Here is a 56,925-nt window from a genome sequence, read left to right on the forward strand (position 1 = left end):
GGCAGCGCTCCAGGCCCGGTGCCGAACATCACCCGCCCGCGGGTGAGATGGTCCAGCAGCACCCACCGGTCGGCCACCATCAGCGGATGGTGGTAGGGCAGCGAAACCACACCGGTGCCCAGCCGAATGTGCTTGGTGCGCTCGGCGGCAGCCGCGATGAACACCTCCGGGCAGGCGATCAACTCGTATCCGCCGGAATGGTGCTCGCCGAACCACACCTCGTCGTACCCGAGCTTGTCCAGTGCGACGGTGCGGTCCAGGTCGTATTCCAGTGCAACGGTGGGGGATTGGCCAACCGGGTGGAACGGCGTGATGAAGACGCCGAAGTTCAACGGTCTGTCTGTCATGACTGCTCCAGTTCTGCGAGGAATGCCAGCAGGATGCCATTGACCTCGTCGGGCCGCTCCTGCTGCACCCAGTGGCCCGCGCCTTCGATCCACTTCTCTGTGTACGGCCCCGCCACCATCTGGTGGGCGCGGGCGGGATTCATCGTCGGGCCCACCGGGTCGGCCGTCCCGCCGACGAACAGTGCGGGCACCTCGATCTTCGCGTCGGCCAACTGCGGCGTCGACTCCCAGTTGCGGTCGTAGTTGCGGTACCAGTTCAGCGCGCCGGTGAATCCGGTCCTGCTGAATTCGGCCACGTAACGCTCGAACTCTCGGGCGCTGATCCAGTTCGGCAGCGGTGCCGGCCCCGCCGCCAGACCGGCGAACATCCCGCTCATCGTGGCGGCCACGTCGGCCTCCATCTCGGCCTCGGCAACCCCTGGTTCCTGGAAGCGCAACATGTAGAAGTCCTCGCCGAACTTCTGTCGCCAACGCTCGGTGGGTCGGGACCGGGCACGCGGAATGGGCGGGACCGACAGGCCCGCGGCCGCCCTGACGCGCTGCGGGTGCAGCACGGCGGTGTGCCACACCACCATGGCTCCCCAGTCGTGGCCGATGAACACCGCCCGTTCGGTGCCGATCTCGTCGAGTAGGCCGACGAGATCGCCGGTGAGGGCGTGGATGTCGTAGTCGTCGACGGCCTCAGGCTGCTCGGAGCCGCCGTAGCCGCGTTGATCGGGGGCCAGCACGTGATAGCCGGCCGCCGCGAGCACCGGGATCTGGTGTCGCCACGAGTAGGCCAGTTCGGGAAAGCCGTGGGCCAATACGACGACGGGAGCACCCGCCTCACCTGCCTCGTACAACCGCAGCGAAACGCCGTTGGTCTCGACTAACCGCTCGGTCGAGGTGAGCACGACCACAGCCAAGCACAGGGCGGTGGTTGCCGAAAGAGTGCCCGAGAGAACCGCCGGGAACCTTCCTTCGTTGGTCTAGCGGTAGCCTGAACTATTCCAGCTGCGCGTATTGGAAGGACCTGCCCGCGAGGGCCGATGCTTGATGAACCGGAAAAATGTGATCCGCACGCTCACCGCGATCGCCGTGGTGCTGTTGCTCGGCTGGTCGTTCTTCTATTTCAGTGACGACACCCGCGGCTACAAACCCGTCGACACCTCGGTGGCGATGGCCCAGATCAGCAGCGACAACGTCAAGAGCGCGCAGATCGACGACCGCGAGCAGCAGTTACGGCTCGAGCTGAAGAACGGCAACGCCGACACCGACAACAGCGACAAGGTCATCGCCAAGTACCCGACCGGGTACGCCGTGCCCCTCTTCGACGCGCTGAGCGCGAAGAACACCAAGATCAACACGGTGGTGAACCAGGGCAGCATGCTCGGCTCGCTGCTGATCTATCTGCTGCCGCTGCTCCTGCTGGTCGGCCTGTTCGTGATGTTCTCCCGGATGCAGACCGGCGGCCGAATGGGCTTCGGATTCGGCAAGTCGAGGGCCAAACAGCTGTCGAAGGACATGCCCAAGACCACGTTCGCCGACGTGGCAGGCGTCGACGAAGCCGTCGAGGAGCTCTACGAGATCAAGGACTTCCTGCAGAACCCCAGCAGGTATCAGGCGCTGGGCGCCAAGATCCCCAAGGGTGTGCTGCTCTACGGGCCGCCAGGCACCGGCAAGACTCTGTTGGCCAGGGCGGTCGCAGGCGAGGCCGGGGTTCCGTTCTTCACGATTTCAGGTTCGGACTTCGTCGAGATGTTCGTCGGCGTCGGCGCCTCCCGGGTGCGCGACCTGTTCGAGCAGGCCAAGCAGAACAGCCCGTGCATCATCTTCGTCGACGAGATCGATGCCGTCGGCCGCCAGCGCGGCGCCGGCCTGGGCGGCGGCCACGACGAACGCGAGCAGACCCTGAACCAGTTGCTCGTCGAGATGGACGGTTTCGGTGACCGGCAGGGCGTCATCCTGATCGCCGCCACCAACCGTCCCGACATCCTCGACCCGGCGCTGCTGCGGCCGGGCCGCTTCGACCGCCAGATCCCGGTGTCCAACCCCGATCTGGCAGGCCGTCGTGCGGTGCTGCGTGTGCACTCGCAAGGCAAGCCGATCGCGCCCGATGCCGACCTCGACGGTCTGGCCAAGCGCACCGTCGGCATGTCCGGCGCCGACCTGGCCAACGTGATCAACGAGGCCGCGCTGCTGACCGCGCGCGAGAACGGCACCGTGATCACCGGGCCCGCGCTCGAGGAGGCCGTGGACCGCGTCGTCGGCGGGCCGCGGCGCAAGAGCCGCATCATCAGCGAGCAGGAGAAGAAGATCACCGCCTACCACGAAGGCGGCCACACGCTCGCGGCATGGGCGATGCCCGACATCGAGCCCATCTACAAGGTGACGATTCTGGCCCGCGGTCGCACCGGCGGGCACGCCGTCGCGGTGCCCGAGGACGACAAAGGTCTGATGACCCGCTCGGAGATGATTGCCCGACTGGTGTTCGCGATGGGCGGACGCGCCGCCGAGGAACTGGTGTTCCGCGAGCCCACCACCGGCGCGGTGTCCGATATCGAGCAGGCCACCAAGATCGCCCGCGCGATGGTCACCGAATACGGCATGAGCTCCAAACTGGGCGCGGTGCGGTACGGCACCGAACACGGCGACCCGTTCCTCGGCCGCACCATGGGCACTCAGGCCGATTACAGCCATGAGGTCGCCCAGATCATCGACGACGAGGTCCGCAAGCTCATCGAGGCCGCGCACACCGAGGCCTGGGAGATCCTGACCGAATACCGCGACGTGCTCGACACTTTGGCAGGCGAACTGCTCGAGAAGGAGACGCTGCACCGCGCCGAGCTGGAGGCCATCTTCGGCGACGTGAAGAAGCGGCCGCGGCTGACCATGTTCGACGACTTCGGCGGCCGCGTGCCGTCCGACAAGCCGCCGATCAAGACGCCGGGCGAGTTGGCCATCGAACGCGGTGAGCCGTGGCCCAAGCCCGTCCCGGAACCCGCCTTCAAGGCGGCTATCGCCCAGGCGAGCAGGGAAGCGGCGGCCCGGCAGGCGCACCAGACCAACACAAACGGCAACGGCGCCAACGGACTTCCCGCCAACGCGCCGACCCAGCCGGACTACGGCGCGCCCGCCGGCTGGCATGCCCCCGGCTGGCCGCCGCCGCCGCAGGCTCCCGGCCAGCAGCCGCAGGGCCAACAGCCGCAGCACGGCTACTGGTACCCGCCGCCGCACTGGCAGAACCCGTATCCGTACCAGCCCTATCCGCAGCAAGGACATCCGGCCCCGCAGGGCACCCAGCCCGCGCCGGGACCGAGCGAGGATCCGGGACAGGACACCAGCCGGTCCAACGGCTGACACACAACGGAGGCTTGATGACTCCGCGCACCCGAGGAGCGGATGACCAGGTGTCGCACCACAACTCGACCACGTTCAATCACCGCGTCTTCGACCAGGAACGCGCCGAGTCGGCCGTCCGCGAGCTGCTGATCGCCGTCGGCGAGGACCCCGACCGACATGGCCTCGAGGACACGCCCGCCCGGGTGGCCCGTGCGTACAAGGAGTTGTTCGCCGGGCTGTACACCGACCCGGATACGGTGCTGGACACCACCTTCGACGAACAGCACGACGAACTGGTGCTGGTCAAGCAGATCCCGATGTATTCGACGTGCGAACACCACCTGGTTTCGTTCCACGGGGTGGCCCACGTCGGCTACATCCCCGGGGTGGACGGCCGCGTCACCGGGTTGTCGAAGATCGCCCGACTGGTCGACCTGTACGCCAAACGTCCGCAGGTGCAGGAGCGGCTGACAGCGCAGATCGCCGACGCGCTGATGCGCAAGCTGAACCCGCGCGGGGCGATCGTGGTCGTCGAGGCCGAGCATCTGTGCATGGCGATGCGCGGAGTCCGCAAACCGGGCGCGGTCACCACGACGTCGGCGGTGCGTGGCCAGTTCAAGACCGATAAAGCGTCAAGGGCCGAGGCGCTGGATCTCATCCTGCGGAGGTGACCGCGACGCGCGTGCAGGTCATGGGGGTCGTCAATGTCACTGACGATTCCTTCTCGGACGGGGGACTGTTCTTGGACCGCGACCGCGCGGTCGATCACGGGCTCTCGCTGGCCGCCGAAGGCGCCGCGATCGTCGACGTCGGAGGTGAGTCGACCCGCCCCGGCGCCACCCGCATCGAGCCGCGTATCGAATCGGGACGCGTGCTGCCGGTGATCAAAGAGCTTGCCGGACATGGCATCACAGTCAGCATCGACACCATGCACGCCGAGGTGGCGCAGGCGGCGCTGGAGAACGGCGCCCAGATCGTCAACGACGTGTCCGGCGGGCGCGCCGATCCGAACATGGCGCCACTGCTGGCCGACGCGAAAGTGCCGTGGGTGCTGATGCACTGGCGGGCGGTCGGGACGGCCCGGCCGCACGAGGTGCCCACCTACCGCGACGTGGTCGCGGAGGTCCACGACGAGCTGATGGCCAGCGTGGATGCGGCCGTGGCCGCCGGCGTCGACCCGGCCAAGCTGATCATCGACCCCGGCCTGGGATTCGCCAAGACAGCACAACACAATTGGGCGTTGCTGCGCGCGTTGCCGCGCTTCGTCGCGACCGGTCTACCGGTGCTCGTCGGCGCGTCCCGCAAGCGCTTCCTCGGCACCCTGCTGGCCGGATCCGACGGTGAACCGCGGACACCGGACGGCAGGGAAACCGCCACCGCGGTGATCTCGGCGCTGGCCGTGTTGAACGGGGCGTGGGGGGTGCGGGTGCACGACGTGCAGGCGACGGTGGATGCGCTCAAAGTCGTCGAGGCTTGGAACGGCTGACCATGGCTGATCGAATCGAGTTGCGCGGCTTAACCGTTCGCGGTTTCCATGGTGTGTACGACCACGAGCGGCGCGACGGGCAGGACTTCGTCGTCGACATCACGGTGTGGGTCGACCTGGCGGCAGCCGCGGCAAGCGACGATCTTGCCGACACGCTCGACTACGGCGCACTGGCGCAACGGGCGGCCGATGTTGTCTCCGGGCCGCCGCGCAAGCTCATCGAAACGGTGGCGGGTGAGATCGCCGACGACGTGATGGCCGATGACCGGGTGCACGCTGTCGAGGTCGTCGTGCACAAACCGTCGGCACCGATCCCGTTGACCTTCTCGGATGTGGCTGTGACGGCGAGGCGGTCCCGGCGCGGTGGCCGCGGAGGTGCCGGGTGAGCCGGGTCGTTCTGTCCATCGGGTCCAATCTCGGCGATCGGCAGGCTCGGCTGCAGTCGGTGGTCGACGGTCTCGACGGCGCGGTGCGTGCGGTGTCGCCGGTGTACGAGACGGATGCGTGGGGCGGCGTCGAACAGGGATCGTTCCTCAACGCGGTGCTGATCGCCGACGATCCGGCGCTGGACTGCCGCGGTTGGCTACATCGGGCGCAGGAGCTGGAAGCGGCCGCCGAGCGTGTCCGGGAGCAGCGGTGGGGTCCGCGCACCCTCGACGTCGATCTCGTGGTCTGCCACGACGGGCAGCGCGAGGTCACCTCGCACGACGCCGAACTCACGTTGCCGCACCCGCTGGCGCATCAGCGGGCGTTCGTGTTGATCCCGTGGCTGGCGGTGGACCCGGCCGCGACGTTGACCGTCGCTGGTCAATGCCGCGCCGTCGCCGATCTGCTCGCCGAGCTGGCGCCCGACGAGCGTGACGGCGTGCGTCGCACCGAGGTGGCGCTGGGCTGATGGGACCCACCCGCAAACGTGACCTGACGGCCGCGGCGACGCTCACTGCCGTGGCGGGCTACCTGCTGGTGGTACTGGTGTACCGCTATTTCCCGCCGATCGATGTGTGGACGGGGATCTCGCTGCTGGCCGTTGCCGTCGCCGAGGCCGGCTGGGCGTTCTATGTGCGAAACAAAATCAACGAAGGGGAGATCGGCGACGCCCGCGGTTGGCTTCATCCGCTTGCCGTGGCGCGGTCGGTGTTGGTCGCCAAGGCGTCGGCCTGGGTGGGCGCGCTGGTCCTCGGCTGGTGGATCGCGGTGCTGTGCTACCTGTTACCGCGCCGCAGCACGTTGCGGGTCGCGGGGGAGGACACCGCGGGCGCGGTCGTCGCCGCCGTGAGCGCCCTCGCGTTGGTGATAGCTGCGCTGTGGCTGCAGCATTGCTGCAAGTCGCCGCAGGACCCGCACGACAACGCCGACGGGGCGACCGAGTAGCTGACCGGCGTCGTCGACCGCCGAATCGCCGAAAGGGTCGACACGCGAGATGACCTGTGACGGGTACAGTCGGCCCATGGCCGATCTGTCTCGCGGTACGCGCTCCAGGCGCGCTGTCCGCAGGCCGGGTTGGGTGCTGCTGACGGTGTTGCTGGTGCTCGCCATCGGGGCGAGCTCCGCCCTGGTGTTCACCAACAAGGTGGAATTGCTGAAACTGGCTGTCATCCTGGCGTTGTGGGCCGCGGTGGTGGCGGCGTTCGTCTCGGTGATCTACCGCAGGCAAAGCGATATCGACCAAGCCAAGGTGCGAGACCTGAAGCTGGTATACGACTTGCAGTTGGACCGCGAGATCTCCGCGCGCCGCGAGTACGAGTTGACGGTGGAAACCCAGCTGCGCCGCGAGCTGACGTCGGAGATCCGGGCCCAGGCCGCCGACGAGGTCGCCGGTCTGCGCGCCGAATTAGCTGCGCTGCGGGCCAGTTTGGAGATCTTGTTCGACGCGGACCTGTCGCATCGGCCCGCGCTGGAAACCGATCGCAGCCGAAGCTATGGCGACTGGCCGCGCACCACGGAGACGGCGGGTCGGGTCATGGCGAGCCGGCTCGACGCTGACGAGCGCGAGGACCTCGACGCCACCACCGAGGAAAGCCCCATCATCGACGTGCCCGCCGAACCCGAGGCCGAGTGGGTGCCGCCGGACGCCGGGGGCGCGCACCGCAGACCGTCGGAGACCGAGCAGGAGCGCGGACGCCGCCATCGCGTCGAGGAACAGCCGCGCGCATACACCTCGCCACCACCGACGGCCGCCGAGACGACGACCCAATTCACTTGGGAGCCACCGCGACAGGAGCCGACACCGCCGCCGCCGCCGGAGCCGACACCGCCGCCTCCGCCCCCGGAACCGGAACCGGAACCGGAACCGGAACCGGAACCGGAACCGGAACCGGTTGCGCCTACTAGGGATTGGCAGCCCGCGCCCGCCGAGGGGCAGTGGATTCCCGCGGGCGCGCCCGGCAGCAACTGGGTGGCACCCACCGTGGAAGAACCGACGGGCGAGAACCGAACAGCCGACGAATACGTCGGCAGACGACGGGCACCCGAGCCCGCGATGCAGACCCCGCCCGTCGAATCCCGCCGCGGCCGCCACTCCGCCCCCGCGGACACCGCCGATCCCGGTCGCCCGCCTGCGCCGCCGACCCTGCACACCGAGCCGCGCCACCCCGAGCCCGAACCGGCGCAGGAACAACCCGCCGAGCGCTCAGAAGGGCGACGACACCGCAGCGCGGAGGACACCGGCGGACAGTCGGTCGCCGAACTGCTGGCCAGGCTCCAGGCCACCCCGACCGGAGGCGGTCGTCGCAGGCGCCGCGACGAGTGAGTTAGGCTCGTGGCGACCGTCCGGTACCCGCAACGCAGGACCGGAACGATGAACACACGACATTTTGCGAGGTCGTCTGCGATGGAGCAGCCCCCAGCGCACGCGCGGGGTCCCGAGTCCGGACTGCGCCCGGCGCGGCTCACAATCGGCATCATCTCCGCTGGACGCGTCGGTACGGCGTTGGGTGTTGCGTTGGAACGCGCCGAGCACGTGGTGGTCGCGTGCAGCGCGATCTCGCAGGCGTCCCGGCAGCGTGCCGAACGCAGGCTGCCCGACACCGCGGTGCTGCCGCCCGACGAGGTGGCGCGCCGCGCCGAACTGTTGGTGCTGGCCGTGCCCGACGCCGAACTCCCCGGCTTGGTCGGCGGTCTGGCCGCGACCTCAGCGGTCCGGCCCGGCACCATCGTCGCGCATACATCGGGTGCCAACGGCATCGGCGTACTGGCGCCGTTGACCGGACAGGGCTGCATCCCACTGGCCATCCATCCCGCCATGACGTTCACCGGCGGGGACGAGGACATTGCGAGGCTGTCGGAAGCCTGTTTTGGTGTGACGGCCGCCGACGAGGTCGGCTACGCGATCGCCCAGTCGCTGGTGCTCGAGATCAGCGGCGAGCCGTTTCGGGTGCGCGAGGATGCGCGCACGCTGTATCACGCCGCACTGGCACACGCGAGTAACCACCTGGTGACCGTGATGCTGGACGCGGTCGAAGCGTTGCGGGCGGCGTTGTGGGGTCAGGAGTTGTTGGGCCAGGAGCTGGTTGGCGACGCGCCGGGCGGCATCGCCGAACGCGTGATCGGCCCGCTGGCGCGGGCGTCGCTGGAGAACTCGCTGCAGCGCGGGCAGGCGGCGCTGACCGGTCCGGTCGCGCGCGGTGACGCCAACGCGGTCGCAGGCCACCTGCGGGCTCTCGCCGAGGTGGATCCGCAACTGGCACAGGCATATCGGGCCAACTCGCTGCGCACCGCGCAGCGCGCACATGCCCCCAAGGAAGTGTTCGCAGTGTTCTCCGACTCCTCGGGACAATCATGACCAAGCCACGATTCAGCGCAGGCGAACTCAACGTCTACTCCAGCCCACGTGACGTTCACGACGTCACCAGGGCACTGCGCGCGACAGGCCGCAGGGTGATGCTGGTGCCGACGATGGGTGCCCTGCACGAGGGTCACCTGACGCTGGTCAGGTCGGCCAAGAAGGTCCAGGGCGCCGTGGTGGTGGTGTCGATTTTCGTCAACCCGTTGCAGTTCGGACCGACTGAAGACCTCGACGCGTACCCGCGCACACTCGACGACGATCTGGCATTGCTGCGCGCCGAGGGCGTCGAGATCGCGTTCGCGCCGACGGCCGCCGACATGTACCCCGATGGCAGGCGGACCTCCGTGCACCCTGGCCCGCTCGGGGAGGAGCTCGAAGGTGCCGCCCGCCCAACGCATTTTGCGGGCGTGCTGACCGTCGTGCTCAAGCTGCTGCAGATCGTGCAACCCGATCGCGCCTTCTTCGGCGAGAAGGATTACCAGCAACTCGTGGTGATCCGGCAGATGGTCGCCGACCTCAACATCGACACGCAGATCGTCGGTGTGCCGATCGTCAGGGAAGCCGACGGGCTTGCCATGTCATCACGTAACCGCTATCTCAACGACGTTGAACGCGAGCAGGCGGGAGCGCTGTCGGCAGCGCTGCTGGCGGGCATGTACGCCGCATCGGGCGGCGCGGCGGCGGCGCTGGACGCCGCGCGTGCGGTGCTGGACGAGGTGCCCGCCATCGACGTCGACTATCTCGAAGTGCGCGATCCGCTGCTCGGGCCGGCGCCCGTCGAAGGTATCGCCCGCATGCTCATCGCCGCCAGGCTCGGCGGCACCAGACTTCTCGACAACATCGCCATCGACATCGGCGCCACCACCGGTGCCGACGGGCATCCACGCGTCGGCGCTCAAGAGAGCCACGAATTACCTTGGAGAAATTGATGTTACGGACAATGCTGAAGTCGAAGATTCACCGCGCCACGGTGACGCAGGCCGATCTGCACTACGTCGGCTCGGTGACCATCGACGCCGACCTGATGGACGCGGCCGACCTGCTCGAGGGTGAGCAGGTCACGATCGTCGACATCGACAACGGTGCACGGCTGGTCACCTACGCCATCACCGGTAAGCGCGGTAGCGGTGTGATCGGGATCAACGGCGCTGCAGCGCATCTCGTGCATCCGGGCGACTTAGTGATCCTGATTGCCTACGGCACAATGGAAGACGCCGCGGCCAAGGCCTATCAACCGCGGGTGGTGTTCGTCGACGCCGACAACAAGCAGATCGACCTCGGTAGTGACCCCGCCCATGTGCCGGCCGATGCGGCCGCGCTGATGTCCGCGCGGTAGCGGCCGTGCTTCTCGCAATCGACGTCCGCAACACCCACACCGTGGTCGGCCTGATCTCCGGATCCGGTGATCACGCAAAGGTGGTGCAGCACTGGCGGATTCGCACCGAATCCGAGGTCACCTCCGACGAGTTGGCGCTCACCATCGACGGCCTGATTGGTGACGACTCCGAACGCCTGACCGGTGCCGCGGGCCTTTCGACAGTGCCGTCGGTGTTGCACGAGGTCCGGCTGATGCTCGAACAGTACTGGCCTTCGGTGCCGCATGTGTTGATCGAACCGGGGGTGCGCACCGGCATTCCGTTGCTCGTCGACAACCCGAAAGAGGTGGGGGCGGACCGGATCGTCAACTGTCTCTCGGCTTACCACAAGTACAAGTCCGCCGCGATCGTCGTCGACTTCGGCTCGTCGATTTGTGTTGACGTGGTTTCTGCGAAGGGCGAATTCCTCGGCGGCGCAATCGCGCCCGGCGTCCAGGTGTCTTCAGACGCGGCCGCCGCACGGTCGGCGGCGTTGCGTCGCGTCGAACTGACCCGCCCCCGTTCGGTGGTCGGCAAGAACACCGTCGAATGCATGCAGGCGGGTGCGGTGTTCGGATTCGCCGGTCTGGTAGACGGATTGGTCAACCGCATCCGGGAGGACGTCGACGGGTTCGCAGGCGACGATGTCGCCGTGGTGGCCACAGGACACACCGCCCCCTTGGTGCTGCCCGACCTGCACACCGTCGACAAGTACGACAAGGACCTCACGCTGGATGGGCTGCGCTTGGTGTTCGAGCGCAACCGCGACAGCAACCGCGGCAGGCTGAAGCAGGCCCGCTAGAAGAACGTGCGGATAAAGCCGACCACCCGGTCGTCGGCATCGAGTTCGGGGATCAGCTGCCACTTGTCGAACACCGTGCAGGGGTGTGAGATGCCGAAGCCGAGCCAGCTGCCCACCTCGACGTTGTCGTCACCGCCCAGCCGCAGATAGGCGTGCTGATCGTTGAGCTTGGTGACTACGCTGTCGGGCAGCCGCAACGGAATCGGCAGATCCGTGTCGAACGACACGTCGCGACGCCCCATGGTGAGCACGGCCAGCCGAGGCTCCGGGCGCGACACCACCTGACTCCATACCTGCAACGCCGGCCGCAACTCGCCGCGCAGCGGGGAGGTCCGTGCATAGAGCCCGTCGTCGTGGGTGAGGTACCCGCCGCTGCGCAGGATCGTGCGCCAGTCGCCGGCCAGCACGTCGGCGACCGCGTCGAAGTAAGTGCTGCCGCCCGCCGTGACGATGGCCCGGTCCGTCTCGAACAGCGGCGCCAACCGCACCGCCGCGTCGCGCATGTCGCGCAGATAGGCGATGACCGCGGCGAGCGCGTCGGGTGTGACGTCGTGGCCGCGCGCCGCCTCATAACCCGCGACGCCGACCAGCCGCAGCCACGGCGAGGCGGCCGCCGCGCGCGCCACCTCGTCGATCGCGGCGGCACCGCGACAGCCGGTGCGCCCGTCGGCCATGCCCACCTCCACGCAGACATCGACCGGTCGGTCCGCTCGCGCCGCGGCCAGCGCGGCGCCCATCAGCTCCACGCCGCGCACCGAATCCACCCAGCACACCAGCGAGAAATCTGGGTGGGCGGCCAGTTCGGCTGCCAGCCAGCGCAATCCGGCGCCGTCGACAAGCTCGTTGGCCAGCACCACATCGCGCACCCCGAACGCCCGGTAGGTCCTCACATGGCTGAGCGTCGCGGCCGTGATCGCGCACGCGCCCGCGTCCAACTGGCGGGCGAAGAGCTGCGGGGCCATGTGCGTCTTACCGTGCGGTGCGAGTTCGACGTCGCGATCGCGACACCAGCCGGCCATCGCGACCAGGTTGTGCGTCAGTGCCTCGGCGCGCAGCACGCACATCGGTCCGACGACGCCCGCCTCGAAGAGGTCGGGGGCCTGGGCGCAGATTTGCCTCGGCGTGCTGCCCCACCACGCCGACGGCATCCCCTTGAACCGCCAGTCGATCGGTCCGTCGGCCAGGGCGGTCACTGCAGCGGCGCTGATCGCGGCGGTCATGCGTTGATTTAAGCTGGCAGGTCGTGACCTCACCTGATCAGCCCACTCCCGAGTCCGGAGCGGCAACGGCCGCGACATCCGACTCCGACGTCCCCGAGCAGTTCCGGATTCGTCAGGCCAAGCGCGAGCGGCTGCTCGCCGAGGGCCGTGAGCCCTACCCGGTCGAGGTCGCCCGCACGCACACGCTGGCCGAGATCCGGCAGGCCTATCCAGACCTCGAGGCCAACACCGAGACCGGGCGGATCGTCGGCGTCGCGGGCCGGGTGATGTTCGCGCGCAACGCCGGAAAGCTGTGTTTCGCGACGCTGCAGGACGGTGACGGCACGCAGCTGCAGCTGATGCTCAGCCTCGATCGTGTCGGAGCCGAATCGCTCGACTCCTGGAAGTCCGACGTCGACCTCGGCGACATCGTTTACGCACACGGCGAGGTGATCAGCTCTCGCCGCGGCGAACTATCTGTGCTTGCAGATTCCTGGCAAATAATTTCCAAGGCGCTGAGGCCACTTCCCTTCGCCCACAAAGAGATGAGCGAAGAGTCCCGGGTGCGGCAACGCTATGTCGATCTGATCGTTCGTCCAGAGGCCCGCACCATCGCCAGGCAGCGGGTGGCGGTCGTGCGGGCCGTCCGCGAGGCGCTCCAGCGGCGCGGTTTTCTCGAAGTCGAGACACCGATGCTGCAGACCTTGGCCGGCGGTGCGGCCGCAAGGCCGTTCGTCACGCACTCCAATGCGCTCGACGCGGATCTCTACCTTCGGATCGCACCGGAACTGTTCCTGAAGCGTTGCTTGGTGGGCGGATTCGAGCGCGTCTTCGAGCTGAATCGCGTGTTCAGAAACGAAGGTGCGGATTGGACGCATTCACCGGAATTCGCGATGCTCGAGACATATCAGGCCTACGGAACCTACGACGATTCCGCCGTCATGACGCGCGAGATTATTCAGGAGGTCGCCGACGAAGCGATCGGCACCAGAAAGGTGCCATTGCCTGATGGCACCGTCTATGACGTCGACGGCGAATGGCAGACGATACAAATGTATCCATCGCTGTCGGAAGCACTTGGCGAAGAGATCACTCCGCAGACGACGGTCGAACACTTATGGCAGATCGCCGATCGACTTGATGTCGAGATTCCGCGTGACCGTGGTTACGGACATGGGAAATTGGTTGAAGAACTATGGGAACACGCTGTCGGTAACAAGCTTTGGGCGCCAACCTTCGTGCGCGATTTCCCGGTCGAGACGACGCCGCTGACCCGCTCTCACCGCAGCATTGAAGGGGTAACCGAGAAGTGGGATCTCTACGTCCGCCGGATCGAACTGGCGACCGGTTACTCCGAGCTGATCGATCCCGTTATCCAACGGGAAAGGTTCGAAGCGCAGGCCCGCGCCGCGGCCGCCGGAGACGATGAGGCAATGGCTCTTGACGAAGATTTTTTGGCCGCATTGGAGTACGCGATGCCGCCCTCTACGGGCACCGGAATGGGTATCGATCGGTTGTTGATGGCATTGACGGGCCTGTCGATTCGAGAGACGGTTTTGTTCCCGATTGTTCGCCGCCACGGCAACTGAACTGCTTCGATTGAGATTTTTTCTGAAGTTGTTGAATGGAATCCGTTCCTATGGCACATTGGTGCCGGGGGTTCGAGGGGCGGCTAAACTACTGATCTAGTGCTCAACCAGAAGGGCAGTGTGGGGTAATGGCGAAGAAAGTCACTGTCACGCTCGTCGATGATTTTGACGGGGAAGGCGCAGCCGATGAGACGGTTGAATTCGGGCTCGACGGGGTGAGCTATGAGATCGACCTTTCTTCCAAGAACGCCGCAAAGCTCAGGAACGAGTTGAAGCAATGGGTCGATGCAGGCCGCCGCGTCGGTGGTCGCAGGCGTGGTCGTTCCGCGGGTTCTGGCCGCGGCAGAGCGGCGATCGATCGTGAACAAAGCGCGGCCATCCGGGAGTGGGCGCGGCGTAACGGGCACAACGTGTCCACCCGCGGTCGTATCCCCGCCGACGTCATCGACGCGTTCCACGCGGCAACATAATCGGTAGTTGCCAGAGTTGCCCATCGGCGAAACTGCGCCGGAGCTTGCCTTTCGCTAGCGGCGAACCAGCCGCAGCGCGACGTCGGAAACGATTTCTCCGCCGTGGGCGTTGCTATGAGCGGCGCCGGGTACAGGACTTATGGCGCCGAGGACCGTCGCCGCTTCGCTTTTTGGACAGTGCCAGCAGGCAGCGCAGGGGTGGCGGACGCCCACTAGACTTGGGTAACGGGTCCGGGCGCGGCGTGCCGCGAAAGAACCCGTACCTATTTGATGGAGAGCAGGTAACCACCGATGTTTGAGAGATTTACCGACCGTGCCCGCAGGGTCGTCGTCCTGGCTCAAGAAGAAGCCCGGATGCTCAACCACAACTACATCGGCACCGAGCACATCCTGTTGGGACTTATTCACGAGGGTGAGGGTGTAGCGGCCAAGTCGCTGGAGTCGCTTGGCATTTCGCTGGAGGGCGTTCGCAGCCAGGTCGAGGAGATCATCGGTCAAGGCCAGCAGGCGCCGTCGGGGCACATCCCGTTCACCCCGCGCGCAAAGAAGGTGCTGGAGCTGAGCCTGCGTGAAGCGCTGCAGCTCGGCCACAACTACATCGGCACCGAGCACATTCTGCTCGGCCTGATTCGCGAGGGTGAGGGCGTCGCCGCCCAGGTCCTCGTGAAGCTGGGCGCCGAACTGACCCGCGTGCGTCAGCAGGTCATCCAGCTGCTGAGCGGCTACCAGGGCAAGGAGACCGCGGAAGCCGGCACCGGCGGCCGCGGCGGTGAGGCGGGCAACCCGTCCACGTCGCTGGTGCTCGATCAGTTCGGCCGCAACCTGACCGCGGCCGCGATGGAAGGCAAGCTCGACCCCGTCATCGGGCGCGAGAAGGAAATCGAGCGGGTGATGCAGGTGCTGAGCCGCCGCACCAAGAACAACCCGGTACTGATCGGCGAGCCGGGCGTCGGCAAGACTGCCGTCGTCGAGGGGCTGGCCCAGGCCATCGTGCACGGCGAGGTGCCCGAGACGCTGAAGGACAAGCAGCTCTACACGCTTGACCTCGGTTCGCTGGTTGCCGGCAGCCGCTACCGGGGTGACTTCGAGGAACGCCTGAAGAAGGTGCTCAAGGAGATCAACACGCGCGGCGACATCATCCTGTTCATCGACGAGCTGCACACGCTGGTCGGTGCGGGTGCCGCCGAGGGCGCCATCGACGCGGCTTCGATCCTGAAGCCGAAGCTGGCCCGCGGCGAGCTGCAGACCATCGGCGCCACCACACTCGACGAGTACCGCAAGTACATCGAGAAGGATGCCGCGCTGGAGCGCCGGTTCCAGCCGGTGCAGGTCGGTGAGCCGACGGTCGAGCACACCATCGAGATCCTCAAGGGTCTGCGTGACCGGTACGAGGCGCACCACCGTGTCTCCATCACCGACAGCGCGATGGTGGCGGCGGCCACGCTGGCCGACCGGTACATCAACGACCGCTTTCTGCCGGACAAGGCGATCGACCTGATCGACGAGGCCGGTGCGCGGATGCGGATCCGCCGGATGACCGCGCCGCCAGACCTGCGCGACTTCGACGAGAAGATCGCCGAGGCCCGTCGCGAGAAGGAGTCCGCGATCGACGCGCAGGACTTCGAGAAGGCGGCCAGCCTCCGGGACAAGGAGAAGCAACTCGTCGCCCAGCGTGCCGAGCGTGAAAAGCAATGGCGCTCAGGCGATCTCGACGTCGTGGCCGAGGTCGACGACGAGCAGATCGCCGAGGTGCTCGGCAACTGGACCGGTATCCCCGTGTTCAAGCTGACCGAGGCCGAGACCACGCGTCTGCTGCGCATGGAGGACGAGCTGCACAAGCGGATCATCGGCCAGGAGGACGCCGTCAAGGCCGTCTCCAAGGCCATCCGACGCACCCGCGCCGGGCTGAAGGATCCGAAGCGGCCGTCGGGCTCGTTCATCTTCGCCGGCCCGTCCGGTGTGGGTAAGACCGAGCTGTCCAAGGCGCTGGCGGAGTTCCTGTTCGGCGACGACGACGCGCTCATCCAGATCGACATGGGCGAGTTCCACGACCGCTTCACCGCCTCGCGGCTGTTCGGTGCCCCTCCGGGCTACGTCGGCTACGAGGAGGGCGGCCAGCTCACCGAGAAGGTGCGCCGCAAGCCGTTCTCGGTCGTGTTGTTCGACGAGATCGAGAAGGCTCACCAGGAGATCTACAACAGCCTCTTGCAGGTCCTCGAGGACGGCCGGCTCACCGACGGCCAGGGTCGCACCGTCGACTTCAAGAACACCGTGCTGATCTTCACCTCGAACCTGGGCACGTCCGACATCAGCAAGGCGGTCGGCCTCGGCTTCAGCCAGGGCGGCGGTGAGAACAACTACGAGCGGATGAAGCAGAAGGTCAACGACGAGCTGAAGAAGCACTTCCGTCCGGAGTTCCTCAACCGCATCGACGACATCATCGTCTTCCACCAGCTGACCCGCGACGAGATCATCCGGATGGTCGACCTGATGATCGGCCGGGTGGAGAAGCAGCTCAAGGGCAAGGACATGGCCATGGTCCTCACCGACAAGGCCAAGTCGCTGCTCGCCAAGCGTGGGTTCGACCCGGTGCTCGGTGCCCGGCCCTTGCGTCGCACCATCCAGCGCGAGATCGAGGACGCACTGTCGGAGAAGATCCTCTTCGAGGAGGTCGGACCCGGCCAACTCGTCACGGTCGACGTCGACAATTGGGACGGTGAGGGCTCCGGCGAGGACGCGAAGTTCACGTTCACCGGATCCCCGAAGCCGGCCGAGCCCACCGAACCGGAACTGGAGAAGGCGGCAGCGGCAGGCGCAGGCGCACCGAGCGCTGCGGCCACCGAATAGCACGACAAGTCGCCAAGGCCCCCGAATCGCGATGATCTCGGGGGCCTTTGCGTCTGTTCGGTAGCCCAGATGCTTAGGATGCTGATGTAATCGACGGGCGAAGGAATCCTGGTGAAAATCCAGAACGGTCGCGCCACTGTGGACAGTCAGACCCGACGCCCGTCGTCACCGGAGAAACTGGGACGCGAAATCCCGGGAAGGAACATCAGATGACCTCTTCCGAGGCCCGCAAGACCGTAGCGCCTGCAGTCGACCTCTCGCTGGCGAAGGCCGCGCTGTGGCTGTCCGTCACGGCATTCCTCGCGTTGGTGGTGCTCTATTTCGTGAGCTTGGATCAGGGCGCGACGTCAGTGTTCGGCGACAACACCTACGTGCACGAGTTCGTGCACGACGCCCGTCACCTGCTTGGCTTCCCCTGCCACTGACCAGGTAGCCCCAGCATGGAAAAACGAATAATCGCGCGCGGCCTGCTGGCTGGCGCTGTCGGTGGCGTGCTCGCGTTCTTGTTCGCACGCACATTTGTCGAGCCGGTGATCACCCGGGCCCTGGCGTATGAGGAATCGCACTCGCACGGCCACGACCACGGCGTCGAACTGTTCACCCGCGGGGTGCAGGCCAACATCGGCATGGGCTTCGGCGTACTGGCGTTCAGCGTGGCCATGGGAGCGTTGTACGCGGTGGTTTACTGCGTGGCCTACGGCCGGGTCGGCAATCTGTCGCCGCGCGGACTGTCGGTGGTGCTGGCCGGTGGAATGTTCTTGTCGCTCTACGTGATTCCGTTCCTGAAATATCCGCCGAATCCGCCCGCTGTCAGCCTGGAGGAGACCATCCGGCAGCGCACGCTGCTGTACCTGCTGATGGTGGTGTTGTCGGCCGCGCTGCTGGTGGCCGCCGTGTATCTGGCGCATCGGCTGACGGCGCAGTTCGGGCAATGGAGCGCGGCGCTGATCGCGGCAGGAGCCTACGTCGTGGCGATCGCGGTGGTGATGCTGGTGCTGCCGACCATCGACGAGACGCCTGCCGACTTCTCTGCGGACGTCCTCTACGAATTCCGGCTGTACTCGTTGGGCACCCAGTTCGTGATGTGGGCGGTGATCGGTCTGGTGTTCGCATCGATGGCCCATCGGCTGCTGGCCGAACCCAAGCGGGAGACAGTAGCTGCGTGAGTGAAGTCGTCCGGCTGACACTTGTATCGCACGCGATGACCGATGCGATGGCAGCCGGACGGTTCCCCACCGACGAACCGCTGAATGCGGTCGGCCATCGCCAAGTCGATGCGTCCATCGATTTGGGCATCACCGAGCGGGCCTACTGCGGACCTGAGAAGCGGACACGGCAGACCGCTGAACTGCTCGGGCTGCAGGCCGGCGTCGACGACCGGTTGGCCGATCTGGACTACGGCCGTTGGCACGGCGACGTGGTGGGCGGGGTGCAGCCCGACGATCTGGCCATCTGGTTGACCGATCCCACGCGGGCGCCGCACGGAGGCGAGTCGATCGTCGAACTGATCGACCGGGTGGCCGGGTGGATGGACTCGTTGACAACACGTCGCGGCCGACTGGTGGCGGTCACCCACCCGGCGGTGGTGCGTGCCGCCATCCTGGTAGTGCTCAATGCGCCGCCGAAGTCGTTCTGGCGCATCGACATTGCGCCGGTGAGCCGCACGGTGATGCATTTCCGAGGGCACGCGTGGACGCTGCGTTCCAGCCTGTAGGTCAGGGCACCGGAATCAAGCCGAACGTCTGCTTCACGATGGACAGCAACCAGGCCGCCGCGGTGGTGCTGCGGAAGCGCGGCCAGTTCAGCTGGAAGCTGACCACCCACGGCTGACCGGTGTGATCGACGGCGTACCAACTGAATGTCAGGTCGCCCGGCAGGTTTCCCCCCTTGGCGCCGATGTACGGCCACTTCGACCGGTTCAGGTCGATGCCGGGAATGGCGGAAAGGATCTGCTTCACCGGTGCCGCCTCGCCGACCGCGGCGGCCTGCAGCGCGGCGTGCACCCGGCAGATGTCGGCGGCGCTGCCGTACCACTCGGCGCCGTAAGTGGAGGCGGGGGAGCCGGTCCGGGTCGGATCCGGTTGGTACGGACGGGAATTCGTCTGTGCCAGCAGTTGCGCCCTGGCTTGCGGGCTGGCCTGCTTCCACTCTTCACGAAGATCCGGTTCGCCCCAGCCGATCGAGAACAGCTCGTGCATGGTGGGAAACGGCGTCATGCTGGCCGGGTCGTGGTGGCCCGCTGCCACCAATGCGCGTTCGATGGCGTGTGGCGTCAGCCGCCCGATCAACAGATCGGTGGCCATGTTGTCGCTCGCGGAGATCATCTCTTGCGCCGCCCTGCGCACGGTCACCTTTGTGCCCGCAGGAAGGTCGTTGAGGTGAGCGGAGCCGAGCTTCTTGGCTTCGTCGGTCACCGTGAGCTCATCGGTCCAGCGCAGCGTCCCCGCCTTGACCGCATCGGCAACCGCAAGCAGCACATACAGTTTCATGATCGACGCCAACGGCATCGACACATCGGTGTTGGTGCCCGCGATCGGTGAACACTGGCCGTTGGTCACCTTGGCGACCTGATACGAGTAGCGTGCACCCGACTTCGTCAGTTCGGTGTCGATGTCGGCCCACTTCTTGATCGGGGGCGGCTGAAGCGTCACCGCGAACCGGTCGACCAGGCCTTGGGGGTTCGTGCGCAGCGCAATGTCTTGTGCCGCACCGTAAGACGTCACGGTGTGCAGTGTCGCCTGGCCTGCGCCGATGTCGATGCCGGCGACGGTGATCGGTCGGTCCAACCAGAGGTTGCCCATCGCGGAGGTGATGGGATTGACCTGTTGCGGCGTCGCCATGGTTTTCACCCCGACGGTGCCGATCGGCCACTCGGAGTTGAGCATGTCGATGGTCTGCTTGGCCCGCAGACCCTGCGGCGTGTTGATCTCGATCGGCACGCCGTACGTGGTGTCGGCCACCGGTACGGGTGTAGTGCTCTTGGTGCAGCCGACCGTCAGGCCGCCGACGAGGGCAGCCGCGACCGACAGCGCGACCGAGGCGCGGGTGCCACGCCCGGCCCTACTTACCGGCGCCCGCAACGTCCAGGACAACCTCGAACTCGAGCAGGGACGCTCCTGTGGCGACCGGGTTGGCGGCCTGGCCCTTGTGCGCCTCGATGGCCGGGCCCGTCGCCCAGGCCTGGAACGCCTCTTCGGATTCCCACTGCGTGACGACGAAGTAGCGGTCCTCACCTTTGACCGGGCGCAACAGTTGGAAGCCCAGGAAACCGGGCTGGTTGTCGACGGCGTGTGCACGGTGTGCGAACCGCTTCTCCAGTTCCGGACCGGCGTCGGGCGGGACCTCGATTGCGTTGATCTTCACCACAGGCATCTCGCTAGGCTACCGTGCGCACTGATGTCCCCTGACCTGCTGACGCCTCGCGGAGGTGAAGGCGATCCGCTGGTACTGGTGCACGGCCTGATGGGGCGGGGCAGCACGTGGTCGCGTCAGTTACCGTGGCTGAGGTCGCTCGGCGTGGTCTACACCTACGACGCGCCGTGGCACCGCGGCCGCGACGTCGCCGACCCTTATCCGATCAGCACCGAACGGTTCGTGGCCGACCTCGGTGCGGCTGTCGAGCAGATGGGCTCGCCTGCGGTGATGATCGGCCATTCGATGGGAGCGTTGCACTCGTGGTGTCTGGCCGCGGCACGCCAGGAACTGGTCAGCGCGCTGGTGATTGAGGACATGGCACCGGATTTCCGCGGTCGCACCACCGGGCCGTGGGAGCCCTGGCTGCACGCGCTGCCCACCGAATTCACTGCCGCAGAACAGGTTTACGCGGAATTCGGCCCGGTCGCCGGTCAGTATTTCCTGGAGGCGTTCGACCGCACGGCGACTGGATGGCGCCTGCACGGGCAGCCCGCGACGTGGATCGAGATCGCCGCCGAATGGGGGACCCGCGACTACTGGGCGCAATGGGAGGCGGTGCGCGTTCCCGCGTTGCTCCTCGAGGCGGGTGACTCCGTCACACCCCCGGGGCAAATGCGCAGAATGCAGGAAACCGGCTACCGGACAACGTATTTGCACGTGCCCGGTGCCGGTCACCTGATCCACGACGATGCGCCACAGACCTACCGAGAAGCGGTCGAGTCGTTCCTAGCGTCGCTCACCGGTCGCGCCTGAGGCGGGCCAAAACGGCTGCCGCTCAAAGCGGGTGCGGACCGCGTCGACGTCGTGCGCGATGCGGAAGCCGTCGCGATCGTCTTCGAAGAGCCTGCCCACCATCGGGGCGGACCAGCGGAACTGGCCGTAGCGGATGCGAAGTGAGTCAGAGCGGTGGGCGGCCCAACTGAGCGCCGCTGCCACCGCGAACGGGGCGATCAGGATCAAGAGAGTCAGTGCAGTGGTCATGGCAGTAATGCTCCGCTGATAAAAATCCCGCCAACAGTGGCAGGAAGGACACCTTGCGATAAAATGCTGCCATGGCATTGAAGAGCGTATCTGCGCTGGTGCTGGACGGTCTAGCGATTTTCGAGTTCGGCGTCATCTGCGAGGTCTTCGGCATCGACCGGTCTGCGGACGGGGTGCCCAATTTCGATTTCAAGGTCTGCGGGCCTGAGCCCGGCAATCCGCTGCGGACGTCCGTCGGCGCCACCATCACCCCCGACTGCGGCCTCGATGGCCTGTTGGGCGCCGACCTGGTCGCGATCCCGGCGATCAGCAGCCAGGACGGCGGCTACCTGCCGGAAGCGCTCGACGCGATCCGGAAGGCCGCCGAGTCGGGCTCGATCATCCTGACTGTATGCTCCGGTGCTTTCGTCGCCGGCGCCGCCGGGCTGCTGGACGGCAGGCCGTGCACCACGCATTGGATGCACGCTGACGAGCTGGCGCAGATGTATCCGACCGCCAAGGTCGACCGCAACGTCTTGTTCGTCGACGACGGCAACCTGATCACCAGCGCGGGCACCGCGGCTGGCATCGATGCCTGCCTGCACCTGGTGCGCCGCGAGTTGGGCGCTGAGGTCACCAACAAGATCGCGCGTCGCATGGTGGTGCCACCGCAGCGCGACGGCGGTCAGCGCCAGTACATCGACCAACCCATTCCGGTGCGCTGCTCGGAAGGTTTTGCGCCGCACCTGGATTGGATCCTCACCAATCTCGACAAGCCGCACACGGTCGGCACATTGGCTGCTCGCGCGCACATGTCAGCGCGCACGTTCGCGCGCCGGTTCGTCGAGGAGACCGGCCGGACTCCGATGCAGTGGGTGACCGATCAGCGGGTGCTGTACGCGCGCCGGTTACTCGAGGAGACGGATCTGGACGTCGACAGGATCGCCGACCGATCCGGTTTCGGCACGGCGACGTTGCTGCGCCACCACTTCCGCAGGGTGATCGGGGTGACGCCGTCGGACTATCGCCGCCGGTTCTCGTGCAATGGTCCGTGCGAGGAAGCCGCCGCGACGGCGTAGCACTCGCACGCTCGTCGAATGGCCAGTTACGGGACGCTTTTCAGCATCCCGTCGAGTGAATGGCAGTGGAATCCCGCTGGCGGCCAGGGCGGGGTCACCTTCGGTGTTGTCTGCTTGGTTCCTCACGCTCCGTTACCGGAGCGCTTCGTCACCTTCGCCTGCCAATGCGAACCGGCCGTCGGCCGTCTGCTCCACCAATCCGTCGACAAGTAGCGAATCCAGCGCACGGTCGCGCTGAGCGATATCGGTCAGCCACGCCACGTCGAGTTGCGCGCGCGTAACGGGAGAGTCGTTACCGCGCAACACATCAAGCAACCGGCCGCGCACCTGGCGGTCGGTTCCCGCGTATTTCTGTACCCGGCGCACCGACGTGCTCGCCGGAAAGCCGCGCGTGCGCCACGCGCACGAACTCAACGGGCACAGGCCACACCGTGGCGATCGGGCCGTGCACACCGTCGCACCCAGCTCCATCAAGGCCACCGAAAACCGCGGCGCCTGACCATCGTCGGGCAACAACGCCGCGACATCGTCGAGATCCCGCGGCGTTGCAGCGGCGTCGGCCTTACCGTGCACAGCGCGAGCAACCACCCGGCGCACGTTGGTGTCGACGACGGGCACTCGCTGCCCGTAGGCAAAGCAGGCGACGGCGCGCGCGGTGTAGGCACCGACGCCGGGCAGAGTCAACAGCGTCTCGACATCCGAAGGCACTTCGTCGTCGAACCGCTCGGCGATCACCGTCGCGCATTCATGCAGTCGCTTGGCTCGCCGCGGATAGCCGAGCTTGCCCCATGCTCGCAGCACATCGGCCGCGCTGGCCGCAGCGGTCGCTGACGGCGCCGGCCCGCGCGCCACCCACGCCAGCCAGATCGGCTCGACACGGGCCACCGGCGTCTGCTGCAGCATGAACTCGCTGACCAGGATCTGCCACGGCGTCACACCTGGCCGACGCCACGGCAGATCGCGCTTAGCGTGCTCATACCAGCTTGATAAGTGCTGTGAATCGATCACGGGCGGAAATTCCTGCACAATGTCGGCCATGCCCAACACGAACCCGATAACTGCGTGGAAAGCACTCAAGGAGGGTAACGAGCGCTTCGTCGCAGGCCAGCCCGAACACCCGAGTCAGAGCGTTGACCACCGCGCAAGCCTCGCCGAGGGGCAGAAGCCCACGGCGGTGGTGTTCGGCTGCGCAGACAGCCGGGTGGCCGCCGAGATCATCTTCGACCAGGGCCTCGGCGATATGTTCGTGGTGCGCACCGCGGGCCATGTCATCGACTCGGCGGTGCTGGGGTCGATCGAATACGGGGTGTCGGTGCTCAACGTGCCCCTGATCGTCGTGCTCGGCCACGACAGCTGCGGCGCCGTCAAGGCCACCCTGTCCGCCATCGACGACGGTGCAGTGCCCGGCGGCTACGTGCGTGACGTGGTCGAGCGGGTGACGCCGTCGATCCTGCTCGGCCGTCGTGACGGGCTGACCCGTGTCGACGAGTTCGAAGCCCGTCACGTGAACGAGACGGCCGCCCAGTTGGCTCAGCGGTCCACGGCCATCAGCGAACGGCTCGACGCGGGCACGCTGGCGATCGCCGGCGTCACCTACCACCTGGCCGACGGCAGGGCCGTATTGCGCGATCATCTGGGCGACATCGGCGAAGCCTGACTTCTGCGGTCACTCTTCGTCCAAGTCCTCATCGGGCGACACGCCGGGTCACCTCGGACGGGGCGGCATGACCAGCCCTTACCGTGAACTTGTGCTGGAACTAGAACCGCATGGCCCGCTACCGACGCAGATCTACTGGCGTCGCAGGGCACTCGCGCTGGGCATAGCGGTCCTCGTCATCGGCGTCGTCGCCGCGGTGGTGGTGATGGTCGTGATGAACAGCACGAGCACGGACAACAAGCCCGCCGAGAAGCCGAATCCCACGCAGGCCGCCGCGCCGACACCGCTTCCCGGCCAGAACCCCGAGGTCAAGACGCCGGTCCAGCCGCCTGTTCAGCAGGCCCCTGCGCCGACGCCAACGCCCACCGCGGCCGTCATGCCGCCGCCGGTGCTCAAGGAGGGTGATGACTGCCCCGACTCGACGCTGGCGGTCAAGGGCATCACCAACCAGCCTCAGTACGTGGTGGGGGATCAGCCGAAGTTCACCATGGTCGTCACCAACATCGGCCTTGTCGCCTGCCAGCGGGACGTCGGCGCCGCGGTGCTGGCTGCCTATGTCTATTCACTGGACAACAACCGGCTGTGGTCGAACCTGGATTGCGCGCCCTCAAACGAGACGCTCGTCAAGACGTTCCAGCCGGGTGAGCAGGTCACGACCGAAGTGACGTGGACGGGTATGGGTTCGGCCCCGCAGTGCCCGCTGCCGCGGCAGCCGATCGGGCCCGGAACGTACAACCTGGTCGTGCAATTGGGCAATTTGAGGTCGGCGACGGTGCCGTTCATCCTCGCGCCCGCCGCCGCGCCGGCACCGGGGCAGCCGGGCGCCGATGCCGTGCCGCCACCGGCTGAGCCCGGACCGGCGCCGCAGGGCGGCTAACCGCTGGCGTTGTTCGATTGCCGGTTCAACCGGCGTTGTTCGATTGCCGGTTCAACCGGCGTTGTCCCCCACCAGTTCCTCGTCCCAACCATTGACGTGCGGTTCCTGGGGTTCATCATCCTGCACGGGCTCTGGCTGAGCCGGCCGCAGGTGTTCGGTGCCAGGCACTCCGCCGAGGGCTTCGATCGCATCCTCGATCTTGGCCGCTTCCTCCTCGGTGGGCGCCGCGCCCGCCTCGAGTTCGTCTAGCAGTCCGGCGCGAAGACCTGCCCCGTTCTCGACTTCGCGCGCGGTCAACTTCGCCGCGAGCCGGGTGGCGTAGATCTGTTGTCCCAGGCTTGATCCCGGCGCCGCCGCGGCGTGCTCGACCAGATTGTCGTAGCGCCTTCGGACATTGCTCAATTCAACGATCACCGCGGGCGACGGCCTGCTGGTGCTTGCTGCATCCGCCAACGCGGAGCGCAGTTTTCGCATGCCCTCGAGTACGACGTCGGCGCGCTTGTGAAACTTCTTGTCCTCCTGAAACGGCAGCGCATCGATTGCTGCCGTATACATGTGCATCGCCGCCTCGGACAGTTCGACGATGATCGCCGAGTCGCCTCCCTGCGCCGCGGGTTGTGCCATGGGACCTCAATTCTTCAGCGGGTCAATTCGATAGCGGTGAATACGAAGTTGACCCTAGCGGTCCCGGGCAGACGGTTCGACCCGTGCCGCCTAGTCTGAACCAGCATGGCCGCAGGCTCGCGTGAACGGAGGTCACAATGACCGGTCTGGTGCAATCCGCCAGTGCCACCGAGGATTCGGCGTACGCACCGGCGGCACAGCCGGCGCAACCACACGTGCCGGTTAGCCCCGCACCCTCTCCGCCGGGCTGGCGCATGATCGGTTGGTTTGCCTCGGCGGCCGCGGCCGTTTTGGTGATCGTCTGGTTCATCGTCTTCAGTCGCGGCGAATCCGGGTCGAAGGCGGAATGGTTCTTCGGCGCGGTCGTCTTCTGCGTTGTGCTGGTCACCATGTGGCAGACGTTGACCATCCAGCGTCAGGCCAACCGGCACGCCGCCGAGGGTGCCGAACGCCTGCGCACCGAACTGGTGGCCGCCGAGGAGCGCGCCGCCCGTGAGGTGGCGATGACCCAGGCATTGCACAGGGTCGAGATGGAAGCCCGCGAAAAAGCCTTCCGGGCCGAGGTTGAGGCGCAGCGGGAGCTGGCCCGCATCGAACGGGCGCACCTGGTCAATCAGCTGCAGAAGCAGGCGATGGTCGAGGTATCACGCGCCGTCAACACGCATACCCAGATGCTGGCCACCCTGTGGAACGAGGGCGCCCGCATCCTGCGCATCGAGGACCGCGACGAACGCGAGCAGGCGATGAATCCGATCTTCGATCAGATCAGCCGCGTGGTGAACGATTTCTCGGTCGAGGTCAGCAACGCCAACGTTCTCCTAGAGGACGACCGACTGCACCGCGCGCTGAATCAGGTCAACGAGGCCGCCGCGATGGCGATCCGGGTTGCGGCGGACGTGCACGACGCGGTCGTGGAAGGGCGTGCGCCGAAGCCGGATTCGCTCCGGACCGTGCAGCGGCTGATGCACACCAGAGCAGCAGAAGCTCGTGGGCTCGCGTGGGAGTTGCTCCGGCACGGGCTCGACAGCACAAGGGCCGCAAATGCATAGGCCAACGCGCGACAACGGCGTGCCACAGCCTTGCGGGCAGGCGGTATCGACGGGTGCGGAGGTATTGGCGCACACGTTGATGGAGGTCACCTCGCAGGCCGTCACCGGCGCCGTAGTCGCATCGGCCTTACCGCCGGTGCCTCCGTGGCGGGTACCGTCCTCGCTTGAGTCCACGTAGGCGCTGACCAAGCCGTCACCGATCGACCGCCTCATCATCGGGACTCAGCCCGTGCGATCGCAGTGCCAAAAAGCCGACAGAAGGGCGGAAAAATGCCTAAGGTGCCCCCTATGGCCAGCGATAGCAAACTCTTGAAATCCCGCGCGGCGGGTCGCAGCGTCGGACAGCTGCTGTCGGCGCCCCGTACCAAGGCGATCGGGCTCCGCCTCCTGAAGCACAGGGGTCTCGTGTCGGTCGGGAGGCGCGTAGGCCACGTCGTGGCGGAGCGAATGGTGCAAAACGCGCCCGTCGATCCCGGCATCCGCTACCCCTGCTACAAATCCTTCGATGACCTGATCGACGTGGAGCGCCTCAAGTCCCTCGATGGCTATCTACTCGGCAAAATCGAAGAGCATAAGAAAGAGCACGATGAAAATTTCTACACCGGCCCTTTCACGCTGAAGGCCACCAGCCCCAAGCTACCCGGCTCCCGCGTCATCAATCTGTCCAAACGCAATACCGTGGGCGGCAACATCTTTTTCGACTATTTGGATCTGAACAATGCCGATCACTGGTCCATCTCTGATGAGGCTGATGAGTTTCCACTGCTCATGGACTTCATCGGCACGCTGCCTTTCAAAACCACTGCCCGGATGATGATCATGTACGACGACGGAGGCCACGTCGTCACCCCGCACCGTGACCATCCCCTGACCCGCCTCTGCCACGAGTTCATCTGGTTCCGCACCAATCTGAACAAGCCTTTCTATCTGCTCAATCCGAAGACGGGTGAAAAGCGCTATATACAGTCCCATAGCGCCTGGTTCGACACGGTGAACCAGTTCCACGGCGCCGAGCCTTACAACGGCATGTCCGTCAGCATTCGCGTCGACGGAACCTTCACCGACGAATTCCGCAAACTCATCCCCGTCCCGAAGCGCAATCCGGCCTCCGCCCCGGCCCTCTGGGCCTGCAACTCGTGAACCGTCTGCAACATCGAACCCGAAATACCATTGGCAAGCCCGCCAGCCCAGAGTGGCGGCCTGCTGGTGTTGAATGCCGGAGGCTATGTGGGCTAGGCGAGCCGGTCGGCGATCGTCGACTCGGCAAGTTGCGACAGGCCTTCCCGGATATGGCGCGCCCACATCGACCCGATGCCCTCCACTGACTGCAAGTCGTCGGACGTAGCAGCCAACAACCCCTGCAGGGAACCGAAGGACCGCACCAGAAGGTCGACGTGGGCGAACTGCAATCGGGGGATACCGGCCATCGCGCGGTAGCCGCGGGAGCTCATCGCCGAATCCTGGGCTTCCGCCGTCGAGGGATAGCCGAAAACCCTTGCCAGCGTTGTGAAGTCGAGCAACTCATTGTCGGAGAGCGAATCGAGCTCCTCGAGCGTGGCGCTGACCTGAGCGGCGGTAGGGGGATCGGGGTTGGCGTGGTAGTCGCGCACGATCAATTCGCGCGCGGTGTCGTTGTCACCGACGAGTTCTTCCAACTGCAGCTTGAGCTGACGCCCGTCGGTACCCAATTCGACTACGTCGGAATCGATTTCGAGGCTGATCCGGCGCACCATCTCCAGCCGCTGCACGACGGTCATCACGTCGCGCAACGTCACGAAATCTTCGATCTCGGCCGTCGACAGCTGGCGGCTGACCTCGTCGAGGCGAGTCTTGTAGCGCTCCAGCGTATCGATGGTCTGGTTGGCGCGCGACAGTATGGCCGCCGAGTCAGGAATGACGTGGCGCTCGCCCGCGACGTACACCGTGACGATGCTCATCGAATGACTGACCGAGACCACCGGATAGCCGGTCTGGATGGCGGTGCGTTCGGCGGACCGGTGCCGGGTGCCCGATTCCTCGGTGGGTATCGACGGGTCGGGTACCAGCTGCACGTTGGCCCGCACGATGCGGCCGCCGTCGCTGGACAGCACCACGGCGCCGTCCATTTTCGACAGCTCACGCAGCCGGGTGGGCGCATAGCGGATGTCGAGCTCGAAGCCGCCGTCGCAGATGGCTTCGACGCTGTCGTCGTAACCGATCACGATCAGTGCGCCGGTGCGGCCGCGAAGGATGCGCTCCAGGCCGTCGCGAAGGGCGGTTCCCGGCGCCAGCCGCGCGATGGTCTCGCGCAGGGTCGGGCGCGCCAACTGCACCACGTTGCGGTTCGACCTGCCGCTCGCCTTGACGGCCATGCCTCCTCCTAGGATCGGCAGGCGTCAGTCTGACTGATTTCCCGCAGCACCCGCAACGCCGTTTGAATGTTGTCTGCGCCGAGGGCCCGCAAACCGGCGGGCGCCGCCGTGACGCCTGCGGGCACCACAGCGCAGCCGAAGCCCAACCGTGCTGCCTCCGCCAGCCTGCGATCCATGCCGCTGACCCTGCGCAGATCGCCCGCCAGGCCGACCTCTCCGATCGCCACGGCATTGGTGGGCATCGGCAGATCGGTGTAGGCGGACGCGATCGCCAGCGCCACCGCCAGATCCGACGAGGGGTCGGTGAGCCGCATGCCGCCAACCGTGGAGAGATAGATGTCGTTGGTGCCGACGGGCAGTTTGGCACGCTTCTCCAGCACCGCGGTGATCATCGCGGCGCGGGACGAATCGATACCGCTCACGGCGCGACGCGGTGAACCGCTGGCGGGTGCGCCGATCAAGGCCTGCACTTCGCCGATCAGCGGACGCTTACCGTCCAGCGTGACGGTCACAGCGGTGCCCGAAACCGGCTTGGGCCGTTGATCCAAGAACAACCCCGACGGATCCGCGACACATTCAATCCCGTTGTCGTGCAACAGAAAACATCCGACCTCGTCGGCGGCGCCGAACCGGTTCTTCACGCCGCGCACCATGCGAAGGGCCGAAGTGCGGTCGCCCTCGAAGTGCAGCACGACGTCTACGAGGTGCTCCAGTGACCGCGGGCCCGCGATAGCGCCGTCCTTGGTGACGTGGCCGACCAGCAGCATCGCCACCCCGGACGTCTTGGCGGCCATGGTCAACGCCGTCGTCACGGCCCGCACCTGGGTGACCCCGCCGGTCACACCGTCGACCTCGGTGGTGGACATGGTCTGCACTGAATCCACCACCACCAGGCTGGGCCGCACTTCGTCGATGTGTCCGAGCGCGGTCTGCAGATCCGATTCCGCGGCCAGGTAGACCTCGTCGTGCGCGCAGCGGGTGCGTTCGGCCCGCAGCCGGATCTGACCCGCCGATTCCTCACCGGACAGATACAGCGCGCGCCTGCCCTCCTGCGCCCACCGATGCGCGACCTCTAGCAGCAGTGTGGACTTGCCGACCCCGGGGTCGCCCGCCAGCAGCGTCACCGAACCGGGGACCAGACCTCCGCCGAGGACCCGGTCGAGTTCACTGATCCCGGTGTGGAAATGGCGGGTGCGGCCCGGATCGATCGAGCTGATAGGCACCGCAGGCGACGTCGGCGCGACCGAACGCCGAGCACCCGAACCATTGACTGCGGCCAGCACGGCGACCTCGTCGACGGTGCCCCAGGTGCCGCAATCGGGGCAGCGGCCAACCCATTTGGCGGTGACGTGGTGGCACTCCGAGCAGCGGTACTGCGAACGCGCTTTAGCCACGTCGTGACCGTAGCCGGTCGGTCCGACAGACCGGCCGAACCGACTAGTGGTGACCGCCCGTGTCGCCGGCTTCCGCTGCCGCTTCCCGCCGCGGTTGCTCACCGGCCGAGATCGGCACCTGCACGGTGGTTTCGCCCGCCTTCTCGAAGGTGAAGGTGAATGGGTACGTCAGCCCGTTGGTGATCGGCTTGGACAGTGCAACCTTCGCCTGCACCGCGTCGGCCTTCTCGGCGGCTTCCAGCGGCGCGATCTGGCCGTCGGGTTCGCCGACTACCAGGACGCCGTTGGCGGGCACCGAGGTGTCGCCGGAGAGGCTGACGGTGCCGACATCGGAGCCGACCGAAAGCAGCTTGTCGTTGACATCGGGAGAATTGTTGACCGCGACGAACAACAACTCGACGTCGCTGCCGGGCCGGATGTAGTCGGCGTTCTGGGTGGCACGCAGATGAATGTTGCGCAACGCCATCGAGCCCACCGTCGCGAGCGTGCCGTTCACGGCCGGCTCCTGCGTCGCGGTCTGCGATATCTGCCCGGCGCCACAGCCGGACAGGGCGAGGGCGGCGGCGACCGCGCACGTGGCCAGTCTGAAGCGGTTCACTGAACTCTCCTGCGAAAGTCGGCGAGACGACCGCGAAGTGGTCGCCCGGGTTTAGCTATGCAGAAAGTACCGTACGAGGGTTTCCCCAGCGGGGCTGCGGTGCCATCAGCCGGTCGAGAGTGATGAGCCCGGCAAAGGTCTTGGGGTGGCTGCGTCCAACGGGTACCTTGTTCAAGAACCAGGATCTGCGAGGGAGGTTCGCGCCATGGGGGAGGCGTCCACGGTGAATCGCGGCATTCGCGCGCAATTCCTGCAAACCGATCAGGAGTGGGAAACGCGTAACGCGGTGCTCAGTCGCCATCTGGCGGACCTGATCAAGGAGTACAGCTCGCCGCACGCGACCCACGGCATCGAGATCGGGTGTCAAACCGGTGCACTGACCGAACAGCTGCAACAGCTCACGCACATCCGGAATTGGGCGGGCATCGATCCCAAGCTGACCGAGGAGGCCGTCACCGATCGCGGCTGCGTCCTGAAGCCGGGACGGGCAAGCGAACTGAGCTTCGCCGACCAGACATTCGACGTCGCGGTGTTCGCGAACGTTTTCGAGCACATTCCACCGGATGAGCGCGACGCCAGCCTGCGTGAGATTTACCGCGTGCTCAAACCGGGCGGTCACGTGATCGGTCAGCTGCCGAACCCCTACTTTCCGATCGAGTCGCACAGCAGGCTTCCGTTCATGGGCTGGCTGCCCGTCAAGTGGCAGCACCGGTATTGGAAGCTGGCGCCGGTCAGTTGGGGTCACGACTTCTACGTCGTGACGATGAAGCACCTCAAGGAGTCGGCGCACCGCGCCGGTTTCGAGGTAGCGCACGTCCGCCACTTCAACTATCCGCCCGAGGTGATACCCAGCGGCGTCCGATGGGCCGCCCGCCTGCTGCAACGACCGATGCGATACGTGCCCTGGTCGTGGCAGTTCGTCCTCATCCGGCCCAGCTGAGCACCAACGCCATCGAACGTCCGTTTTTCGTTCTGTGGACCAGTCGACTTCGGTACAGCACGAACCGGCTCCAGCTACATTTTTGCCATACGCCAGCGGGGTATCAACAGCGGCAGATCCGATGGTGTCAGCAAAGTGTCCTTAGCCAGAAGAATTGTTGCTAGCGCAAATCCGAGAGGGATGGCAAGCCTCGCCTCAGGTGCCGAACCGCTGTACGCGTACTAAGTTGCTTAAGATCACATAGCGCCGTGTGGAACATATCCTCGAAGTTTGCCATGCGAGCCGGAAGTCCCGCTGTGCAGTCGCATCCGTGCCCGATTCGGCGGGAGTATCAATTTTTCCCTAGGTTCTCTTAACGTGTCGCATGGCATATGCTAACGTCGCAGGCGGGACGCTCGGGGGGGTTGTCCAACAGATACGACAGCTAATCGAGTGTGTCCACACGGCGTCGGCCTCGGCGCATCGGTTGGACGGGGGTCTAGCAATGGCCGAATCATCGGCGACAAACGCATACAGGGACGGCGCGCCAGCACCACGACTGGCGAACGATCAGGGCGTGGAACCTGCACCCCTCGCAACAAAGCGGCGTAAACGCTCACGCGCAGCCTCCGCGAAACCGGTGACGGTCAGCTTGGTCATCCCGGTCAAGAACGAGGCGCGAAACATCGGCTGGGTGCTCGAACAGGTCGCCGATGAGGTCAACGAGGTCATCCTGGTGGACGGCAACTCGACCGACGCGACGCTCATCACCGCGCGCAGCTATCGCCCCGACATCAAGGTGGTGTTGCAGGAAGGCCTCGGCAAGGGCAGCGCGTTGCGGGCGGGCTTCTTGGCCGCGACCGGCGACATCATCGTGATGATGGACGCCGACGGCAGCATGGCGCCACAAGAGATCCGCCATTACCTACATTTCCTCAACAACGGATACGACTTCGTCAAGGGATCGCGGTTCATCGCAGGCGGTGGATCTCTCGACATCACGGCATTACGGCGGCTCGGCAACCGGTTCCTGCTCGGAGTGTTCAACCAACTCTACGGCGGCGACCTCACCGACCTGTGTTACGGATTCTGTGCGTTCCACCGCCGCTATCTGGAGGCCATGGCGCTCTCTGCGACCGGGTTCGAGATCGAAGCCGAGATGGTCGTGCGTGCAATGCAGGCCGGGATGCGCATCGCCGAGGTTCCGAGTTTGGAGTTGCCTCGCCGGGCGGGCAAGTCAAACCTTCACTCGATTCGGGACGGCACCCGAGTGCTGCGCACCGTGGTGCGCGACCACCGATCCGGACTCAGCGGACGTTTGGTGCAGTCGGTTCGCAAACATACCCAACCCGGCGAGCGCATGTGAGCGACCGGTATGCGAATCCGGCTGCGGAAGACCGCGCCTTGACGGGGGAATTTGCGTGACAAGCGCCGCGCTGCGGGTCGGGCTCATCGTGCCCCGCTTCAACCCCTATCACGGTGGCGTCGAGACCTACGCCGCGCAGGCGGCCGCCGCTCTGGCGGCGACGGGCGTCGAGGTGACCGTTGTTACCCAAGTACCGCGTGACGCAGGACTTCCCGCGCGAGATCGGCGGAATGGATACACCATCGAGCGCCACTATCTGCCGCTTGGCGAAGTATTCGACGTTCCTTCACCGGCTGCCGCCCGTGCGGCTCGGCGGTCCGGACGCTTCGACGTGGTGTGGGTGCACAGCTACCACACTCCCTTGGCTTGGCTGGCGGCGGAGTTGTCGAAGGCGCCAGTCGTGTTCACCCCGTGGTATCACGGCGGGGGCCACACACCGATCCGCGACGCATTGCACCGGTTCTACCGGCCCGCTGGCCGGCGACTCATGGCTGCCAGCCGCCGGATTCTGGTCGCGACCGAGGCGGAGGGAGATCTGGTCCGGCGGGACTTTGCCCGACAGGTAGGCCCCGACAAGATCACCCTCGCTCAAATCGGGATCGCCGATCCGGTTGGTGGCTCGCGGCCCTATCCCGGCGAGTCGAACGTCGTGCTGACCATCGCCCGCCAGGAACCGTACAAGCGGACGGACGTGCTCATCCGTGCGATCGCCGAACTGCGCGACCGGGCGATACCGGCACGACTTGTCGTCGTCGGACAGGGCTCCGCCGAGAACGCCTACCGCAAACTCGCGACCGCACTTGGCGCAGATGACTTGGTGACATTCGCAGGCGCAGTGGACAACGAGGCGCTTGGACGCTGGTGGGCATCGGCATCGGTCTATGCGACCGCGAGTCTGCATGAGGCCTTCGGCCTCTGTCTGGGAGAGGCGCTCGCCGCGGGGCTGCCCGTCGTCGCCAGCGCCATCGGCGCTCACCGCGACGTGGTCCGCCGCGCCGGGACCGGTGCGATGGCCACGCTGTGCGAGGTCGACACCCCCGACGCGGAGTCCGTCTCACAGTACGCAGACGCGATTGCCCGCGGGCTCGCCTCGACGGAGTCCCGCAAGGAGCGCTCCGCGCGTTGCACCTTGCCAACTGAAGCCGACATGGTCAGCCATCTCCTCGAGACGCTCAGCGCCGCGAGATCGTGAGCAGGCAGTGACCAGTACAACGACGCTCCCACCCATCGCCGACAGGCACCCGCCGTCCGACGAATTCGACTCCAGCGCTTCGCAGTCCGGTGCGGGCCCCCAGCGTCGACTGCGGCTTTGCGCTGTCTGCATGCCACCGGTCGGGGCCGTGCTGATACTACTGTCCTTCCACCATGCGGCCGGCCAACCCGAGCCGGACCAATTACAGTTCGCGCTCTTCTGGGCGGGCTTTCTGCTCGGAATGTTGCCGCTCGTCGCGCTAGCATGCGACCGCCACAGCGGCGGTGCATCGCGGACCTGGGCACTGGTGGGCATCGGCTTGTTCGGCATGGTTCCGAGGCTGCTGCAATACGGTCCGGCAGGCCCCGACGAGTATGCCCACTGGCGGCAGTCGTTGGAGGCGTTTCTTGCCGGCGACGTCGGTCACTCCAATTACCTGTTGCCGATCACAAGGGAATTCCCTGGCCTGCACCAGGCTGGCAGCGCCATTGCCCGGCTCGCGGGTATGCCGCTCTGGCCGGCCAGCATCGGCGTGGTCGTGTTAGCCCACATCCTGTCCGTCCTCGCCATCTACCAACTGGTCCGGATGGTGGGCGCACCCGCCCGCGGGGCGGCCGCCGGAGCGGTTATCTACACGCTCAACCCGTCGTGGCTGTATTTCAACTCCGCCTTTTCATACGAGAGCCTTGCGCTGCCATTGATGATCTGGTGCCTGGCGGCAACCGTCGCGGCTGGCCGTGCTTCGCGGAAAATCAACATGCGCGCCCTGGCCATGGCGGTGTTCTGTGTCGCCAGTTTGCCGGTGATCCATCACCTGACCTCGATCCTGCTGTGTCTGATGCTGATGCTGCTCATCGTTGTCCGCGTACTGCCCTTCGTCCGACAGACAGCGTCCGGTGGCTGGGGCGCGGAGGGGGAGCGATTCTGGCCGCCGATCTTCATCGGGGGCTGCCTGCTGGTTTCGATCACCTTCTGGTGGTCTGGACTGTCAGGGAGCATCGTCGGGTACCTCGGCCCCGAAGTGACCCGCGGGTTCGCGCAGCTTCAGAAGATGCTGGATGGGATCAACCAGACCTCCAGTCACCGCTCGCTGTTCGAAAACTCTTTGAATCCGCCCTACGAGATCGTCTGCGGTTACCTGTTCCCAATCGTGTTGTTTGCGATGTTCTCATGGTCTCTCATAGTCCTGTGGCGCAACCGGCGTCGGCTCGGTTCGGCGCCTTGGGCGTTCGCCGGGGTGGGCTCGATGTTCTTCGCAAGCATGCCGTTGTTGGTGACTGGCGGCGCCGAGGGAGCCCACCGGTCATGGGGGTACAGCTTCATCGGGATCGCGGTCGTGTGCGGGCTAGCCTGGTCGCACGCTCGAGACCGCGAAGCTGACGATGTCGCGACCCGATGGCGTTCGCTGCGGAGGGTATTCGGTCGGCCCGGCGTCACGGCCGGTGTCGTGGGAATCCTGTTCACCGTCTTAGCTTTTGGAAGCGCGGCGGTGGGAGTCAAAGTCACACACCGTTTTCCGGGTTCTGCAGAAGTCGGAGACGACGGACGATCGGTGTCAAGGGAAAGTGCAGCCGTCGCCTCGTGGCTGGCGGCGCACGCGCCCGTCGACACCCGCGTGATGACTGACAGGTTCAGTTCTCTACAGATCGGATCGCCCGGCCGGATGGCGACGTTGCGGCCAAGCACGAAATTCCCGGTTTGGGACATGTACATGAGCCCCGAACCGGTACGCCTTGAAGTGTTGAAGCAGATATTCGACTCCAAAATCAAATACTTCGTGGTCGATTCGCGGATGGCGACCACCCGTCCGCAGTTGGGCATCTGGTTCACCCGAGAGGAACCCGGTGCGAAGGGCCCAGACGTGTATCCGCAAGCGGCGATCGACCGGTTCAACTGTCTGCCTTGGCTGCGGGCCGTATATGCAGCCGGTCCGTTGACTGTCTATGAGGTGAACACGTTCCTGTTGCGTCGCACGCGAGCTGGCAGTTGCGAGGGGTCTGGGGGATGAGCGAGCTCAAGAGTCATCGGGGCAGCTCGGGCGATACCGCGAACGCAGCGCGCTGGCGCGGCCTCAGACTGCGCACGGCAAGCGGCGAGCGCGAGGTGCCGCGCGACCGGTCAGCCAGGCTCCGCGTGCTAGCGGGGTCGGGCATCGGCATCGGATGTCTCTTAGTGGCTCATTGGCTTGCACCAGAACAGCTTTCGCTGTTTACCGCACCTTCAGGTGTGGTCGGTTGGATAGCGATGATCTGCGGGATCGTCGGAATCTGGCTCGTGCCGGGGCTGTGGATGTCCGCAGTGATGATGCGCTACGCGGCCGGTCCCGCGGCGTGGCTGGGCACCCGGATCTCGACGACGCTCGCCTGGTATGTGCTGGTCGCTCCGGGAATCCGGCAGTTCGGCGAAGCCGCCCGAATCACCACTCTCGGCATCCTCGCGACGACGACGGTGGCCACAGCCGCAGTATCGCTCGGTGTTGCGCTCGGGCTGTCGGGCCGGATTGCAAGTCGCTGGGCGTGGATCGTGGTCGCAGCCATTGTCGGCGGCGGGTGTGCCCAGGGCCTGATCCTGGCGTCGAGACTGGTGTGGAGTGGTGAGGACAGGACTTACTCACACCATGTTGGCTTGGACGTCTTGATTGTCCTCGGCTGCGCGCTCCTCGTCGTTGCGGGAATCGTCGGCAGTCCGAAGCTGCCGCCCGTGCTGACCTCCCGGAATGTGCGCACGCCCCTGATCGCTCTGTCGGTGATTGCAATCACCGCGGCGGCGCTGCTGGCGATAGGCGCGAGATGGTCGCCGGCGCAACAGATGCCGTCCGCGTTCAGCGCCGAACAGATCCCTGCGCCCGACGGAGCCGACCTGGCGTTCGCCTTGACTCCGCTCGGCCCGGACGGCTTCGAACTTGTCCGGCGTGCCGACTTCACGGTCTACGACGAGACAGGACGGCGGGTTCCCGTCGAATCGCGGCTAGAACTGGCCGACGGCGCCGCGGACCGGTCCACGCTGATCATGGCGTTGCCGCGGAGTAGTCAGCCGGAGTTGTGTGGAAAGGAGCGCATGGACCGCGCAATACAGACGGGCGTGCCCATCAAACTGACTATCCGCGACCAGCAGTCGGATCTCCTTCTGCAGGCGGTCATTCCCGTCAGGTGGTGTACCGGATGACCACAATCCGCCAAAGCACCGCCCGTGGTTTGGTGGCCAACAGCATCGCTCTTCTCGCGATGAACCACCTCACCTCTCTGCTTGGTTACGTGTTCTGGGTGCTCTGCGCACGCAGCGTCGACGCCAGCGTTATCGGTGTTGCCAACACGGTGATTGGCGCGATGACCTTAGTCGGTATCGTGTCCGTCGCCGGGTTCATACCGTTGCTGCCGCGGGTGTTGCCCGGGGCCAGCGCCGAAGAGCGTAGTGGTCTCTGCAGTACCGCACTCGTGGTCGCCGTCGTCGTATCGGGCGCGGCAGGCGGAGTCGCGGCGCTGGTGCTGCCGAACACGGTGCAAGCCGCTCTCGGCACCGGCTGCCTCGTGGCGCTCATGGTCGCGGGCTCAGTGGGTACCGCCATGATGCTTGTGATCAACGGGTCATTGCTCGGTGTTCGCCGGGCCGAACTCTCGCTGCTCGGCAGTGTGGTCGGCGCGCTGTCGCGGCTGGGCGCCGTCGCCGTGTTTCTGCCGGTCGCCGTCTTCACCATAGGTGCCGATACTGATGCCGCACATGTGATCCTCTTCGGCTGGGTCGCTTCCCTGATGCTGAACTTCGTTCTGTCGCTTTCTTTGTTTGTCCGTGCGACGAACGACTTCCGCTTCCACCCGAGGCGGATCTGGGTGTCCCGACTCCGACACCTTGTGCCGTGGGACTACGTCGCCACGATCGCGGTCCGCGCGCCGTTCTATCTGGTGCCGATCATCGCCGCAGCGTTCTTCCCACCCGACCAAGTCGGATACCTCTCCATGGCCGCGATGATCAGCACCGCATTCTTCGCGGTGAACGCCGCGGTATCCAACGCGCTTCTGGCAGACTGCGCGGACCGTCCTGACCGATTGCGGGCACAAGCGCGCCGTGCTGTGGCGCTGATCGGCGTACTGTTGATCCCCGCCGTGGTCATCACGTGCCTGCTGGCCCCGCAGATCCTGGGCATTTTCGGAGCCGACTACGCCCACTACAGCACCCTGCTCGTAATCGGCTTGTTGTCCACCCTCCCAGACGCTTTGGTCAACGTGGCCGTGGCGGTGCTGCGCGTACAGCGCCGACTGGTTGCAGTGGCCGCCATCAGCGTGGCGGGGGCATCGATCGGCATCGGTATGTCATGGCTACTGATGCCGCACATCGGAATCATCGGGGCGGCATGGGCGGCGCTTGCAGCACCAACGATCGTCGTGACTGTATTGGCTGCCATGGGGTTCTTCCGCTGGCTGATCAACGTTCGCGCAGCCGCCAGCGCGGCACGACTGCGCGCACGCGTCACGGAGGAACCGGCGATGGGAATTCCGTGACGTCGCCCGCAGCCACCACGCCCGATCAGTCAGGACCGTCTGCCGGAGACGGCGGGCTGCAACAGTTGCGCATTCTGCACGCGACAGACACGTTTCCGCCCAACGTCGGTGGCCTGGAACTGTCGACCGCGGCGCTGACGCGTGCCCAAGTGAGCCAAGGTCAGGTGGTCGCCGTGGCGACGCCGCGGCACCCGAACGCGCCGGATCGGGAGAATCTCGACGGCGCCGAGGTGCACCGCCTGCCTATGGCGATGGCGCACGTGCCGGGCGCATATGTCGACCCGACCCATCTCTGGTTCCCTCCCGTTCCGGACCCGCAGTTCGCCCGCGCGTTCGCCGACCTTGTCAAGCGCTTTCGGCCGGACGTCATCCATGTCCGCGGCTGGATTCTCTACAGCGTGCTCGGCGCCGCGCGCCGTGCGGGCGTCCCGGTCGTTGCCACCGCGCACGACCACAGCCATGTTTGCGCCACCAAAATCATGCTGTACCAAGGTCAGAGCGTCTGTTCGGGACCCGCGTTGGGTAAGTGCATGAGCTGCGCGTACTCCCACTACGGCGTCAAGGGAATTCCGTTGGCCGCAGGCCTTCACCAGTTGGGATCGAGGCGGCATCGCGACGTCGCCCAATGGACGGCTACTTCGTCAGCGCTCGCCGCGCGTGGTTCGGCGCCTCGGGCCGCGGATCACACCGACGTCAAGGTGATTCCCACGTTCATCGATGATGATCTGCTCGCTCTCGCAAGCGACGAGCGAACCGCTGAGCGGCCTGAATTCGTCCCCGCCAGCGGGCCTTACCTGTTCTATGCGGGAGTGCTCGGGGCCTTCAAAGGTGTCGACGTGCTCCTCGACGCTCACGCCCGCCTCCGCGCACAAGGCCTCGATGTGCCGCTGGTCCTTGCTGGGCTGCCCCGCCACGATTTCCATCTTGAAGACCGCAACGGGGTGGTCGTCGCGACCAACGTGCCGCGGGAGGCGGTGATCGCAGGGTGGCGACATGCCGCCGTCGGCATCGTGCCGAGCCTGGTGCCCGAGGGATTCGGGCGGGTCGCGGTGGAATGCCTTGCGGCGGGTACACCGTGCGTGGTGTCGGCGCTCGGCGGTCTGCTGGATGTGGTCGCCGACGATGTCGAAGGTATGCATGTGCCACCTGGGGACGCCCCGGCGCTTGCCGCCGCGGTACGGCGCCTCCTCGAGGACGAGGATCTGCGGTTGCGGCTCGGTGCGGCCGGACCAGCGAAGGCGGCGCGCTTCACGTTGTCACAAGTCTTACCGCAGCTCGACGCCGTGTACCTGCGAGTCATGGACGACACAACGGCTAGTCAGGCAGCCAGGCGAAAAGCGCGTTTCTCTAAGCAATTTCGATCTCAGGCGAAAAGAAGCGAGGGGGTACGGGCATGACAGCTTCCACCGATGAAGGCTATTCGAAGAGCGCTGAGCTGGCCACCATACCGCTGGTGTTGATGTTCCACTCGGTCTCGCCCCACGACGAAGATCCCTTCATGGTGACCATCACGCCGCAGCGGTTCGAGCGACAGATGCGCTGGCTGCGCAACAGGGGACTGCGCGGCGTCTCGATGGGCGAGCTGCTCGACGCAGCGGCCGAGGGACGGGCCCGCCGACTGGTGGGATTGACATTCGACGACGGCTATGCGGACTTCGTCACGAACGCTCTGCCGATTCTTCAGCAATACCGCTTCACCGCCACCGCTTTCGTGCTCGCTGGACGGTTCGGCGGAGAGAACGTTTGGAGCAGGCCCGGACCCAACAAGGCGCTCTTGACTGCCGCGCAGGTGCGCGAAATAGCCAGTGCCGGAATCGAAATAGCCTCACACGGACTGCAGCACGTGTCGTTGCTGAAGGTCGACGACGCGCAACTGCGCGAGGAGACCGTGCGTAGCAGGGCGATACTGCAAGAGCTGCTCGGCCACTCGATACGAGGATTCGCGTATCCATACGGACACTCAGATCCGCGCGTCGTGACGGCTGTACAGAATTCGGGCTACGACTACGCCTGCGCGGTTCGGCCGTGGTCGGGCATCGGGCGCCATGCAATTCCACGGACATCGGTCCTTCAGAAGGACAGCACATGGCGACTGGACGCCAAGCGGACGGTTTCGGCGCTGACCGTCGGCAACCGCTTCGGCGTGCGACGGTACCGAGCTGGTGGACAATGCGTGTCGCAGTAGTCGGCCAGGGTTATGTCGGTCTGCCGCTTGCGGTCCGGGCCGCGCAAGTCGAGCACGATGTCGTTGCCTACGACATCGATGAGGCCCGAGTGAAACGGCTCCTTTCCGGTCAGTCCTACATCGAGGACATCTCCGACCAGGACCTCAGTGCGGTACTCGAGGCCGGAACGCTGCACCCATCATCTGAGGCTCGCGCGTGCGCCGGCTTCGATGTTGCGGTCATCGCCGTGCCCACGCCGCTGCGCGAAGGCGTACCTGACCTGCGCTACATCGAGGAGGCAGCCCTTACGCTCGCCCGCTTCCTGCGACCGGGTGCGACAGTCGTGGTGGAGTCGACGACCTATCCGGGAACCACCCAGGAAGTGGTCGCGCCGATTCTGGAGGACGGCTCGGGGTTGGTCGCCGGCGCCGACTTTCATCTCGGTTACAGCCCGGAGCGCATCGATCCGGGGAACTCGACCTGGACTCTGGTCACCACGCCGAAGATCGTTTCCGGCATCGATGCGGCCTCGCTGGTGGCGGTTCAAGCGTTTTACGACACGCTCGTGGAGACGACCATCACCGTGAGTTCGCCACGGGAGGCCGAGTTGGCGAAATTGGTGGAGAACACCTTCCGCCACGTCAACATTGCGCTGGTCAACGAAATTGCGATGTTCGCCCACGAACTGGGTATCGACGTATGGGAGGCGATCGACGCCGCGTCGACGAAGCCGTTCGGCTTCATGCGGTTCACTCCCGGGCCGGGCGTCGGGGGCCACTGCCTGCCGATCGACCCCTCATACCTGTCATGGCGGGTGGAGCGCGTGCTGGGCCACAATTTCCGCTTCGTAGAACTGGCCAATGACATCAACGGGCACATGCCCGACCATGTGGTTCACCGGATCACGATGGAGCTGAACGCCCGACGACGTTCCGTCAACGGTTCGCGCATCCTCCTGCTCGGTCTGTCGTACAAGAAGAACACCGGCGACGCTCGTGAGTCGCCCGCCGTGCGTGTGGCCCAACTCCTTGCAGAGATGGGCGCGGTGGTCCACGGTGCCGACCCATACACCGTGGAGGAGACACCCGTCGACGGTCTGCTGTGTCGGGTCGATGTGACTCATGAAGAGCTCGCGTCTGCTGATGCGGTCGTTCTGCTCACCGACCACGACGAGTTCGATTTCGATGACATCGTCAGTCATGCGAGATTCATTCTCGACTGCCGTCATCGGTTGGAAGGGCCTCATGTCGAGTACCTCTGACGCCGGCGATGCGGGCTTTCGAACGGATCTTCGCACCAGTGCCATCGAGGCCAAGCCGATCACCGACGCAGACACATGGGCGGTGGCGGAATTCATGCATCGTCAGATGTACTCCGGAGCGTCAGTGGCCGATTGGCGGCGACTCATGATGCCGCCTGGAGACGTCGAGCAACCCAATCATGGCTACCTACTGTGCGAAAACGGGCGTGTCGTCGGTGCCTATCTTGCGATGTACTCGGAACGCGTGATCGATGGTCGCCCGCGACGTATCTGCAATCTCGGAGCGTGGTGCGTCGTCCCGGAGCATCGTGCTAGCGGCCTGCGACTGCTACGGGCGTTGCTCCGACAGCGGGGTTATACCTTCACGGACCTGACGCCGAGCAAAACCGTCGTGGCGTTGGACACCCGTCTTGGGTTTACTCCGCTGGATACCGCTACGGCATTGGTGCCCAACTTGCCGTGGCCCGTCCAGTCGAAGGGGCAACGAGTTGTCGACACTGGCAACGAGATTCAGGAACTGCTTTCGGGGCGGGACCTGACCGTTTATCGCGATCACGCTGAAACTCCGGTCAATCACGTTGTGCTCGTCAAAGGAGATGAAAGCTGTTATGTGATGTACCGGCGCGTCCGGCGCAGACGTCTCCGCCTGTTCGCCTATATCCTGTTTGTGGCCAATCCCCGACTGTTTGAGGAATGCGCGCCGCAGTTCTACCGATATCTGCTGCTGCGGCACGGGATGGTTGCGACGCTGGCTGAGATCAGGGTCGTTGGGCACCGTCCTAAACCTGCGGTGATGATCCCGGGCTGGTCGAGAATGTATCTCAGCGAGGATCTGGAGCCCAAGCAGATCGACTATCTCTATAGCGAGATGACGTGTCGTCCATGGTGATCGAGAGGAATCGGCACCAACGACCGAAAACAGGTGACGGCGACATGAGAACGAGCCTCCATCACCTCATCGAGCACCGCGCGCGGTCACACCCCAATTCGCCCGCCGTGACCTTCAAGCAAGAGACGCTCACCTACGACGAGCTGTGGACGCAGGTTCGAGGTGTTGCTGCCGGTTTCGGCGAGCTCGGTGTGACACGCGATCAGCGGGTCGCAGTGTTTCTCGACAAAAGGATCGAGACTGTCGCAGCGATCTATGGTTCATCGGCCGCGGGTGCCGCTGTCGTCCCGGTGAATCCGCTGCTGCGCCCGGCACAAGTCGGACATATCCTGCGGGACTGCGGCGTTCGCGTGCTCGTCACGTCTCCCCAGCGGCTAGCACTGATGCGCGACGAACTCGCATCCTGTCCGACGATCGAACACGTCGTGCTCGTCGGCCCCCGCGACGAAGAGGAAGAACCATCCGCGCACTACGAGGTGCATGGCTGGGAGCGGCTACGGGGATCGATCCACGCAACGCCTACCGCGAGCAATTCTGCGTCAGATCTCGCCGTCATCATCTACACCTCGGGAAGCACCGGCAGGCCCAAGGGCGTGATGCTCAGCCACGGCAACGCCATAGCGTCCAGCTTTCAGCCATATCTCGGCAATACCGCCGACGACGTGATTCTCGTTGCGCTGCCGTTGAGCTTCGACGCGGGATTCAGCCAGCTGACGATGGCGTTCGCGGTGGGCGCACATGCGATCCTGATGAACTATCTCCTTCCTGGTGATGTGCCCCGACTGTGCGCTAAACACGGCGTCACCGGCATCACTTGCGTTCCGCCGCTGTGGATCCAGATCGTCGAGCAGAAGTGGCCTGAGCACGCGAAAGCGTCGCTGCGCTACTTCGGGAGCACCGGCGGCCGGATGCCGAAACCGATCTTGGACAGGCTGCGCGAGGTGTTTCCCTCCTCCAAACCGTTTCTCATGTACGGACTCACCGAGGGATTCCGATCGACGTACCTCGACCCGGCAGAGATCGACCGCCGACCGAATTCCATCGGGAAAGCGGTTCCGACCGCCGAAATCCTCGTGGTACGGCCCGATGGATCGAGGTGTGATCCCGGCGAGGAGGGTGAACTCGTCCATCGCGGCGGACCGCACATTTCGCTCGGTTATTGGAACGATCCCGAGCGGAGCGCGCAACGCTTTCGGCCGGTTCCGGGCCGCGACGAGCCGGGGCGCACACCTGAACTCGCGGTCTGGACCGGCGACAGGGCGGTCACCGACGACGAGGGTTTCATCTACTTCATCGGGCGCAGGGACGAGATGATCAAGACGTCCGGATACCGAATCAGCCCTACCGAGGTCGAGGAGGTCGCCTATGCAACAGGTTTGGTACGCGACGCCGTGGCGCTCGGCGTGGAGGACGAGGCGCTCGGCCAGCGGGTCCGTCTAGTAGTGGCACCCGCTGACGTGGATAATTTCGACACCGACTCGCTGCTTGGGGAGATGAAGTCTCGGCTGCCGCTGTACATGGTGCCCAGCTCCGTCGTCGTTCAGGATGCGTTGCCGCGCAATCCAAACGGCAAGTTCGACCGGGCGCTGTTGCGCGAGGAGTTCGGAACGTGAGCCCGCGGCCTATGATCGCGGCGTTCGGCAGCGTCGATGGTCAGCTTGCCGTGGGCGGGATGCCACTTGAGCGCCTTACCGCGCGGGTCGGATCCACACCCTACTTCGCTTACGATCGCGGACTGCTGACCGGGCGCGTCGAAGCGCTGCGGGCCGCGTTGCCGCCGACAGTGAAGCTCAGTTACGCGGTGAAGGCCAACCCTATGCCGGCTGTCCTTCACCATCTCGCGGGTTTGGTCGACGGGATGGACGTCGCCTCCACGCGCGAGATGCAAACCGCCCTTGATTCCGGAATGCCTGCCGGCAGAATAAGTTTCGCCGGGCCGGGCAAGTCAGAGGCGGAAATCACCCAGGCGGTCGCGGCCGGGGTGACCATCGAGATGGAATCCGTGACGGAGGCCCAGCGGGTGATCCGCGCCGGCGAGATGCTCGGTGTGCGCCCACGGGTCGCAGTCCGGATCAATCCTGACTTTCAGGTGAAGGGTTCGGGCATGCGGATGGGAGGTGGCCCGCAGCAGTTCGGAGTGGACTCCGAACAACTGCCTGACTTCCTCGCCGGCCTCGCCGCAGCAGACCTCGACTTCCTTGGCTTTCATGTGTTTGCCGGATCGCAGAACCTCAATGCAGAGATTTTGTGCGAAGCGCAGCGTAAGACCGCCGAGCTGATCCTCGCGGTTGCCGAGAAGGCGCCAGCACCAGTGCGGTATGTGAATCTCGGTGGCGGGTTCGGCATCCCCTACTTCGACAAGGACGTCCCGCTCGACCTGGCCGCGATCGGCGCGAACCTCGCCGAGCTCATCGAGCGCAGGATCGTGCCGACCCTGCCTGAGGCGGAGGTCGTGATCGAATTGGGCCGTTACATCGTGGGCGAGTGCGGTATCTACGTCACGCGCGTGGTCGACCGCAAGGTGTCACGTGGGCGCACCTATCTCGTGGTCGACGGCGGTTTGCACCATCAGATGGCGGCGTCGGGAAACTTCGGTTCGGTCATCCGGCGCAACTATCCGATCGCGGTCGGCAATCGTTTGGCTGAGCCTGCCGAGTCGGCGGTGACGGTCGTCGGTTGTCTGTGCACCCCGCTCGATCTGTTGGGCGACGAGGTCATGTTGCCGGATGCACAGATCGGCGATTCCATCGTGTTGTTTCAGGCGGGCGCCTACGGCCTGACCGCCAGCCCGACGGCCTTCTTGGGCCATCCGCTACCTGCTGAAGTGCTCGTGTAGGTACATCGATGAACTCCAGCCAGGACACCTTCGACCGAGCGCGAGACGCAAGGGAAGAACTCGGGAAGATCCGGATATACAAATTCGCCGGGAAGATCTATCACGATTACTTGGTCGGGACGAAGATTCGAATAAAATACCGGACGATTTGCGTGATCAAACGATTCGGTAAAGAAAACGCCAACAAGACGATCCTGTTTTACCCGGATAAGCCGAACTATTCTCAAGTCTTGTACAAGATATGCAATACCTTGGGATGTAAGATGACCTCCTCGCTGAAGGCTCAGCCCGATTTGATTGTCGCCTTTCAAGACACCACAAGACGCGCTCACAGCTCTGTTCTCGCTGAAATTGCTGCCAACAACTACGTGGTAAACGAGGGATGCGACGATATAAGCAAAGTAAAAGTTGAGGCTGTATTCCGCCAGGTCTTCGGCTACGCCACATTCGTCGACCCTGAAACCCACGTGGGGTTGTGCGTCATGAAGTCCAACGACAATGCGATGCATGATGGGGAGGTAGTCGAATGTCCCACCTCAGCAACGCGACACGATGTGGTCTATCAAAAGTTGATCAACAACACCGCGGGAGACGATGATGTCCTAGACATCAGAGTACCCGTCATCAATGGTGAACTACCGTTCGTTTACCTGAAGTATCGCCGCATGAGGTACCGGTTCAGCAACATGAATGCGCGTGCGACCATGGCCTCCACCGACTCCGTTTTCACCACTGATGAGATAACCAAAATCAAGCAGTTCGCGAAAAAACTTGGTTTGGACTTCGGTGAGCTCGACGTTCTTCGAGACGTGGACGACGGGACGATCTACATAGTGGACGTGAACAACACCCCCTGTGGCCCGCCCAACCATCTGGGCAAAGCGGAAAGTGCACACGCAATAGAGTTACTGAGCAAGGCCTTCGATACGGCGTTTCTCGCCAAAACTCTTGACCTGACTAGGAAGGATGTTCGATGAACTTCAGCCAGGACACCCTTGATCGGGTGAAGGTTGTGATTGTCAAGACTCTCGCGATCCAGGATCGTGCTTACCGGCTCGACGAGTCCACGGAACTATTCGGAAGCATGCCGGAACTGGACTCGATGTCGGTAGTCGCTCTGGCCGTCAACTTGGAGCGGGAATTCGACTTCGAAATAGATGACGAGGACTTCAGAGGAGAGGTTTTCGAAACGATTGGCACGTTGGCCGAATTCGTCGAACGGCGTAAGCCCTAGCGCTCTTGACGCGCAGCATTACCCCTGCGTCGCAGGGCAAGTCGACGGTGGTACTTCCCCGGCGAAGCGATCCGCGATCCACCGATCCACTGGACGAGATACTTTCCACAAAATGTCCTGGTGGTTCGCGTCCGCTTGCAGATATTTGATTCGCCCGCCGAGCGCGCACCCACGTGAGACCGCGAACTGAACCCACTCCGGGAAGACAACTGCATCATGCTCGCCGCTGATGACGAGCATCGGCTGCTGCAGTGGCCGGTCAGGTAGCGCAATGCGACGCAACACTTCCTGCAACTCGGCGACGTCTTGCGAAGATTTCGGCCTGAAATCGTTCGACTCGCGAAGGCGATCTACAACCGTTCGCCACAGGACTGGCGCGGGCACCGATGGGATGCGTCGGTGTCGGGGCGTCGTTTCACATCGGCTCAGCGATTTTTCGTACGACTTCGTGTACTCGTGCAGAAACGAGCGTGGGTGCACTTCTGAGTTGTACCGAGCCAAGCCGACAATGAGCGTCGGAAACAGCACCCGTTGCTCGTCGGTCATCGACGCCGTCAACAGAAGGTCGGTTGCGCCCGACAGATTCGTCGCCGGTGCCAGCGCAACGGTGCCCTCAAGTTGCAGACCAGTTCCGTAGTAGGAGTCCAACTGATTGGCGACCCAAACCGCCGGCCCACCCTGCGAGTAGCCGACGCCTATCCAGCGCGTCGACACGTTCGCGGTGAGGTTTCGCATCGCACGCACCGCGTCAACGGTGTTGAACGCAGCCGTCCGCGGTTCGAGGTAGGGATGAACCCCGCTCTCACCTAGCCCCTCGTAGTCGGTGAGAGCAACGGCATAGTTGCTCTTCAGCAACCCTCGGATCATGAATCCGTACCCCTGCAGATTCGGCTGCCGAGAGGGACCGCAATTGTTACCGATGCCAACCGTTCCGTGCGCGAGTGAAATGACCGGCCAACCATCCTTCGGCGGGGTGCCGCGGGGGACGAAGAAGGCTCCGGAAACTTCGCGCGCCCCGCCGTCCAGGCCGGACACCGACGTATAGACGGCTCGCCAGGCTTGGCCGAGCACCTCGTCACGGTCGGCAAGCGGCGGATCGTTGTAGGGCTCCTGGCGGACTATATGGCCGCGGCTGTTCCAGACATCTCCAGCGATGTCGGGTAATGGCGACACGATGGGTGCAGGCGGAGGCACAGGGGTTGCGCAGCCCGGCAATGCCGACAGGACCAGAAGGAGGAGGGCCGCGAGATCCAGCCGCCAGCTCAATCCGGCGAACCGAACCAGCGCTGCCCACACGTCAGGACCTCCACCACGACCCGAAAGGATTACCTTAACGGGAAACTTCGCTACCGCTCATCACTCCAGGCCTCGACCGCCGGTTTGTAACGCGAAGCGATCTCCGCGGTAGCCCAGAGGATGGGGAGCGGGCCGAGAAGCGTATGGCTGTGCACTTCTGCGGGTTTCTCTGCCAGCCCTGGCACCAGATGTAGGAGCTCGAGCTTGTGCAGTGCCCGATATGCGAACGAACGCGCCGACTCACGCGTCGCGTCGAATAGGTAGCTGAGCCGCGTCTGTAGACCCAGCTTCTGGCCCCGGGCATATTGGCGGACGGCCTCGCGTGTGGCCGGTGTCCATGCCGAGTCGCCGTTTACATGCAGGAGCGCGGTCGTCGCTCGCTTCTTCTGCCCGAAGGCGGCGCGCGGCACACCGGCGTCCTCTGCGATGCGGCGGGCGACCGGGCGGTCGTAGTCGGTGCCGATCGACCAACGCTTCATCGCCTCGCTATTGCCGATCTCGAGGATCTTCGGCTGTCTGCGCGCGCCGATGAACGGCGCGGGGACGTGCACGAAGTCGGCACGGAGGCGAAACTCGTTCATCGACCCGCCACTCATGTCGTTGCTTGTCAGCATCACATCGGGAGAGCCGTGCATGTTCCAGACTCGACCACCGTGAAATCCGGTGAAGAAGACGCTGTGGCGAAGGTCGGCTTCGAACGCGACCAGGTTGACATCTTCCCCGCTCATGCCGGTTGCCAGAAACTCGGCCTCCGGCAATGAGCCCATGTTGCGGTATGCCTCGCGGTCGAACTCCTTGAGCTGGTAGCCCAGCGCGTCAGCGATCGGCCTACCGGAATCCTCTTCGACTTCCGACCTTCCCTCGGCACGGGCTCGCAGAAAGGTCACGGCCTTCTCACCACCGGCACGGCGGACCGCGGCCGCTACGGCGGAGGAGTCGTAACCGGTCGAGACCGTGACAAGCGGCGAATACCTGGTTTTGCGGTCAGTCGACGCGGCATTGGTGGCCGTCTGCTGTACGACGTCGACGAGCAACGCAACGTATTCGTCGTACGTTCCAAACGACGGCACCGCAGGCTTGTCGACAAAAGAGATTCGGCCGTCCCAGTGAAGGCGGATGTTCTTCAGATAGATCAGATGAGCCTGGTTCTGTCCCCCGGCGGCATTCTTGGGAAGGCCGGAAAATCGCAGCGGGATTGCAGTGTCAAATGCGGCGAGGCCGTAATAGACGATCTTGGTGAAGTCGTTGGCGTACGCAGCGTAGTGGGGGTCGAGTTCGGCACCTGCAGCCGTCAGAAGGAACACCAGCGAGTTCGAGATCAGCGTCTCACCGGGGCGCTGAATGAACTGCACTCGCTCCAGCGTGTGGCTCGGCGGGACGATGGTCAGGTGATCGCCGGTGATCCGTCCGCCGGAACCGAACACGTCGGTGGCGTCGGTGAAGTCGAAAGCTTCGGCCCGGCCTGCCCACGCCCCTTCGAAGAACCCGTCATCGCGGACCTCGACGCTGGCGCCACAGAGCAGCTCAACGTCGTTGCCACGACGGAGGCGTACACACCACGCCAGAGGCGGCAGACCGGGATCGGAAGTGACCCTGAGCCGCCGCACCGCCGCAGCCTATCTGGCGGCCGCAGCCTGCGTACCGGACTTGGCGAATTGTTTGCTGCCGCTGCCAGTTGCATCGTAGGCTGGGGACCGTGTCACGGGGCATGGCCGGTCAACGTCGGCGGGGGAGAAGTGCGGTCGGCGAGCTGTCCGCGGCGGAATGTGTGCGCGGCGCGGCGCGATCAGGGATTGGCGCCAAGTCCGCGCTCATCGAGCACGCCGCCATGGTCAGGGAAATGGCAACGTCTCGGTTGAGCAGCATGGAAGTCCTGATCGAATTGCCGGGAAGCGCGGCCCCGCCGGTGTACTTCCACCACATGAATGGACCGCGGAGTATCGGTGGCAGATTCTATTGCGACGAAAAGGCTGTCGCCCGAGACATTCTCGGTTGTGCGGGCTTGAATGTCGTTACCTCGCAGGCGTTTGCGCCCGACGAGCTCCGTGAAGGGTTGCAGTACGCGGAGCGCATCGGATATCCCGTTGTCGTCAAGCCGACCAACGCCGCGCGAGGTGCGGGCGTGTCCGCCAATGTCAGATCGCCGAACGCATTGGCGACGGCATGGCGCCACGCTCGCGCGGCGAGTTCAGGGTGGCTGGACAAGGCTGCCACTGTTGCGCGGTCCTTTTTTGAGACTTCTGGGCCGATCGATGCCCGCGGTTGGATGTCCCGAGTGGCGGCCTTCCGCGACGAGATCCGTGAGGCGAGTTCGACGGCTTGGGAAAGTCGCTGGCGCCCAGTCCTTGTCGAGAAGCACTTCGAGGGCAACGATTTCAGGGCCTTCGTCGTCGGCGACAACGTCGTTTCGGTGACGCAGCGCAAGCCGGCGAACGTCGTCGGTGACGGTGTGGCGACCGTGCGTGAACTCATAGAGCGAAAGAACGCGATCCGGGCGGGCAACGTCTACCTCTGCGATCATCTGATCCCTGTGAAACTCGAATTGCTGGACCTTTTGGCCGGCAGCGGGATGACTCTGTCCCACATCCCGGCTCACGGCGAGACCGTCGTACTGCGAAGCGCTTCGAACTTGTCGGCCGGCGGTGACAGTATCGATTTCACTGAAGAGGCGCACCCCGGTTTCGTTGACATCGCGATCAGAGCGGTACGTGCGATTCCGGCAGTGGAGTACGGGGGAGTCGACCTGATCACGCCGGACATCGCCGCACCACCCACGGCCACCAACTACATCGTGAGCGAGGTCGAATACTCGCCCGCCGTACTGGCCCACTTTCCCCTCATCGGGGCTCCGCGAGATATGGCGGGGGCCGTTCTGAATCACTATCTGGAGCACGGCGCCGGGGCCACTGGCTGAGGGGGAACGCATGGGGGGCAACTTGAATCGCGAAGTGATCGGTGTGGTTGGCGGCATGGGACCGCTGGCCGGAGTGCGCCTCGTGGAATTGATCACGCGTCTGACACCCGCGACACGCGACCAGAATCATCGCGACTTGGTGCTCGTGTCCATGCCGGGCCGGATAAGCGATCGCACGGAATTTCTGCTCGGACGCGGCGAAGAGAACCCAGCAGCTGCGGTTGCGCACTGCGTGCAGGTACTCGCGCGGGCCGGCGCCACATGCGTCGCTGTGGCATGCAATTCGGTGCATGTTCCGTTGATCTGGGACGACATCACGGCGGCGTTGGCTCGCGACGGATGCGACGTGCCGCTGCTTCACCTCATTGAGGAAACTGGTCTGGAGATAGCCGCCCGTCTGGCTCCCGGGTCGAAGGTGGGAGTGCTCGGCACCAACGGCACCGTCCGAAGTGACCTTTATGGGCGGGTGTTGCGTGCCGAAGGTTTCGAGGTGCTGTATCTCGACGATTTTCGACAGTGCCAGGTGCACGCTGCCATTTACAACGACGAAGATGGCATCAAGTCCGCCGCAGAAGTAAGCGAGCGCGTGCGCGAACTCGTCGCACAAGCGGCTCAGAACCTCATCGACGGGGGCGCCCAGTGCATCGTCCTGGGCTGCACGGAACTGCCGCTCGCCCTTCCTGTGGCGAGCCTGAGCGGTGTGCCGGTCATCGATCCTTCGGTGATCATGGCTCGCCGACTGATATTCGGACCGCGGCCCGAGCGTGAACCTGTGCGGTTGCAGGGCTCAACGGCCTCTGGATCAATCCACCGTCGGTTGCCGGAACCGATCGCACTGAAGGCGCATGATGCGAGTTCGTGAAGTCCTTACCACCCTGCGCTCGCACTACGGACTGCGTTGGTTGCGGCACACCATACGTCTACGAATTCACTCGAGTCGTATAGCAATTGGGGTGCGCCGGGACATGACCATGGAGGTTCCGCAATTCGCGCCGAAGATTCCTTTGGTCGTGCGGGACCTTCGGCCTGGCGATGATCTTTCGTTTATCGCTGACGAACCGGGGCTCTCCTCGAAGGCCGCTTCGGAGCGTGCGGTCCAACGCTGGCTGTTGGGCTCCAACCTTCCGCCGCCAGCGGTCGCTATCGATCCCGACGGGAAAGTGTGCTTCATGGCGTGGATGCTCACGGCGAAAGACAACGAGGTCATCCGGAAACGGTGGGGAGATCAACTCCCGCAGCTCAAACCGGGTGAAGCGATCATCGAGGGCCCTTTCACGGCAGAGAGCCATAGGGGGTTGCGGGTCATGCACGCTTACAACGCGGTTTTGGACGCGGCGCGTGACGCCGGCATACGGTACGTGATGGGTTTCATCGCCGAAGAAAACGTGGCTCAACTGAAAGTGGCCGAATATGGCGGGTTCGTCCCCTACATCAAGCGCGAACACAGCTGGTTCCTATTTCGGGAGCGGGTCCGCTTTCTTCCCTATGACGAAGCGACGAAATGATCTGGATGCGGCGAAATAGCCCACCCCCGCGCTAAACAGGCCGAGCACCATCGCGATGCCCTGGACGACGGCTGGCCACCGCATCGAACGCAGCCGCCGTGCCGCAGCTTTCGCGACGCGGCGCGTGTAGGAGCGCTCCTCGAGCGTCGCGGATTTCGACGCCAGGTGACGGGCCATCAGCGCCTTGCCGAACCCTTCGGCGAAGCAGCGGGTGATGAAGAATCTCAACGTCGCGCGCTGCGTCGGAACTTCGTGGTAAATGATCGCTTCCGGCACGTACATCCAATGTCCGCCAGTTGCCGCAGCCATTCTGATGCAAAGATCGGTGTCCTCCGGTTGTGGAATGGCTCCGCGCTTGCCGAAGTCTGTTCGGAAACCACCAACCTGCCGAAAGACGTCGGTGCGCACCGCCATGTTCCCCGACCACACGTTGCGCACCGGTGTCGCCTCCGTCGGCAGACCCAAATACGATCCTCCGACGACCCAGGCAAACTCCTCGGGAAACCACGGAGGTTTCTTCGACAACCAGACAGTTTCGTATTTGCCGCCCGTTCCCACGACGTCAGAGGTGGTGAAGGCCTGCCTCAAATGCAGGAGCCAGTCGCGATCGGCCGTCTCGTCATCGTCGAGAAAAGCGGTGTACGGGGTTGTCACAACTTCAAGCCCGCGGTTTCGGGTCGATGAGGCACCTCTGCTACCGGTGTTGAGGACGACGGTGATTCCATCGTTTTCGGCCCGCAGGCGGTCGGCCAGCGACTCGTTGTTGTCGACTGCGACTACCAATTGTTTGGGCTGACGACTCTGATGCCGCAACGACTCCAATGCCGCGTTGATACTCGGCAGGCGTTCCTCGGTGTAGCAGGCCATGACCACGGATATATCGGAGTCATCCGGCTCAGGCGATGTCTCTTGCGCGTGTGGGCTATCGTGCATCGGCCGGCCCCGACGCCGCGATCGTGGTGCACTGCCTCACCTGGTGAATCGTAGGCCACTACACATTGTCGATGCCGTAACGCAACTCTTCGCGCCAGCGGCCTGAAGCGCGGGTCATAGCTTTCCGCGAAGCCAACCAAAACGTGGTCGTGAATTTCCCGCGCCAGCACGGCCCATTGGAACTGGCTGTCCTGCGGGTCACCGCCTCGACAGCTACCTCGAAGTGGCCACCACGGTGCACGGGAGGGCCTCTAAAGGGGCCGCGCGTTGCACGGATTCGTTACCGTGTCAACCCCTGCTCTTCACCGACTGTGCCCCTGACCTGCACCGTTGATCGGCACCCGTCAGAGCCCCGTGCTAGCATTGAGTCGTGAAAGGGGCTCGTATCTGATGATTTTTAAGGTCGGAGACACCGTTGTCTATCCACACCACGGTGCTGCGTTGATCGAGGCGATCGAAACCCGGACCATCAAAGGCGAACAAAAGGAATACCTCGTCTTGAAGGTTGCCCAGGGAGATCTCACCGTTCGAGTTCCTGCCGAGAATGCCGAGTATGTCGGGGTGCGTGACGTCGTCGGGCAGGAGGGCTTGGATAAGGTTTTCCAGGTGCTTCGCGCCCCGCACACCGAGGAGCCGACCAACTGGTCGCGCCGTTACAAGGCCAACCTCGAGAAGCTGGCCTCCGGCGATGTGAACAAGGTGGCCGAGGTCGTCCGTGACCTGTGGCGCCGGGATCAGGAGCGTGGCCTGTCCGCGGGTGAAAAGCGGATGCTGGCCAAGGCGCGGCAGATTCTGGTCGGCGAGCTGGCGCTCGCCGAGAACACGGACGATGCCAAGGCGGCAACCATCCTCGACGAGGTCCTGGCCGCCGCCTCCTGAAGGCATTGATGTCGGCGACAGGCCTGCCCAGGGTCGGCCTGGGCACCGACGTACATCCAATCGAGGCCGGTCGGCCGTGCTGGTTGCTGTGCCTGTTGTTCAGCGACGCCGACGGCTGCGCCGGCCATTCCGATGGCGATGTGGCCGCCCATGCGCTGTGTGACGCCCTGTTGTCCGCTGCCGGCCTCGGTGACCTGGGCGACGTATTCGGTACCGGACGCGCCGAATGGCGCGACGCCGGCGGTGCCGACATGCTCAAACACGTCATGGGGTTGCTGAGTGCGGAGGGGTACCGGGTCGGCAACGCCGCCGTTCAGGTGATCGGCAATCGGCCCAAGGTCGGGTCGCGCCGTGGGGAGGCGCAGCAGGTGCTGTCCGAACTGCTGGACGCTCCGGTGTCGGTGTCCGCGACGACCACTGACGGGCTCGGCCTCACCGGCCGCGGCGAGGGTCTGGCGGCCATCGCCACCGCTCTGGTAATTCACGCCGAATAGTGCCGGTAAGCTGGCCCGTCGTGAGCGGAGCGAACGGCGAGTTGCGGCTTTACGACACCATGACCGGTGCCGTGCGCGATTTCGTCCCGCTGCGGCCCGGCCACGCGTCGATCTACCTGTGTGGCGCCACGGTGCAGGGACTGCCGCACATCGGCCATGTCCGTAGCGGGGTGGCGTTCGACGTGCTGCGCCGCTGGCTGATGGCCACCGGCTACGACGTCGCGTTCATCCGCAACGTCACCGACATCGACGACAAGATCCTCAACAAGGCCGCCGACGCCGGTCGGCCGTGGTGGGAGTGGGCCGCGACCTACGAGCGGGCGTTTTCGGCCGCCTACGACGCGCTGGGCGTGCTTCCACCGTCCGCTGAGCCCCGCGCCACCGGCCACATCACCCAGATGGTCGAGTTGATCGAGCGGTTGATCGAGCGAGGACACGCCTACACCGGTAACGGTGATGTCTACTTCGACGTGCTGAGCCTGCCCGACTACGGCAAGCTCTCCGGACACCGTATCGACGACGTGCACCAGGGTGAGGGCGTCGCCAAGGGCAAGCGCGACGAACGCGACTTCACCCTGTGGAAGGGCGCGAAACCCAGCGAGCCGTCGTGGCCGACACCGTGGGGTCCGGGCAGGCCCGGTTGGCACACCGAGTGCGTCGCCATGTGCGAGGCCTACCTCGGGCCGGAGTTCGACATCCACGCCGGCGGCATGGATCTGGTATTCCCGCACCACGAGAACGAGATCGCACAGGCCGAGGCCGCAGGGGACAAGTTCGCCCGCTACTGGCTGCACAACGGCTGGGTCACCATGGGCGGCGAGAAGATGAGCAAGTCGCTGGGCAACGTCCTCGCGATTCCCGCTGTGCTGCAACGTGTTCGGGCTGCCGAGCTGCGCTACTACCTGGGCAGCGCGCACTACCGGTCGATGCTCGAGTTCTCCGAGACTGCGCTCCAGGACGCGGCCAAGGCCTACACCGGTATCGAGGACTTCCTGCACCGGGTGCGCAACCGCGTCGGCGCGGTGGTGCCCGGCGAATGGACGCCGAAGTTCGCGGCCGCGCTCAACGACGACCTGTCCGTCCCCATCGCACTGGCCGAGGTGCACGCCGCCAGGGCCGAGGGCAATCGCGCGCTGGATGCCGGCGACCATGACACGGCGCTGGCACAAGCGATGTCGATCCGGGCGATGATGGGCATTCTTGGTGCGGACCCGCTCGACGAGCGGTGGGAATCCAAGGACGAGACGTCGGCAGCGCTAGCAGCCGTCGACGTGCTGGTCCAAGCCGAGGTGAAGCGCCGCGAGGACGCCAGGGCGCGTCGAGACTGGGCCGAGGCCGATGCG

Annotated in this window: 57 protein-coding genes (2 of these 57 cut by a window edge); 43 read left to right on the top strand and 14 right to left on the bottom strand. The window is 65.1% G+C overall.

Going from position 1 to position 56,925, the window contains the following annotated elements:
• Together A5724_RS03140 and A5724_RS03145 are read right to left on the bottom strand one after the other, a co-directional pair.
• On the bottom strand, window positions 1–347 hold the 5' portion of the coding sequence (locus tag A5724_RS03140; RefSeq protein ID WP_067796046.1) for an LLM class flavin-dependent oxidoreductase. 853 nt of this gene lie to the left of the window's left edge; the window shows 347 of its 1,200 coding nt (coding positions 1–347); it begins with the start codon at window positions 345–347; its stop codon lies off the left edge, out of view.
• Entirely contained in the window at window positions 344–1,240 is an 897-nt protein-coding gene (locus A5724_RS03145) for an alpha/beta fold hydrolase (protein WP_067796257.1), read from the bottom strand. The genes A5724_RS03140 and A5724_RS03145 overlap by 4 nt, the downstream gene beginning before the upstream one ends.
• A 142-nt stretch (window positions 1,241–1,382) precedes the next feature.
• Here A5724_RS03145 and ftsH point away from each other — a divergent pair, with 142 nt between their 5' ends.
• The 11 genes from ftsH to A5724_RS03200 all read left to right on the top strand — a co-directional run bounded on the left by ftsH (window position 1,383) and on the right by A5724_RS03200 (window position 11,095).
• Window positions 1,383–3,686 carry an ATP-dependent zinc metalloprotease FtsH gene (gene ftsH, locus A5724_RS03150; RefSeq protein ID WP_067796051.1) on the top strand — a complete coding sequence of 768 codons (2,304 nt, stop codon included), beginning with the start codon at window positions 1,383–1,385 and terminating at the stop codon, window positions 3,684–3,686.
• A 17-nt stretch (window positions 3,687–3,703) separates the two neighbouring features.
• Window positions 3,704–4,339, top strand: coding sequence for a GTP cyclohydrolase I FolE (folE, locus tag A5724_RS03155; RefSeq protein ID WP_067796055.1), 636 nt, complete (start codon window positions 3,704–3,706; stop codon window positions 4,337–4,339).
• Between the two features lie 20 nt (window positions 4,340–4,359).
• Window positions 4,360–5,154: a dihydropteroate synthase gene (folP, locus tag A5724_RS03160; protein WP_082964832.1), complete on the top strand. Its 795-nt coding sequence runs from the start codon at window positions 4,360–4,362 to the stop codon at window positions 5,152–5,154.
• Window positions 5,155–5,156: 2 nt separating this feature from the next.
• Window positions 5,157–5,540, top strand: coding sequence for a dihydroneopterin aldolase (gene folB / locus A5724_RS03165; protein ID WP_067796060.1), 384 nt, complete (start codon window positions 5,157–5,159; stop codon window positions 5,538–5,540).
• A complete protein-coding gene (folK, locus tag A5724_RS03170) occupies window positions 5,537–6,049 on the top strand; it encodes a 2-amino-4-hydroxy-6-hydroxymethyldihydropteridine diphosphokinase (RefSeq protein WP_067796062.1) in 513 nt (170 codons plus the stop codon). Before folB ends, folK begins: the two co-directional genes overlap by 4 nt.
• Window positions 6,049–6,525, top strand: coding sequence for a DUF3180 domain-containing protein (locus A5724_RS03175; protein ID WP_067796066.1), 477 nt, complete (start codon window positions 6,049–6,051; stop codon window positions 6,523–6,525). Before folK ends, A5724_RS03175 begins: the two co-directional genes overlap by 1 nt.
• Before the next feature lie 76 nt (window positions 6,526–6,601).
• On the top strand, window positions 6,602–7,903 hold the full coding sequence (locus A5724_RS33560; protein WP_197518532.1) for a DUF6779 domain-containing protein: 1,302 nt from the start codon (window positions 6,602–6,604) through the stop codon (window positions 7,901–7,903).
• 81 nt (window positions 7,904–7,984) lie between these two features.
• Window positions 7,985–8,935, top strand: a complete 951-nt coding sequence (locus A5724_RS03185; RefSeq protein ID WP_067796074.1) for a Rossmann-like and DUF2520 domain-containing protein — start codon at window positions 7,985–7,987, stop codon at window positions 8,933–8,935.
• Window positions 8,932–9,867: a pantoate--beta-alanine ligase gene (panC, locus tag A5724_RS03190; protein WP_067796077.1), complete on the top strand. Its 936-nt coding sequence runs from the start codon at window positions 8,932–8,934 to the stop codon at window positions 9,865–9,867. Before A5724_RS03185 ends, panC begins: the two co-directional genes overlap by 4 nt.
• Window positions 9,867–10,274, top strand: coding sequence for an aspartate 1-decarboxylase (gene panD, locus A5724_RS03195; RefSeq protein WP_067796080.1), 408 nt, complete (start codon window positions 9,867–9,869; stop codon window positions 10,272–10,274). The genes panC and panD overlap by 1 nt, the downstream gene beginning before the upstream one ends.
• A 5-nt stretch (window positions 10,275–10,279) precedes the next feature.
• Complete coding sequence (locus A5724_RS03200) at window positions 10,280–11,095, top strand: type III pantothenate kinase (protein ID WP_067796082.1); 816 nt, start codon at window positions 10,280–10,282, stop codon at window positions 11,093–11,095.
• On the opposite strand, the gene A5724_RS03205 is transcribed toward A5724_RS03200, so the two are convergent.
• Entirely contained in the window at window positions 11,092–12,315 is a 1,224-nt protein-coding gene (locus tag A5724_RS03205) for an alanine racemase (protein WP_067796085.1), read from the bottom strand. The genes A5724_RS03200 and A5724_RS03205 overlap by 4 nt on opposite strands.
• A 107-nt stretch (window positions 12,316–12,422) precedes the next feature.
• On the opposite strand from A5724_RS03205, the gene lysS reads away from it, so the two are divergent.
• From lysS to A5724_RS03235, 6 genes are all read left to right on the top strand, one after another.
• Window positions 12,423–13,883 carry a lysine--tRNA ligase gene (gene lysS / locus A5724_RS03210; protein ID WP_067796262.1) on the top strand — a complete coding sequence of 487 codons (1,461 nt, stop codon included), beginning with the start codon at window positions 12,423–12,425 and terminating at the stop codon, window positions 13,881–13,883.
• A 128-nt stretch (window positions 13,884–14,011) separates the two neighbouring features.
• Complete coding sequence (gene lsr2 / locus A5724_RS03215) at window positions 14,012–14,353, top strand: histone-like nucleoid-structuring protein Lsr2 (protein ID WP_067796087.1); 342 nt, start codon at window positions 14,012–14,014, stop codon at window positions 14,351–14,353.
• 291 nt (window positions 14,354–14,644) lie between these two features.
• Window positions 14,645–17,200 (top strand): ATP-dependent protease ATP-binding subunit ClpC, encoded by a 2,556-nt coding sequence (gene clpC1, locus A5724_RS03220; protein WP_067796090.1) that lies wholly within the window; start codon window positions 14,645–14,647, stop codon window positions 17,198–17,200.
• Window positions 17,201–17,409: 209 nt separating this feature from the next.
• The gene (locus tag A5724_RS03225; protein ID WP_067796093.1) at window positions 17,410–17,625 is read left to right on the top strand and encodes a CbtB-domain containing protein; all 216 of its coding nucleotides are present in this window, start codon (window positions 17,410–17,412) and stop codon (window positions 17,623–17,625) included.
• A 15-nt stretch (window positions 17,626–17,640) separates the two neighbouring features.
• Window positions 17,641–18,366 (top strand): CbtA family protein, encoded by a 726-nt coding sequence (locus A5724_RS03230; protein ID WP_067796095.1) that lies wholly within the window; start codon window positions 17,641–17,643, stop codon window positions 18,364–18,366.
• On the top strand, window positions 18,363–18,914 hold the full coding sequence (locus tag A5724_RS03235) for a histidine phosphatase family protein (RefSeq protein ID WP_067796098.1): 552 nt from the start codon (window positions 18,363–18,365) through the stop codon (window positions 18,912–18,914). The genes A5724_RS03230 and A5724_RS03235 overlap by 4 nt, the downstream gene beginning before the upstream one ends.
• Window position 18,915: 1 nt before the next feature.
• Here A5724_RS03235 and A5724_RS03240 read toward each other — a convergent pair whose 3' ends face one another.
• Both A5724_RS03240 and mhuD read right to left on the bottom strand, forming a co-directional pair.
• Entirely contained in the window at window positions 18,916–20,280 is a 1,365-nt protein-coding gene (locus tag A5724_RS03240; RefSeq protein ID WP_082964823.1) for a serine hydrolase, read from the bottom strand.
• Complete coding sequence (mhuD, locus tag A5724_RS03245) at window positions 20,261–20,572, bottom strand: mycobilin-forming heme oxygenase MhuD (RefSeq protein ID WP_067796101.1); 312 nt, start codon at window positions 20,570–20,572, stop codon at window positions 20,261–20,263. The genes A5724_RS03240 and mhuD overlap by 20 nt, the downstream gene beginning before the upstream one ends.
• Window positions 20,573–20,596: 24 nt before the next feature.
• Here mhuD and A5724_RS03250 point away from each other — a divergent pair, with 24 nt between their 5' ends.
• Entirely contained in the window at window positions 20,597–21,367 is a 771-nt protein-coding gene (locus A5724_RS03250; protein ID WP_067796104.1) for an alpha/beta fold hydrolase, read from the top strand.
• On the opposite strand, the gene A5724_RS03255 is transcribed toward A5724_RS03250, so the two are convergent.
• On the bottom strand, window positions 21,341–21,595 hold the full coding sequence (locus A5724_RS03255; RefSeq protein ID WP_067796107.1) for a hypothetical protein: 255 nt from the start codon (window positions 21,593–21,595) through the stop codon (window positions 21,341–21,343). The genes A5724_RS03250 and A5724_RS03255 overlap by 27 nt on opposite strands.
• 71 nt (window positions 21,596–21,666) lie before the next feature.
• On the opposite strand from A5724_RS03255, the gene A5724_RS03260 reads away from it, so the two are divergent.
• Window positions 21,667–22,653, top strand: a complete 987-nt coding sequence (locus tag A5724_RS03260) for a GlxA family transcriptional regulator (protein ID WP_067796110.1) — start codon at window positions 21,667–21,669, stop codon at window positions 22,651–22,653.
• 132 nt (window positions 22,654–22,785) lie between these two features.
• Here the strand turns inward: A5724_RS03260 and A5724_RS03265 are convergent, their stop codons facing one another.
• Window positions 22,786–23,691 carry an A/G-specific adenine glycosylase gene (locus tag A5724_RS03265; RefSeq protein WP_156752106.1) on the bottom strand — a complete coding sequence of 302 codons (906 nt, stop codon included), beginning with the start codon at window positions 23,689–23,691 and terminating at the stop codon, window positions 22,786–22,788.
• On the opposite strand from A5724_RS03265, the gene A5724_RS03270 reads away from it, so the two are divergent.
• Together A5724_RS03270 and A5724_RS03275 are read left to right on the top strand one after the other, a co-directional pair.
• A complete protein-coding gene (locus tag A5724_RS03270) occupies window positions 23,690–24,310 on the top strand; it encodes a carbonic anhydrase (RefSeq protein ID WP_067796268.1) in 621 nt (206 codons plus the stop codon). The two genes, A5724_RS03265 and A5724_RS03270, sit on opposite strands and share 2 nt — an antisense overlap.
• A 91-nt stretch (window positions 24,311–24,401) precedes the next feature.
• The gene (locus A5724_RS03275) at window positions 24,402–25,187 is read left to right on the top strand and encodes a hypothetical protein (RefSeq protein WP_197518541.1); all 786 of its coding nucleotides are present in this window, start codon (window positions 24,402–24,404) and stop codon (window positions 25,185–25,187) included.
• Window positions 25,188–25,238: 51 nt separating this feature from the next.
• Here the strand turns inward: A5724_RS03275 and A5724_RS03280 are convergent, their stop codons facing one another.
• On the bottom strand, window positions 25,239–25,811 hold the full coding sequence (locus A5724_RS03280; RefSeq protein WP_067796117.1) for a forkhead-associated protein: 573 nt from the start codon (window positions 25,809–25,811) through the stop codon (window positions 25,239–25,241).
• 137 nt (window positions 25,812–25,948) lie between these two features.
• Here A5724_RS03280 and A5724_RS03285 point away from each other — a divergent pair, with 137 nt between their 5' ends.
• Window positions 25,949–26,860 (top strand): hypothetical protein, encoded by a 912-nt coding sequence (locus A5724_RS03285; RefSeq protein ID WP_067796120.1) that lies wholly within the window; start codon window positions 25,949–25,951, stop codon window positions 26,858–26,860.
• Window positions 26,861–27,148: 288 nt separating this feature from the next.
• Window positions 27,149–28,000 (top strand): hypothetical protein, encoded by an 852-nt coding sequence (locus A5724_RS03290; RefSeq protein ID WP_067796123.1) that lies wholly within the window; start codon window positions 27,149–27,151, stop codon window positions 27,998–28,000.
• A 92-nt stretch (window positions 28,001–28,092) separates the two neighbouring features.
• Here the strand turns inward: A5724_RS03290 and disA are convergent, their stop codons facing one another.
• The 3 genes from disA to A5724_RS03305 are packed head-to-tail and all read right to left on the bottom strand — an operon-like array spanning window position 28,093 to window position 31,203.
• On the bottom strand, window positions 28,093–29,211 hold the full coding sequence (disA, locus tag A5724_RS03295; protein WP_067796126.1) for a DNA integrity scanning diadenylate cyclase DisA: 1,119 nt from the start codon (window positions 29,209–29,211) through the stop codon (window positions 28,093–28,095).
• 8 nt (window positions 29,212–29,219) lie between these two features.
• On the bottom strand, window positions 29,220–30,605 hold the full coding sequence (gene radA / locus A5724_RS03300; RefSeq protein WP_067796271.1) for a DNA repair protein RadA: 1,386 nt from the start codon (window positions 30,603–30,605) through the stop codon (window positions 29,220–29,222).
• 43 nt (window positions 30,606–30,648) lie between these two features.
• Window positions 30,649–31,203: a hypothetical protein gene (locus A5724_RS03305; RefSeq protein ID WP_067796129.1), complete on the bottom strand. Its 555-nt coding sequence runs from the start codon at window positions 31,201–31,203 to the stop codon at window positions 30,649–30,651.
• Window positions 31,204–31,408: 205 nt separating this feature from the next.
• On the opposite strand from A5724_RS03305, the gene A5724_RS03310 reads away from it, so the two are divergent.
• The 14 genes from A5724_RS03310 to A5724_RS03375 all read left to right on the top strand — a co-directional run bounded on the left by A5724_RS03310 (window position 31,409) and on the right by A5724_RS03375 (window position 47,561).
• Window positions 31,409–32,143, top strand: a complete 735-nt coding sequence (locus tag A5724_RS03310) for a class I SAM-dependent methyltransferase (protein WP_067796132.1) — start codon at window positions 31,409–31,411, stop codon at window positions 32,141–32,143.
• Between the two features lie 556 nt (window positions 32,144–32,699).
• Window positions 32,700–33,488, top strand: coding sequence for a glycosyltransferase family 2 protein (locus A5724_RS03315; RefSeq protein WP_232004684.1), 789 nt, complete (start codon window positions 32,700–32,702; stop codon window positions 33,486–33,488).
• Window positions 33,489–33,543: 55 nt separating this feature from the next.
• Window positions 33,544–34,680 (top strand): glycosyltransferase family 4 protein, encoded by a 1,137-nt coding sequence (locus tag A5724_RS03320; protein ID WP_067796136.1) that lies wholly within the window; start codon window positions 33,544–33,546, stop codon window positions 34,678–34,680.
• Between the two features lie 130 nt (window positions 34,681–34,810).
• Complete coding sequence (locus tag A5724_RS03325; RefSeq protein WP_067796138.1) at window positions 34,811–36,688, top strand: hypothetical protein; 1,878 nt, start codon at window positions 34,811–34,813, stop codon at window positions 36,686–36,688.
• A gap of 218 nt (window positions 36,689–36,906) precedes the next feature.
• The gene (locus tag A5724_RS03330; RefSeq protein WP_067796141.1) at window positions 36,907–37,845 is read left to right on the top strand and encodes a hypothetical protein; all 939 of its coding nucleotides are present in this window, start codon (window positions 36,907–36,909) and stop codon (window positions 37,843–37,845) included.
• Window positions 37,842–39,176 (top strand): hypothetical protein, encoded by a 1,335-nt coding sequence (locus A5724_RS34090; RefSeq protein ID WP_197518533.1) that lies wholly within the window; start codon window positions 37,842–37,844, stop codon window positions 39,174–39,176. The genes A5724_RS03330 and A5724_RS34090 overlap by 4 nt, the downstream gene beginning before the upstream one ends.
• Window positions 39,173–40,573 carry a glycosyltransferase family 4 protein gene (locus tag A5724_RS03340; protein WP_067796146.1) on the top strand — a complete coding sequence of 467 codons (1,401 nt, stop codon included), beginning with the start codon at window positions 39,173–39,175 and terminating at the stop codon, window positions 40,571–40,573. Before A5724_RS34090 ends, A5724_RS03340 begins: the two co-directional genes overlap by 4 nt.
• Window positions 40,570–41,361: a polysaccharide deacetylase family protein gene (locus A5724_RS03345; protein ID WP_067796149.1), complete on the top strand. Its 792-nt coding sequence runs from the start codon at window positions 40,570–40,572 to the stop codon at window positions 41,359–41,361. The genes A5724_RS03340 and A5724_RS03345 overlap by 4 nt, the downstream gene beginning before the upstream one ends.
• Window positions 41,346–42,602 carry a nucleotide sugar dehydrogenase gene (locus A5724_RS03350; RefSeq protein WP_067796153.1) on the top strand — a complete coding sequence of 419 codons (1,257 nt, stop codon included), beginning with the start codon at window positions 41,346–41,348 and terminating at the stop codon, window positions 42,600–42,602. The genes A5724_RS03345 and A5724_RS03350 overlap by 16 nt, the downstream gene beginning before the upstream one ends.
• Entirely contained in the window at window positions 42,586–43,491 is a 906-nt protein-coding gene (locus A5724_RS03355) for a hypothetical protein (RefSeq protein WP_197518534.1), read from the top strand. Before A5724_RS03350 ends, A5724_RS03355 begins: the two co-directional genes overlap by 17 nt.
• 44 nt (window positions 43,492–43,535) lie before the next feature.
• A complete protein-coding gene (locus A5724_RS03360) occupies window positions 43,536–45,104 on the top strand; it encodes an acyl-CoA ligase (AMP-forming), exosortase A system-associated (RefSeq protein ID WP_067796279.1) in 1,569 nt (522 codons plus the stop codon).
• An 11-nt stretch (window positions 45,105–45,115) separates the two neighbouring features.
• On the top strand, window positions 45,116–46,327 hold the full coding sequence (locus tag A5724_RS03365) for a pyridoxal-dependent decarboxylase, exosortase A system-associated (protein WP_082964827.1): 1,212 nt from the start codon (window positions 45,116–45,118) through the stop codon (window positions 46,325–46,327).
• A gap of 8 nt (window positions 46,328–46,335) precedes the next feature.
• Window positions 46,336–47,304 carry a hypothetical protein gene (locus A5724_RS03370; protein WP_067796158.1) on the top strand — a complete coding sequence of 323 codons (969 nt, stop codon included), beginning with the start codon at window positions 46,336–46,338 and terminating at the stop codon, window positions 47,302–47,304.
• On the top strand, window positions 47,301–47,561 hold the full coding sequence (locus tag A5724_RS03375) for an acyl carrier protein (protein WP_067796160.1): 261 nt from the start codon (window positions 47,301–47,303) through the stop codon (window positions 47,559–47,561). The genes A5724_RS03370 and A5724_RS03375 overlap by 4 nt, the downstream gene beginning before the upstream one ends.
• Window positions 47,562–47,579: 18 nt before the next feature.
• Here the strand turns inward: A5724_RS03375 and A5724_RS03380 are convergent, their stop codons facing one another.
• Together A5724_RS03380 and A5724_RS03385 are read right to left on the bottom strand one after the other, a co-directional pair.
• Window positions 47,580–48,827, bottom strand: coding sequence for a lipase family protein (locus tag A5724_RS03380; RefSeq protein WP_156752107.1), 1,248 nt, complete (start codon window positions 48,825–48,827; stop codon window positions 47,580–47,582).
• Window positions 48,828–48,907: 80 nt separating this feature from the next.
• A complete protein-coding gene (locus A5724_RS03385; RefSeq protein ID WP_067796166.1) occupies window positions 48,908–50,464 on the bottom strand; it encodes a hypothetical protein in 1,557 nt (518 codons plus the stop codon).
• Between the two features lie 89 nt (window positions 50,465–50,553).
• Here A5724_RS03385 and A5724_RS03390 point away from each other — a divergent pair, with 89 nt between their 5' ends.
• From A5724_RS03390 to A5724_RS03400, 3 genes are all read left to right on the top strand, one after another.
• On the top strand, window positions 50,554–51,771 hold the full coding sequence (locus A5724_RS03390) for a hypothetical protein (RefSeq protein ID WP_156752108.1): 1,218 nt from the start codon (window positions 50,554–50,556) through the stop codon (window positions 51,769–51,771).
• Between the two features lie 10 nt (window positions 51,772–51,781).
• Window positions 51,782–52,633, top strand: coding sequence for an aspartate/glutamate racemase family protein (locus tag A5724_RS03395; protein ID WP_067796173.1), 852 nt, complete (start codon window positions 51,782–51,784; stop codon window positions 52,631–52,633).
• 103 nt (window positions 52,634–52,736) lie between these two features.
• Window positions 52,737–53,276, top strand: coding sequence for a hypothetical protein (locus tag A5724_RS03400; RefSeq protein ID WP_156752109.1), 540 nt, complete (start codon window positions 52,737–52,739; stop codon window positions 53,274–53,276).
• On the opposite strand, the gene A5724_RS03405 is transcribed toward A5724_RS03400, so the two are convergent.
• Window positions 53,226–54,209: a glycosyltransferase family 2 protein gene (locus A5724_RS03405; protein ID WP_082964829.1), complete on the bottom strand. Its 984-nt coding sequence runs from the start codon at window positions 54,207–54,209 to the stop codon at window positions 53,226–53,228. The genes A5724_RS03400 and A5724_RS03405 overlap by 51 nt on opposite strands.
• Window positions 54,210–54,599: 390 nt before the next feature.
• On the opposite strand from A5724_RS03405, the gene carD reads away from it, so the two are divergent.
• The 3 genes in view from carD to cysS are tightly spaced (at most 41 nt apart) and all read left to right on the top strand, a layout consistent with a single transcriptional unit that may run on beyond the window.
• Window positions 54,600–55,088, top strand: coding sequence for an RNA polymerase-binding transcription factor CarD (gene carD / locus A5724_RS03410; RefSeq protein WP_020100886.1), 489 nt, complete (start codon window positions 54,600–54,602; stop codon window positions 55,086–55,088).
• A gap of 8 nt (window positions 55,089–55,096) precedes the next feature.
• Window positions 55,097–55,582 carry a 2-C-methyl-D-erythritol 2,4-cyclodiphosphate synthase gene (gene ispF / locus A5724_RS03415; RefSeq protein ID WP_067796183.1) on the top strand — a complete coding sequence of 162 codons (486 nt, stop codon included), beginning with the start codon at window positions 55,097–55,099 and terminating at the stop codon, window positions 55,580–55,582.
• Window positions 55,583–55,623: 41 nt separating this feature from the next.
• A protein-coding gene (cysS, locus tag A5724_RS03420; protein ID WP_082964833.1) for a cysteine--tRNA ligase crosses the window boundary here: on the top strand, window positions 55,624–56,925 show its 5' portion. It continues 90 nt past the right edge of the window; 1,302 of the gene's 1,392 nt are visible here — the first part of the coding sequence; the start codon lies at window positions 55,624–55,626; its stop codon lies off the right edge, out of view.

Source organism: Mycobacterium sp. ACS1612, from assembly GCF_001667505.1.
Lineage (GTDB): Bacteria > Actinomycetota > Actinomycetes > Mycobacteriales > Mycobacteriaceae > Mycobacterium.

Bases quoted from the DNA above. Each gene is read 5' to 3' on its own strand.
- lsr2 (WP_067796087.1), top strand. From the start codon at position 14,012: ATGGCGAAGAAAGTCACTGTCACGCTCGTCGATGATTTTGACGGGGAA.
- A5724_RS03325 (WP_067796138.1), top strand. From the start codon at position 34,811: ATGCCACCGGTCGGGGCCGTGCTGATACTACTGTCCTTCCACCATGCG.
- A5724_RS03355 (WP_197518534.1), top strand. From the start codon at position 42,586: ATGTCGAGTACCTCTGACGCCGGCGATGCGGGCTTTCGAACGGATCTT.
- A5724_RS33560 (WP_197518532.1), top strand. From the start codon at position 6,602: ATGGCCGATCTGTCTCGCGGTACGCGCTCCAGGCGCGCTGTCCGCAGG.
- A5724_RS03260 (WP_067796110.1), top strand. From the start codon at position 21,667: ATGGCATTGAAGAGCGTATCTGCGCTGGTGCTGGACGGTCTAGCGATT.
- A5724_RS03285 (WP_067796120.1), top strand. From the start codon at position 25,949: ATGACCGGTCTGGTGCAATCCGCCAGTGCCACCGAGGATTCGGCGTAC.
- A5724_RS03280 (WP_067796117.1), bottom strand. From the start codon at position 25,811: ATGGCACAACCCGCGGCGCAGGGAGGCGACTCGGCGATCATCGTCGAA.
- clpC1 (WP_067796090.1), top strand. From the start codon at position 14,645: ATGTTTGAGAGATTTACCGACCGTGCCCGCAGGGTCGTCGTCCTGGCT.
- A5724_RS03395 (WP_067796173.1), top strand. From the start codon at position 51,782: ATGGGGGGCAACTTGAATCGCGAAGTGATCGGTGTGGTTGGCGGCATG.
- A5724_RS03230 (WP_067796095.1), top strand. From the start codon at position 17,641: ATGGAAAAACGAATAATCGCGCGCGGCCTGCTGGCTGGCGCTGTCGGT.
- A5724_RS03360 (WP_067796279.1), top strand. From the start codon at position 43,536: ATGAGAACGAGCCTCCATCACCTCATCGAGCACCGCGCGCGGTCACAC.
- A5724_RS03255 (WP_067796107.1), bottom strand. From the start codon at position 21,595: ATGACCACTGCACTGACTCTCTTGATCCTGATCGCCCCGTTCGCGGTG.
- A5724_RS03270 (WP_067796268.1), top strand. From the start codon at position 23,690: ATGCCCAACACGAACCCGATAACTGCGTGGAAAGCACTCAAGGAGGGT.
- A5724_RS03250 (WP_067796104.1), top strand. From the start codon at position 20,597: ATGTCCCCTGACCTGCTGACGCCTCGCGGAGGTGAAGGCGATCCGCTG.
- A5724_RS03310 (WP_067796132.1), top strand. From the start codon at position 31,409: ATGGGGGAGGCGTCCACGGTGAATCGCGGCATTCGCGCGCAATTCCTG.
- folB (WP_067796060.1), top strand. From the start codon at position 5,157: ATGGCTGATCGAATCGAGTTGCGCGGCTTAACCGTTCGCGGTTTCCAT.
- A5724_RS03350 (WP_067796153.1), top strand. From the start codon at position 41,346: ATGCGTGTCGCAGTAGTCGGCCAGGGTTATGTCGGTCTGCCGCTTGCG.
- A5724_RS03225 (WP_067796093.1), top strand. From the start codon at position 17,410: ATGACCTCTTCCGAGGCCCGCAAGACCGTAGCGCCTGCAGTCGACCTC.
- A5724_RS03405 (WP_082964829.1), bottom strand. From the start codon at position 54,209: ATGCACGATAGCCCACACGCGCAAGAGACATCGCCTGAGCCGGATGAC.
- A5724_RS03400 (WP_156752109.1), top strand. From the start codon at position 52,737: ATGACCATGGAGGTTCCGCAATTCGCGCCGAAGATTCCTTTGGTCGTG.
- A5724_RS03365 (WP_082964827.1), top strand. From the start codon at position 45,116: ATGATCGCGGCGTTCGGCAGCGTCGATGGTCAGCTTGCCGTGGGCGGG.
- A5724_RS03345 (WP_067796149.1), top strand. From the start codon at position 40,570: ATGACAGCTTCCACCGATGAAGGCTATTCGAAGAGCGCTGAGCTGGCC.
- A5724_RS03290 (WP_067796123.1), top strand. From the start codon at position 27,149: ATGGCCAGCGATAGCAAACTCTTGAAATCCCGCGCGGCGGGTCGCAGC.
- carD (WP_020100886.1), top strand. From the start codon at position 54,600: ATGATTTTTAAGGTCGGAGACACCGTTGTCTATCCACACCACGGTGCT.
- panC (WP_067796077.1), top strand. From the start codon at position 8,932: ATGACCAAGCCACGATTCAGCGCAGGCGAACTCAACGTCTACTCCAGC.
- A5724_RS34090 (WP_197518533.1), top strand. From the start codon at position 37,842: ATGACCACAATCCGCCAAAGCACCGCCCGTGGTTTGGTGGCCAACAGC.
- mhuD (WP_067796101.1), bottom strand. From the start codon at position 20,572: ATGCCTGTGGTGAAGATCAACGCAATCGAGGTCCCGCCCGACGCCGGT.
- disA (WP_067796126.1), bottom strand. From the start codon at position 29,211: ATGGCCGTCAAGGCGAGCGGCAGGTCGAACCGCAACGTGGTGCAGTTG.
- A5724_RS03205 (WP_067796085.1), bottom strand. From the start codon at position 12,315: ATGACCGCCGCGATCAGCGCCGCTGCAGTGACCGCCCTGGCCGACGGA.
- A5724_RS03185 (WP_067796074.1), top strand. From the start codon at position 7,985: ATGGAGCAGCCCCCAGCGCACGCGCGGGGTCCCGAGTCCGGACTGCGC.
- folE (WP_067796055.1), top strand. From the start codon at position 3,704: ATGACTCCGCGCACCCGAGGAGCGGATGACCAGGTGTCGCACCACAAC.
- A5724_RS03175 (WP_067796066.1), top strand. From the start codon at position 6,049: ATGGGACCCACCCGCAAACGTGACCTGACGGCCGCGGCGACGCTCACT.
- ispF (WP_067796183.1), top strand. From the start codon at position 55,097: ATGTCGGCGACAGGCCTGCCCAGGGTCGGCCTGGGCACCGACGTACAT.
- ftsH (WP_067796051.1), top strand. From the start codon at position 1,383: ATGAACCGGAAAAATGTGATCCGCACGCTCACCGCGATCGCCGTGGTG.
- panD (WP_067796080.1), top strand. From the start codon at position 9,867: ATGTTACGGACAATGCTGAAGTCGAAGATTCACCGCGCCACGGTGACG.
- A5724_RS03375 (WP_067796160.1), top strand. From the start codon at position 47,301: ATGAACTTCAGCCAGGACACCCTTGATCGGGTGAAGGTTGTGATTGTC.
- A5724_RS03265 (WP_156752106.1), bottom strand. From the start codon at position 23,691: ATGGCCGACATTGTGCAGGAATTTCCGCCCGTGATCGATTCACAGCAC.
- folP (WP_082964832.1), top strand. From the start codon at position 4,360: ATGGGGGTCGTCAATGTCACTGACGATTCCTTCTCGGACGGGGGACTG.
- A5724_RS03370 (WP_067796158.1), top strand. From the start codon at position 46,336: ATGAACTCCAGCCAGGACACCTTCGACCGAGCGCGAGACGCAAGGGAA.